The following is a 55,118-nucleotide window of genomic DNA, read 5'->3' as shown; positions in this document are numbered from 1 at the left end:
GAGGAGACCGCCGCCGCGATGAAGTCCTGCGGACGGAGGAGGACCCCGACATAAGGGTGAGGCATGGGCACGACGGGGGACGGGGGTATCGTCACGAGGTGGATGTCCACGCCGATGACCGGGTCGAGCTGCTTGGAGATAGGCAGGCAGGCCATGCCCTTCATGCCCATGGCACCCAGTACGGGGAGCATCGCGGCTTCGCTCAGACCGTCGGCAAGGCCGCCGATGGCGGCTGCCGCCTTGACACCCGTGTCGAGGGCATTGACGGACGGTGACACCCCGGCATCGGAGTTCGCCTTGACGCCTTCCGAGATGCCCTTGACCTGCGCACCTACGCCGGTCTTTAGGTTTGCGCTTACGCTGTCGAAATAGCCTGTGTCCGCCATAACTGTCAGTTTTTATCGTTATTTAACTCGAAAATACAAATAGGCAGATGCAACAATGGCAATCACAATAATTACACCGAGCCAAAATCGGAATCCGGTTGGACCCAATAAGTCAAGAAAGAAATTTCCTCCCCAACTTCCGGGTCTGGCGTATGTCCATTTCCAGTCGAATATCAGTCCGACAAGCCAAACCAATAGCAGAAAGATTACTACTAAGTACCCCACTTTAGGGTTCGCATAGGCATATTCGGTTGCATTAGTGAACAGCCTTTCAAGATTTCGCAATATGTTGGTCAGCCATTCCATTGTATTTTCCTAAATTTCTTTTATACTCATACAAATAATTCTCCCAGTTATCTCCTAACACTTTGGTCAGAACTTCATTTATTTCATCGTCACTGACCAGCTTGGAGCGTGCCGAACTGTTTAACAGGCTTAATAACAGGAGAGGATAAGAGGAGTTCTTTATCAGGTCTATGGAAAGTTTGTCGGAAAGTCTGAAACCTTCCACATAACATTCCGCAGCTAACGATTTCTCATAATTATTTTCCCGGCACCAACCACACAGCCTCAATGCTTCACTTTGCATTAGGTAATCGTTGCATCTGGAGTATGCTTCAGCACCGCGATAGTACGTCTCTGCCGCTTCTTTCCAAAGCGACTCTCGTACATAGATGGAGGCTTTCCCCAATAAGGTGTTTCCGAGCAATCGGCAAGCTAAAGAGGGATCTAATTTTTCTTCCCCGATTTCAGCGGCTTCTACGGCTTTGTCGGCAAAGTACATGGCCGTCTTGTAGTCCTTACGGGAAATCTGGTCTGTATATAGAATTGTATATACGGTTACAAATTGACTGATCCAGTTAATGTCTTTCTTCACATTTTCGAGAGCGATATCGAGGCATTTCTTCGCAAATTCCTCTGTTTGCGCTGCATTCCCTTTTTTCACACTGTTCATCAGTTTGATTAATGCCAGCCTGAAATTCGAGGCTGCCGGGTCGCTCTTATCTTCATTCGCCGCTTGTTCCGCGAGTTGCTCCATTGCACCGTCTAAATCTATTGGTGGATAAATAGACACCGCGTCATTGGAGTGTTTGGCCATTAGTTTGCCAAACTGTTCATAGTCTTTTATGTCGGATATCCCCCATACCATTTGCTTGTGGAATGGCAGAGCAAGAGCTTTTTCAAACCATTCACGACATCCGTCATAGTCGTATGTGTTCTTTAGGTTAAAGACAAAACTGCATTTCATATCAGTCCCTTTTACAAGGGATTCTGTCAGCTTGTTGAAGTTGGCAACTGCGACGGAGGCATCGTTTTCCGCTTCTTCCGACTTATAATCAGCTATCCAATCAACACGTTCAAAGACAATATCTTCGGGTTTCTTTGAGTTATTCCAGTATTCTACTTGTTGTGCAATATACCCTACAACATCTTTTGAGAATTCGGTTCTGGAACTGAACGGAAGTTCTATGAGGAACACCATATCTTCCTCTTCGCTATCAAGGGCAAGCATATAGTCATAGAAAGCATCAAGCATACTTTCGTCTCCCGGATTGATGACGATACGGATCAACTTGACCGGTTTCCTGACTGCATCTTCCCATTGGTAGAGCATCTTGTCTGCTATTTGTTGTATGGCGTTGCTCATATGCTGTTAATTCAATTTGACAATAGTTCCGGCTACGGCTGTGGTTCCGGAAGAATCTATCGTAGCCTTTGTTGTACCGCTGACCGTGGCACTGCTGCTGCCGGTTGCTGTAAAATCAGTACTGGAGATATTATAATTGCTGCTTGCTGTACAATCAATATTTTCTGCTGATTGCGCAATATTGGCACCCGCGGACTCTGTTATGTCCTTTTCCGCATTAGATGATATATTGCCTTCGCTATCAATCATTATTTTGTTTTCTCCAACACACAAGGTGATGCTTTTAGAGGCAGATATTGTGATATTTCCTTCTCCGTCTGCCGTATAGCTGTTGCCTTCCTTGTCTTTCATCATAACGCTTCCTTTTTCATCATCAAGCGTTATGGTACAACCGCTGCGGGTAGTCAGGCTTTTTGTTTTGTTTGAACTGCCGCCACCGGTGCCTGACTTTCCATGGAATAAGCTGCCAAGTACAAACGGACGGTTCGGGTCATCATATCTGAATGCCACCATGACTTGGTCTCCCTTTTCGGGTATGAATACAAATCCTCTGTTTGTGGCCACTTTGTCGCTTGTACCTGCGTCAGGAGTGAGTACCCGTATCCACGAGGTTTGCATCGGACCGGTCTGCCAGTTCATCTTGACTTGGACGCGGCCTAACTTTTTCGGGTCCTCGTTGCTGACAACCACGGCCTGCTGTGTATGAGCGACAGGCAGAGGTACATCCGGGCATGGAAGGGTGGGAATAGAGGACGGAAGTGCGGTGAAATAGTTCTGGTAACTGTCACCCATACCGGCTACGTGGGTTATTTCCGTAATGATATAGGTGCCGATGCTATTTTTTACGTGGATACCTATTCCTGTATGGATAGCGGTATGAACATCTATGATACTGCCCACCGTAAGGATGCGGCAATCGCTTTCCCCGGTGATGAAACTGGATGCGGCGCTGTCGCTTTGCTGCCTGCGTTGGAAATAGGCGTCAAGTTCACCCTTATTGGTTATGCGCGGTTCCGCCCGTTGGACAGCGGGAGCGGTAAACAAAGCCAATGACGAGTCAAAGGCCGCTTGTCCTAATGTGTTTTGTCCGGCTGCGGTATCGGGGGATTGGCCATTATAGGTCTGGTCGTTCACCGAATGGTAAGAACTTCCCTTTATTGGTCGGGCAAGTGCCTGCGAGCAGACATCGAGCACGGATAGTTCCTCGCCGTATGTCAGCTTGGTCGTCGAGCCGGCCTGTGGCTTCCCGAATACAAGGTTCTGTCCGTCGTAGTAGAGCCATTCCTGATATTGGCGGGCAAGCCGTTGTATGAATCTGAAGTTGGTTTCCTCGTACTGGCATTCGTATTCCAGCTTCGATTTCGTTTCCGGATTGACAAGAGCTTGCACTCCTGCCTTGTCTGTAAGTTCCTTAACGATGTCAGACAAGGATTTGTTGCACCATGAGGCACAAGTGTGGTCTGACTCCAGTAGGAATGTTGACGAATATCCCGTCACTTTTATATTTCCGTGTGTTCCACCGGAACGATGAAGTCCCACCATGGTGGCCACGCCGACAAAAATAGTGCCGCCGAAGTCCATGATTACTTTTTTCCCAACCCAGTCTTTTGACGCCTCCGGGATTTCCACACCATAGGCTTCTATGGCTTGGATATCCAGCGTTATCTCAAAGTAGTGATGCTCATTGATGCTCTGTTTGAGCATCAACTGCACAAACGACGGCATGGGTATGCCGGCTATTTCCAATGTGACTTTTTTTTGTTCCAGCATGGCGGCATTATATTTGACGGTTTATATCCAAATTGCCAAAGCCGCCCGGCGGAAGTCCGTCGGACGGCCTGACAAATGTTTTGATTTAGGATTTACCTATGTACGCCGATTTATTTCTTCGGCCAACGGTTGTCAAGAGCTGCGCTGCCGACGATGATTTCTTCAGCGGAGAACGTAATGGTGATTGTCATAGGCACATCGTTGTTCGCGTCCAGAGTTTCCGAGTAGTGAACGATGTATGCGTTCTTGAACTGAATCTCCTTCATCTTGGCATCTTCCTCCGTTTTTTTGTAGATAATCTTTCCTTCTACAGGTTTGAAAGGACTGTTCAACATCGCTTCGATGACAGAAGTGTCTTCTGTTGATTCGATGGTTGCTTTTACTCTACCACCCAATACGCTTGAAGAGGGCATACCTTTAGGGTCTGTGTTACGACTAAACTCATAGTTTGAATAAAGGACGTCAAATTCCTTGTTGTTAAGTTCCAATGATGCTCTAAATGCCATAATACTTGGATTTAATGGGTTAAACTTAATTATTTTACTTCGGTTTCTCCGTCCTTGCGCCCTAACCGGTATAGATGCAAAAAAGAGAAAACCTCAAAAACGATTTTTTGAAATTTCCTCTCAGCCTCCGGATGACTCAGTTTTATTGTGGGAAAAAGAGAAGAAAATAAAACATCATCTTTGATGTGAGCAAATATAAGTGCTTATATTCATTTTTCCAAATTTTTTAGCGCGTTTTTTTTGCTGTTATTTTCATTTTAACACGTTTTAAACTAATGTTCGTGTATAAAGCCACTGTCCTATATGATTAGAAACACGCCCCGTTGATGATGTGTCGCTATTAAATTGATTCCCGGTATTGTACAATAACACTTGTAGAAGAAGTTTCATCAGGAATGGACGAAACCGTCGGAAAGAAAACTGCTGCCGGAATGCAGAAAAACGGTATCCACCGCATGAAAGTGGCAGATACCGTTAGCAGATTGACTATGCAGTCTGAATGTTTGCGTATGTCCTAATTCTTACGCCCGTATCGGCAGATGAGCAATGAACTTAATACCAGAAGTGCAAGAGCAATCATCCATGTGTAGATCTTCCGTTCCTTTTCCAAATGTTCGATGTCCGCCGCTTGTTGTTTGGAGCAAGTTGTCAGTATATTAATCTGGGATTGTTGTGCCTTGCAGATATCCATAAGTTCAGAATTAATTCGTTGCTGTGTCTCCAGCGAAGTTTGGATGTTCTTGAAGTTGCGGTTGGTCGTATATGCGTCACGGATATATCCGGGCGTGCTTACCTGTAACGAGGGAACCTGTATGCTATCCGGAAGGTATGTCAGTTCTGCATTATTGCGCCGTTCCGTTGCGAAGCTGTTGAACAGGAGTATGCCAACAAGTGTGCCGCTGATCAGAAAGGCTATTAATGCTATGATGGCAAACATTGTGTTTGATGATTTCGCGACAGGTTGTTGGTACTCTCGTTCAAGCCATGGATGATGGTTCATCGTGTGAGGCGGAATGGATGTTCCATACTCTACAGTCCGGACTTCGGCATTTTCTTCGGTCTCTTTTTTCTCAAGAGCCTTACGTCTTGATATATCCATAAATTCGCGCTTGGCAATCTGGTATTTATCCGCTTGATAAATTACAAGGTCGTTTTTTACCAGCCAGTCAAGAACGTCCTTGACACTCCGTTCTGATACCTTGAGGTTGCTGATGCTCCAAAATATTTCTGCACAAGATACCCATATTGGCTTCTGGAGGCACTTCTGATATAGGATTTCAAGAATCTCTGCCTGTAGTTGTTCTCTTGTTGGTTCCATTTTATTTACAGTATTAATTGTTTCGGAATAAAATAATATTTCTTGCCGGCGATGAATACAGGTCTGAAGAGGTTGCGTTGATACATGTCTTCCAGTCTCTTCATCTTTGAAATCAGGGTTGTATAGCCACTATTAAAGTCCGTCAGCTCAACCTTTCTTTTCTTTAGTTTCTTCACCTTTGTTGAATTTAAAAGGCTGTCATTGGCCATGACTCCCGTCTTACAATAGAAGATTTGAGCCAAATATGGATTTCTGGGCAATACTTTTCGATAGAAACTTCTGTTTATGCTTTTCTTTTGCCGGTTAAATTGCTTGCGAAGCACTCTTAGCTCCTTTTTCCCTATGTTATCTGAGAACTCCGGGAGCAGTCTCCTGTAGCTTTGCAGCAGTTCCATCACTTCCTTGTCATCGAGTAGATATCCATATTCGTACCCGTCCATTATACTGTCCGCTACGGAGGCCTTTATATAGTAGGTGTCATTCACGCTGTTTCTATCTATATCGTCAAGGCTCATACTGTCAGGATTTTCCGTATGATGGAATATATGCGTCAGTTCGGATGTGGGACGGCTTCTTAGGACACCTATATTTCGCTCATAATCTTTAAGTGAGTGCAACAGTAGGCTGTCCGTCTCGAAAGATTGCCATAATACGGAATCCAAAGCTGTTTCCAAAGCGTTGCTTTCCAGCCTGTTTCTACCTTTAGGGAATAAGATTCCTCCTACCGTAAGGCTGTTGTATGGAGCATCATACAGGTATAAGTTGGCATCCGTAGCTTCTATGTTCTTGAACAGCTCCGTCTTTACCAGTCTGCTGTCTGCGATATAATTGGATATATGGTCTATGTATTTCGTAGAATGGCTGTCCAGAATGGATTTGGCCTGCAATAGGAAGTCCTGATAAGAAGTGCCTGATGCTCTGTCTATCTGGGCAAACAGAAGCCTTGCCGGTTGGGTTGCCAGCCACGAGAGTTGTTGCTCGTGCAAGGATAAAGTTTGTTTTGACCCTAAAATGACAAATACATTGTTGCTGAAACGGCTTTCGTCATCATAACGGGAGATTTGTTTGATAGCCCCGCCAAAACCGTAAAACGATGATTGTTCCTCTTGCTCGTTTTTCCGTTTGGAAGAAATGGATTGTTTGATATAGTCGAGCCAGGCTGAAAAGTCCTTGGTTGGGGCCAAATGTCTGTTTTCTCCGTTGGAGGATATGCAGGTTGCCGAGAAAGTGTAGTCATACCCGGGCTTCATTTTCAGCTTTAGGTTCTGTAGCACATTGATATATGGGGATAGATAAGGCAGGTCGGCATCATTGAACAGTAGATGTATGTTCACGTTTTTGTTTTCCGCTTCCATCTTTCGGACATCGGAAACCATGATGTCTCCGCCTTTGATATTGATAATCTTATTCCAGTTCTTGTCCCAGACGGACAAAGGATAGTTCAGCCGGATATTCCCATTCGTCATAGGCCCTGCCGGGTTTCCATCCAGGTTGAACAACATCGTACCCTGAATATTCGCATTATGTAATGCCAACGTATCGGGATACATTAGGTTGACAGCACACAACAAAGAATCACGGTATCGTGAATAATCAATATGATACACCTCATTTTGGCCGACTTCTGCAAGAAGGTCAGCGGGAACCCACCCTAAAAAGCGTTTGGTACTGTCTGATAATGCGGGAACATTGGAAATCAATGCGGATTTGCCGCTCTTGTCCAACTTGTATAGGTAAACAACCTCTCCGCTGACAACTACCGCATCCGTTGTTGTTTTCAAAAACGGCTCTCCGTATATTTTCAGGGTATCTCCATTGAAGAATTGATGGATATCGAACAGCTTGTTAATGCTGTTTATGCCTATACGGTACCTTATCGGCTGGTTGTTGCGGGGATTGATGCGGGCATGGTCGTACATCAGTACATTTTCCGATGGTATCCATCCGGCATAATTGACTTTACGGGGTTCCTTAAAGTGTCTCTTGCTGTTATACAGGAAACCTATTATCGACTTGGGCTTGCCTGTAATGTCTGGGTCAGCCTGAACGAGCTTGTAGGTTCCGTTCTTTTCACCTACTATGTAATAGGGTGTGCCAATTCCATGTGAAGACCGCTTACGCTGGAAATACGGGTCTTCATAACTTTGATTTCCGGTCCTGTCCGAATAGACAATTCTGTTTGTCTTGCTTTTCTTTGTTTTGACAGGAGCTTCTGTTGATTCCGGATAATTGAATATATCCTTATCCATTATTTGTATTCTGTCGCGGATGGACACTTGGGCAGATACGTTGCACGCAAGAGTAATCATCACGGCCACAGAAAACAGATTTCGTATGAGATTCAGTTGTTTCATTTTTCAATATAACTTTGTGTCACATGGATGGACTTGACGCAATTCAAATCGTCAATTTTAACATCATCAATACTCACACGCTTTTTCCTGTTGCTTTCAAGAAAATGCAGTCCTTGGCAATAGCCGTTGAAGTCATTGTATTTTTCATCATTGATGACGACCACTACCTGGTCTGCATCAATGCAAAAATATTTGTTACGGATATAATTCGTATGTTCGTAATAGACCGACTTTTGTGAGACTTTGGCGTCAGCTATGGCTTGCAGGTGTTTTTTTATATCATTCTGTACCAGTACCAACGAATCCACCGTGACCAGTTCCTCTGCTTTTTCAAAGCGTGGGAGAATGGTTATACGGTGCTTCACCGGATATTTCGTCGTATTGGTTTGTAATGAGATGGTGTATTCTCCCGGAATATCATACGAATACACGACTTGCTGCTCGTATGCGTCCACAGTACCGCTTTCTCCAAATTCCCATAGCCATGTGTCCATACCATAGCCTTCTGCCGAAAAGACCAGCTCTTCACCTTGATAACCCTCTGACACTCCATTTATACGGGGTATGGAATCAATGGCCTCATGCTCCAGCCCTGAGATAACTTTGATATACTTGTTTACGGAGTGTTTTCCGTCTATTTTCAAAGTAATAAGATATTTGCCGGCCTTACGGTAAGTGTATGACACATCCGTATTTCTCATCAGTGTATCACCGTTTCCCATTTCCCAAATGAGCCGCTTGCCTTTAATCGCTGCCGTATCGTTGACTAATAGCTCCAACCGCTCATTGACCTCATAATGAAAATTATCATTGGTGTCATACACATAAAAGTCAATATTGGCAAGGTGCGACTTCGAAGGCAGGAACAAAAACAAAAGGATACCTGCCATGGCAACCAGTCCCAATATGATGATTGTTATAGTTTTCTTATTATCCATCGCGAATGTTTTATAAATTGGCTTTACATTCTTCCAAATCCCGTTCAATCAGTGCATTGTTATGTACCAGACTGTTCAATTCCTCTTTTATGTCGAATTGGCATTTAAGCATTCTGGAGGACAACACGCCGAAAAGGAATTTCGTATTCATATTGTTTTCCTTGTATATATGCTGCAATTGGTAAATCCCATCCTTCACCTCGTCCATCTTTTGTACCTGATGAATGTTGAAGTCCAGAGAGTCAATCTCATTCCAGATGTTCTGCGCCTGCTGCATATGTGTATGCTGGATTTCAAAAATGCGTTCGGAATGGTTGATTTCGTTTATCAACTCCGAACTGTCCTCTGTCGGTACGTTGAGTATATACCGGCAAAGTATGATATAAATTGCGGCTACTGAGAAAATCAGCAGCAGGAGGAAACGGATGTTTCCCCATAGCATTTCGTCTTTTGTCATGGCTTCGTCAGTTTATTCTTGGTTAATTCCTGATATTTGATTCTACACTTTTCAAGTTGCTCCATGTTGCTTTCACGCTTTTTGCTTTCGCGGTCAAGGTCATCCATTGATGATTGGATGACACGGATCTGTTCAAGCATAGCTTTATACACTTCGTACTTGCTTTTATCGGCCTGCATCGCAATGTCATTTTCCATTAATAACCGTTTTTTGGTTATCAATTTTTGCATGTGCTTGTGTTCACTCGAATTTCGCCGCTTGGTCTTCAGATTGTTCAAGTCCCGGAACAATTCTTCTATCTGGAAGTTAAGTTCTGCCTGTTTCTTGAACACATTGTCATATTCGGCCTTCTTGCTTTCAAGAAGGGATATTCCCTTTTGTGCAGTCACAATCGTTACGATACCTCCGGTTGTGGTAACAATCAGTGCGATAGCGAATACCAAAGTAAATCGGAGTTTCGCTTTCAAACGAGCTATTTTGTTTTCTGCTTCCATACTTGCTATGATTTAATCGCTCAACCTATAAACGACCATGATCGTTTCTTTTGAGCCTCTATTGTTTCGTGACTTTCGTCTCCTACTATAATATTCTCACGAACCATTCCGATGTATTCCAGTTCACTCATTTTGTGGAACATATTGCTGAGCAGTGTCACAAATGCCCCTGCCGTCTGCAATGATTGGTTTATATTGGTATGGTCATACATAAGCTTGGTTAGGCTCTCTATCTTCGTGATAAATTCAGAGGGTGTGACATTGGTCCACTCATAGAAGTATTGGAGCAATTGTTCTCTTTCCGTTTCAGAAAGACTTTGAAGAGCGGAGTTCAGACCGTTTGCAAGCTCATTCACGGCCTGCACAAGATATATCGGCGGTTGCTCTAAGGCGATTTGTTCGATAAAGAAGATTCTTGAGTTGTAAAAGGCCGAGAAAGCCTTACACAGCTCAAATGTATTATTGGCAAGCGTATCTCTACGCTTGTCAGCAACATTCCTGCTGTAAATGAGTTTCACGTCTTCTTTTATCGACTGTAGGGTACGTGCCAATTGGGAAATGAATGTTTTAATCCCATCGTGGCAAGCGGAATGTTGTACCGGTGGAATATATTGATGATTGATTTTATAGGTATTCCCTTGTCTGCATACCTCTGCCACCAGCAAAAAATTCTGGCTGTAGAAAGATTTGTTGACTTGGTTTCTGGGAACGATATGGAGTTTTATGCTCGGCAAGACATACGGGTGATGCAAAGGCACCTCTTCCGGGTCCGGTTCACCGACAGGTATCAAGTGATACGGATCTACGGATATTAGTACCATATACTCGCTGTCCTCGGCTTGCAGACCGGATTCTGAAATGGTTGCACAGGGTTTCTCATCCCCGTATAAACCGTCGTAATAAACGATGGGCAGACCGCCTTTGGTGATAGCGTTGCAGCTTTTCAGGCGGACACAGAGAGTGGACATGGTATCACCTGAAATCTCTATTTCAAGATTGTCACCTATCCCTTCAAGGACCTCTCCAAGACCATAGTTATAACTGGTCAGACTCCTTCCTGCTTCGCGGTTGAGAGCTTCCGTTTGGCAATATTGGTTTGCAAAGAAATGCTGGCTGGTCAGCTTCAGACCATTGACCCAGTTTACAGGCAAATATGTTAGTGTTTTCATATATTATGATGTTTTTGTTTCTACTTGTACACGTCGGATATATATCGTTTGATTATTCTTAATCTTATTGCCCTCACTCGTCAGAGTGGGGTCAAGTATTCTTATGAACAACGGGAAGTTAAACCATTTTGAGGTATAGAACATCCATCCGATTTGCATATCTTCCTTCTCTGTTTCAATCTTGTTTTGGGGGAAACGCCTGTTTTGGTCTTCGATAACCCAATTGAACCAATTCCCAAGAGATATTTCATTGGGCAGGCGGACAACCAACGAAGCGTATGTCGGGTCTTTTATATTCCGTTTGATTTTGACTTTGACCGTTCGGAAGCCGAAGTTGTCTATGTTGTCCCAATATTTCCGGTCAAAGGTACCATAGCTCAATTCCCATGGGGTATATATCGGGTGCGGGATGTCCAGGAACAGGGTTCTGCTGTACATAATCAGATATGGGATTGCAAACCACAGGATATTTGTTGTGTTCCATAGCGAATAAGGTAGCTTGCTTATCAGTTCAAACAGTAGATAGTAGCACCATCCGCCTAAAGCGCATATTGTGGTTAGAGTGAGAATGACCGCTGTTCGGGAACTGCCAATACCGATTGCTCCGAACAAATCGGAGGTTGACAGTTTGCAGAACAATGCTCCAAGGAGGATATAGGACAATATCGTGAATGTCAAGCCTCCCCAGACGTATTCGTTTTTTAGGAAACCGAACAGGCTGGGTAAAGCAACGGCAATGGAAGCCAGAAGAATGAATATGATTAATTTCTTCAGGCTAAGTTTGCTCTTGATCGTTTTTATTCCGGTCAAGACAAATATCATCACGGCTACAAATAATGGAGCCAATAAATAACGTGCAAAGAAATATAGCAATATCTTCATATTATTAGATTTTTCATAAGTTCATATTATATCCTAATCGGTTTTCTCCGAGTATAAAATCCGTTTCTCCACGTACCAGATAATCAACTTCGATATTTCTTGTTGAAAGGATGAAAAATTCAAGTATCCGGCGGACATTGGATAGATGCGTTTTTACCTCCTCATAGTCATCTGTCGGAGTATCAAGGATGATTGTCGCCGTCAAATCATCGGTTTCGCTTATCATTAGACCATTAAGGCCTAATGTCTGTCCGACACATCCGGAACCGACGGAAAGGTAAACCGTTTCATCAATCTCATGGACTTCCAGTCGCAGTTTCACCTTCAATCCCAAAACGATAAGAAGCAGTTGCTCGATAGCAGGCAGGTTCTCTTTATACCGTTCTGCATTGCAGAGGAATAGGAACAGCTTATATTTCTGATGGGAAGTAATGGATAGTTCGACATTTTCCATTACTTCAATCATCTTGATGAAGTTCTTCTTGGAGTCCGGGTCTGAAAAGAAATTCAGATGGCGGTTATTGATACGGACCTTTTCTTTGAAAAACTCTGTATCAAAGGGTGCAAAGAATTGTATAAGCTCTTTATCCTGTTTTTCATTGGCTCGGATGGCTTCAACTATCTCCTTGTTGCTCATGCCCGGTGTGCTAAGCACCAATGGATGAAATAGTAATTCCGGCAATTGATGATAGATGCTGTTTCTTGCCAGATTCAGCAATATATATTCTTTGTCGGCATTTGTCGCCGCGATATGCTGTACCGAAACACTTAATACATCTCTGGATTTCACACGACTGTTCATACCATGGCAATTAACCATAGTATGGTCCAACAGCCGCCGGTCAAGAATAAATTGAAGTTCATCATAAAAGATTTCTGCGACAAAATTTATTGCCTGACTTCGTTGGATGCTTTCCAAGGGTTTCTTTTGCGCTAACATTGTTCCCATATCAGTTCACCGTTTCGATAGTTTATGACGATGTTGTCACCCGACTTGATTTGCTCAGAGACAATCAGACGAGATACGGACTTCTTGATATAAGTTCTTATGACTCCTGCTATCGGACGTGCGCCGTATTTGGGAGAATACCCTTTGTTTGCCAGATGTTGCAATGCTTCATCCGACAAATTCAACTGGATGTTTTTCTGTTTCATCAGTTGTTCTTGCAATCTTCCAAAATGGAGGTTGAATATCTGTTTGGCGACATTTTCATCTATTGGCGCAAACGGAACCACCTCGGTGAGACGTCCCAAAAATTCAGGTCGGAAATACTGTGCCATAACCTCGATGAGCTTTCCGGAATCAGGAGTATGTCCGGATTGTATTTGTTCCACAATCCACTGGCTTCCGATATTGGATGTGAAAATGATTATGGAATTTGAAAAATCTCCTTCCCGGCCCAGTTTATCATGTATTTTGCCTTCATCCATCATTTGCAGGAAAACATCATAAACGCTGCTATGGGCTTTCTCAATCTCATCGAATAACACTACCGAATAAGGTTTCTGTCTGATTTGAGTGACCAGTAAACCACCTTCCTCATATCCTACATATCCCGGAGGTGCACCATACAGCAATGCAGCCGAATGTTCTTCCTTGAACTCGGACATGTCAAATCTGATCATGGCTGATTCGTCATCAAACAGTAACTCGGCCAGTGATTTTGTGAGTTCTGTTTTTCCCGTTCCGGTAGGGCCAAGGAAGAAGAATGAACCTATAGGCTTCTTGGGGTCACTCAGTCCGCTGCGTGATTCTATAATGGCATCTGATAAAGTCGTAATAGCCCGGTTCTGTCCTTTGACCCGTTCTTGCAATTTGCTCTCGATGCTCAAAAGTCGGTCCTTCTCGCGGGCTTGTATTTTTCCGATAGGTATATTGGTGCACTCCGCTACAATCGCCTCTATTTCCGAAGAGCGTATCTCTTCAATAGACTGGTCGGATAGTGCCTTTAATTCTTTGATGATGCCCGACAAACGTCCTGCTTTTATCGCGATGTCATCTTCTTTATCCCATACATAGTTGTCTGACAGTTTGGTGGTCAATACGACACTGATTTTGCTGAATACAGAACGGTATAGTAAGTAAAGCGGCCCTTCAGATATTTTTTCGTCGAGACTCTTTATTTCCTCAAAATCCGCTTCCAAATCAGAAACACTGGCTCGTGCATTCTTATTGCATAGCCGGACGGCAGCAGCGGTTCTGTCAAGCAGGTCGATGGCGGCAGATGGCAGGCTGCGTTCCTTAAAATATCGTTTGGAGAGTGCGATTGAATCTTTAATACACGCATCTGAAATTCTCAGCTCGTAATAGTTTTCAATCCTTTTTTTATGTAATTGTATGGCACTTTCAAGTGTAGCCGTATCCAGTTCTTCAATCTTTATGATATCAAGACGCCCTTCTATCGGATGCTTTTCGATGTTCTTCCGGTAAGAATCGTTCGTGAGTGTGAGAACAAGATTTGCGGCTCCCTCGCTGATTTGTGCACTTAATATGTTGATGAGTGTGGATGCTTTGCCTGATACGCTGTTCTCCAAAAGGACCTGTAAATCATCAATCACCAGCACAGCTTGTTCCAATTGGTTGAGCTTGTGCATCAGATTGACAACTTTTTGTGCTATCTCCGTTTCAGACGAGGTTGATGCGAGCAGTTTTGCCGTATTGAGTCCGACAATAGATATTTGCTTTAACATCTCGTCTTCATTCTCACAGATATCTTTGACAAAGGCGTTGATGATGGAACTCTTCCCGATACCGGATTCACCGACAATCAGTATGCCCTTGTTCTCTGAGCGTTCGAGGCATTCTAAAATAGTACGGACCTCTTTTTCCCTACCGACGACAAAGCCACCGGCATTGATGGTTTCTTGCTTTTTTAGGTTGTCGGCATAAGGAACGCTTGCTGTTATCTGCATTTCCTCTCCTTGATAAGAATGCAACGGGGTAAGGGCATTGTAGTGGGACAATATGTCATCTTCCGAAACATCCAGTATCTCTATCTGCTGATGCGAATATACGACACCTTCACGCAATATGGCGGTAAACACACAGATGGAGTCTATGGAATCCGCTCCTAATTTAATTTTAGACCGTTCGGACTCATCCAAGACTTTTGACACTTCTTCGTCAGGCTCCACTTCTTCTGTGGAAGTGCCACTGGACCTATACATTTCGCGGTGGGTGTCAAACCATTCCATTATGTAGCCGACATCCTTCTGCATCGAGGATAAAATTTCTTTTAGACCCGTGTTTTCTGCAAACATGGCCATGACAAGATGTGACACGCCGAACGTGTTATGCTTGTCTTGAAGTGCCATTCCTCTTGCTATCTTAAGGGCAGACACCAAACTTGGACTATAATTGCTATCATTCATACGAATTTGATTTTATAGTTTGAATTACATACAGAGCGTTCAGTCAAATCTTTTTCAAGATAATGGGCCAATTCTTCCAGATTGGGAATTTCATCTTTATCAAATTGTCCAAGTTTTATCTTGACCTCTGTCACTCTGATTAATCCTTTTTTGCTGTCAGGAGATATAGCTACGCCATTACCGACTTCGACTGATTCAACATGTTTTCCCAGCTTGTGAAACAAGTAGCTTTTGATGTCTTCTTTAGATATAATCCGTTCCCGGGACAACAGACCATACCTTAAACTATTAATAAGTTCCTGTTCGCTATCATGCGTTGTTCCTCCTTGCATACAAGTGCGCAACATGATGCCTGAAGCGTCATATTTTTCTATGTTGAATTGCTGTATCAGTGTGCGTTCATTGAAACCGTTCGCCAGAGATCCGGAAGTCACCCAATATTTTATCTCGGCATTGGTCGCATCCTTTTGTGGGACACTTAAAACAAAGGCCTTTATTTTGTTATCTCCTTTTAGCGTGGCCTCCAATCCTTTCTCTATATCATTTATCTTGTTGAACAACTCTTTGAGCTGCGTCGAAAGTGCATCCGGATTCATTGAAGCAAAAGCACTCCCGTCTTCTTTCATTAATTGTAACACTTTTGAAATTAATGAGCGGGCACTGTCCGAATCAAATCGTTCAAGGTCGCCAAAATACAGGCTGAATATACCTGTCGGATTTTCCTCATACTGGTTCAGTCGGTTTACATATTCCCGGCCTTTGTTGTCTTGAAACGAGCGTATGTTCAAGAATTGTGTACGGCCCGGACATTTCAGGGGTATAATTCGTCCGGTGGAACGGAAATTATGCTGTTTGTAAACGATTTGTCTGTTTACAACCGGAAATGTGTTCAAATATACTTCCAGATTTTCAAGACTTTCTTTCGTGAATATTTCAGGAAAGACTATCTTGACCCAAAAGAGATTCTCAGAGTCATCCGGGACCTCGCAGTCGGCCACATAACCGGGAAACATTTCTCGGTAGGTATGTTTCTCTTTGGAAGCATCTTTTATACCCACATTAAAATATAGGTCACTATAAAAATCGCGGATTTCATCAAAGTAGTGCGCATTACTATATGGATCTTCAACATGAAGGCCTGTTTTTGCATTCAATCGGTTTCCTGTGCAGTCATAGAAGAAAGCCATATTCATAAACGGAAGCAACCCCATATCGGAAGGCTTGATACAAAACATTACAGAGTCCATTTTTTGCAGGACTTCTTTAGACACATCCAGCCCGACCCAGATGCAATAATCCGCTATCCGGTTTTTAGGGCCAAGGAAGCGTGTTGGAGTGCTAAAGCTATCGGTTGAATGCCTTATACTATCGTTGTATGCGATTGCTTTGACTTTTGCATCAACCAGTTTATAGGAAAACAAAGGGGTTATAAAGACTTGAATATCCCCTTTGCCAAATATGTTTTTCTCTGCATAAAAATGATCTTCGGCATCAAGTTCGCAACATTCCCCATGATTGGGGGTAATAGTCATAAGCGCATGGGCCGGCTTTGGCAGCGACCATTTGTTTCCTATGAGTATTCTGGACAGGCGGTGAAGTATCCGTGAATCGGACTGATCTATTTCTTGATGCAGCTTGTTGGACTCATGGGCAAAAACTTCAAGCAGCAAATCTATCACGGGGTCCATATCGCGTATATCGGATACACCCCAAAACTCCATAGCCTGCTTTAATATTCGTTCCTTTATTGCGATTTGTTTCTTGTCTGACATAGTTCGATTATTGTGATAAAGGGCTTATATATAATGAGGTGTTAAAACTGAATTTCTCGTTGGTTCTATCCATTATTCCGGTCACCGTTATTTGTGCCTTTCTTCGGATATGAGATACTTTATCTATATTTTCTTCTTCTATTTCCAAAAGGGTGACGTTCACATCTACATTCCGTAGTCTCTTTTCATATTTCTCTATCGTTTTTATTAAGGAGTTTTTTACTCCTTCCTCCCAATCGCTGATTTTCACAAGTTGGTTGAACTCAAGGTCCCATATCATGGAACCAAAGTCTTCTCGGCCGATAACTTCCCCATGGTGAGAAAGAATCAGTAGCATGATGTGTTGGGCTATCGATTCCTGATAGGAACACCTTTGCAATTTCTTGGCAACAGCCGATTGCAATTGTAATGGCATTTTCAGGTAAGTCATACTATTCTTTTATTTTATTCTATTTCGCAAATATACTCTTTTCCTTGTTAGATGCCAATAAAATGCTCCTAAAAATTTGACGGTTTCAGAAATAATTCATATATTGCGCACGGTCACAAAACCAAAAGAGAGCTATAAAAAAAGTATGATATTAAAAAGTAAATTCTATGGCAATCTACAATTATGGAATTGGAGGCAACGAAGTAAAAGTCGATGCGAACGAATCCATCGCGGAAATCCCCTCCAACCGAACTTTGATAGTTCAAAAACTGACAGATGAAGCTCCTGCGGCTCCGGAAAGCGTGTATGGTTTGGAAACCATTGAAGATGTGTTCCAACGTTTTGAACCAACAGTTGACTTATGCCACGTGGATGCGGAAGGTAATGAAATCAAGGAAATCATGACATTCACCGGACTTGGAGACTTCGGAGCCAAGAAGATTAAAGAGAAGAGTGATTTCTTGAGTAAACTTGACATTGAGAAAGAGCAGGGTGTCAGAATAACTCGCCAGCTTACTTCCAACCGCGCTTTACAGAAAGCACTTGAAAATCCGGAAGTCAAAAATGCCATTATGGACGTGATTGAATCATCAATCGAGGAGATTCTGGCAAATCAAAAGAAAGTAGAACTTTAATCTTTTACTAAGATGAAGCAGGAAACTCAACAACAGACAGCCAGTACGACAACCTCACAGAAAGTCGTATCACAACAGGCGCAAAAGTCATCTGCATCGGCAATAGACAAACTCAAAGAATTTGGTGGCTTCGCTTTTCTTGAAAATATCATAGATGGGTATTCCAATCTTAATCCGGCACGAAAGGCCCGTCGCAACATCTTCCTCACGGATGAACAGTGGGAAAATGAACGTAAGGCCTTGGTTAATCGCTTAAGCGTATGGCTCAAACTCTTACGTGAGAATGACACTGCCGAACAAATGCGGGACAAGGCCAAAGAAACCGCAGAAAACGCCGAGAACCTTCTTAATCATAACTTGAAGAATGCTCTTGCCAGGACACGGGAACTTGAAAGCGCATATCGCACTATTGCGTTCTTTTACAAGAACACGGAAAGTGATAAGGTGAAGAATGTCACCATTGTCAATGCGACCATGGAGCAGCTTCAGGATTTGGACAATACCATTTTCGCTGACCACATTAGCAACGAACTCAAACAGAATTTTGACCGTCTTGACCTGCGTCGCAACTACTCCTTGCTTGTCGTTCCTGGGTATATAGGCTCAAATGCCATTTTGGATAAGTGGTCTAAAATGGCATACGAGAACAAGGTTTTTCTTGTTACAGACTTCCAAGACCTTGAAACTCCGGACGATGTAGTAGATATATTCTTCAATGCCAATCATACGAGTGGAGATGTGTTCAAATCGAATACTATTATGACCTGTAACTGGTTGCTTGGTCGTCAAAGAGAGGAAAGCGTTGGAGAAGAAGAAAATCTTTATATTCCGCCATCTTCTTCACTTGCCGGAAAAATATACAACACCTTAATGTCTCAGGTAGTAGCCGGAAAGAAATTTGGTGGACTTAATGAAGTAGAAAGTGTACGCTTCGACCTTCGCAAGAGCGAGATTTCAGAGCTTGAACGTATGGGGCTTGTGCCGATGGTGAACGAGTACAGCAAGGTTATGGCTTTCTCCGCCAAGACATTATTTAATGGAGATAATCTTGGCTTGCAGACCTACTCCGTAGTTCGTGTATTCGACTATATAACGAAGGTACTGATTGACTTCCTGAACCGTCGGGCATTTGAAAATTGGACTACTCGCACGGAAGCAGATTTGCGTGGTCAGGTTGTGAAATTCCTCGATAGTGTAATGGGACCGAACAAACTCATCGAACGCTTCAAGGTTATGAAGATTGAACAAGACCCGAATCAGAAAGACCGTGTGCTTCTTGACATCCACATCACACCGTATTTCCCGGCAAAAAGCTTCGTGATACAGCTTGCCGGTCATAAAGGCGATAATCCGGAGGATGCTATTTGGGAAAGCGAATATCATCAAGAATAGTATTGAATAATTTTAAATTTACAGATGGGCATAACTATGCCCATCTGTAAATCATTTATCAGGGTCATGTGTTGCTGAAATTATATGTCTTATTATTGAAATCTTTACTTATATGAAACTCCGAGATGTGGATATTATTATTTCTGGTACAAAAACTGGGGATACCTATTATGCAAAATCTTATCCATGCAGTGATATGGATAAGAATAGCAAAATAGAGCTCTATGGAGTCCCTGTATATTATGTCTATATCAAAGGTACTGATGATAAAGGTCAAAGTGTAAAATATACATGGAAAGCATTACGCTTCATGCCGTATTATAACCCACCAAATTTTAGTTCTTATAAAACAATTGGATGGGTTAATAGTGGCTTGCATAAGCTCAATAGGCAGCCTGCGCCAGAATATAAAAAAGCCTATGAAGTACATAATACATATTCTCAACATAATGGTGCAATAGTTCTAAAAGGAACTTTTTACATTCACGCTGGTCCTGAAGATCTTACTCATATTGGATGGGGAGCAGCAGGGTGCGTTGAAATAATAGGAAGTTTTAGTGAGTTTAAAGATCAAGTAAAAGAATTATCGGGGTCAACTCAAGTTGATGCGGATAGTGCAATTTCTGAATTAGTTTTTTATAAAAAACTTTATATAGAAATTGAATATGCTACTCCACCCAATATTAAAGCAAATTTTTATAAAGAAGTTAGTATAAAAAGGAGATAAGATTTATGTGTAACATAAAATATATACTATGTACTATATTTTGTATGTGTGCATATCTTCATGCTGCTGCAATCTGTAGCGATAGTATATCTGATAAGTTTTCATATAAGGTACTTGAAAATCTCAATTATTGTTGGGATAATAATAATATTGTCTATGAGGATACTAATTCCAAAGATACTGCTTTATTTGTCTCGTCTCATAAATACATAATCTCTCCTATTTTAAACGCTTTTTGTAATAATGTGAACGAACAGACAGAGTTGGCTAAGATCGGATATTGTTGTAAGCATTATCTCATTAAAGTCCCAAATAAATCAAAGAAAAATATACAATATTACTCTATAGAAATCAATATTCTATCTAATATAAAGAGCCATGCCCCCATAACCTCAAAAATAGAAGAATTAAAAAAACAGGACTATGCGATTATTGATATTATATCAGAGGCTCCTGTTATGTGTCTTGTTTTTGTGGAAGCAGATTATTTAGTAGCCGTAACTTATAATATGTTCTACGATTTTGATGATGTATTATCCTTTTCGAAATTCTTTGTAAAAGAACACTTCTCAACAAAATAATTAGATGTCATTACACAGTGAATATAAAACGTAATACATCCTCTTTCAAAGAAAAAATAGAGTTTCATTTTTCGATATATAATGCTTCTTCATTCTTATAATTCTCACATGAATAATCCAACATGAAGTTTTCTTTATATGAAATCATTAGGGTCTCATTTAAATTGACTTCTCTTATCGCAACCGGAAACTATCAGGGATTTAATGTAGATGTGCAGCAAGTTTTCTTCGTGTAGTGAGTGCTCTTTTTTCAAATTGGAGATTTTCCTATAATATAGCAATAAATAAGTAAATTAATACGTCTATTATTGAAATGCAAATTTATTGGTAAACGTAGTTTTTATATTCTGTCTATTGTTTGTAAAGCATAAAAATGTATATTTGCAACAGACCCAATTGCTCTATATCAAAACAAATGAAAAGAGAATGGAATAGCTGTATAAATACTTACAGTCTACCTTGGGATATTATCGTCAATTCAGAAAAGAAGAAGTTTATCGAAAGCTAAAATAAAAATATTTCCTTTTACTGATTTTTGCAGATTTATTTTTATAACATACTATATAATAGTGAAACAGAAAGAAAAGAAAGCTCGAAATAGGAGGACAAATGAACAAATAGACAAGGAGGTAATATCCGAACTTGAAAAGCTTGTAGCTGAATACGGTTTTGGTAATGTCAATTTGAGTGCATTGATGAAAGCTGCAAACATAGAAGCTAATGTGTTTTATAGAAGATACGGCTCGATGGACAATCTTTACGACAGGCTTGCCAAGCAGTATGATTTCTGGATCAATGATGCTATTGACGTTTCCAGCCTGAACATATTGGGACCTAAAAAGTTTTTTGCGGAAACATTCAAGACCCTTTATAGGAACTTGTCTGATAACACTGTAATGCAAAAGTTGTTACTTTATGAAATGTCGGTTATCAATGAAACGACAAAGAGAACAGCAGAAACACGGGATATTATGAATCTAAATTTGATTGCGTTTTATGACAATCTGTTTAAACCGGCGAAAATCAATATTAAAGCTATTATGGCGAATCTGATTGGAGGAATTTATTATCTGATACTTCATAGGAGGTGTGCGAAAACCTGTACAATAGATTTTAGTACTCAAGAAGGGGAAAAGGTCTTTTTCGAATGGATAGATTTTCTAACAGATGCCATTTTTGACAAACTGGAAGCGTATGAAAGGAATAGAAAAGCAGCTCAAGAAATGTTATCAGACGGCATAAGTGAGTTTAAAATATGTAAATACATGGGCATCAATAAAAATGACTTAAAAATGTTACTTTCAAATAGCCATAGAAATTCACGAGAACTTTCAAAGGAAAGCTAAAAATTTTATTTATAGTACATATCATATTAATAAGTAGAATACCATAAAATATTCGCAAAACTCCATTGCTGCGTAAATCCCTATCCGGATACTTTGTATTAATAGCGGTCATTATCTGTATAGCCGTCGTGTGTATCCATGAACATATAAGTGATTATGGACTTAATAGTCTAATCAGGCCATTGGAGCAAGGGGTATTTGACGTTAGCTATTGTCGGTTACTTTTATAATTTTTTTCTATATCCCTCTGTATAAGGACTGATAGGCTGCTACAAGAAAAATCTGACACGCTTTGTGTAGCGCGTTACATAAAGTGCGTCAAGTTATTTTTCAAAGGGTACACGAACAGACTTGAAATTGCGGAATGATATAACTATATCACTATTCACAGTTTCAAGGTAGTCTTTGGAGCTTAGTCCTGCATGTCCGTTCTCCTGTTTTATTATTCCCTGCTTTAGCGTTTTCTATTCCTTTTTTATATACTTCTATTTATCGCTTTTCTGCTGCCGTGCAACCTGCCGTGGATTGAATTTTTCCGCAAAGGTAATCGCCAGTCCCAGTCGTGTCAATGCCGGCATTCAGCCGCAAGTGAAGCGCAAAAATCTTCCTCTCCGCTGGTGAGCGTATTTTTCCTCTTCAGCCTTGCCAAATTGTTCCTGCCGCCTTTGGATGCAGAAAAAATCATCCCGGAGGTCGCAAACAGGCCAAACAGAGGGAAATAAAGAATATTTATAAACTAAGGTAACGGTAGGATTAACCACCTGCCACAAAAAGAATTTATTATGTTATACGTTCACACAATTGGTCGCATTGGCAAGGATTGCCAGGTTATTACTGGAGCACACGGTTCATTTATTGCATTTGATATTGCGGTAGATGACTATTCACATGGAAACAGCATCACTACTTGGGTAAGGGTACGGAGTAAGAAAGAGAACCATATTCGACTATCCGAATATCTTACCAAAGGACGGTTATTGCTCATTGAAGGGACACTTTCGGCTTCACTGTGGAAGGATAAGGATGAAAACTGTCAGATTCAACTATCCATTACGGCAGACGCATTGGAGTTCATCAATACCGGAAAGCGTGAGGGTACAACTTCAGAAGCAGAGAGTCCGACAGATGCCGCAAGCAATGTACCTGTACCACCGGTAGCTATGCCGCAAGAGGACAAGGAAGACTTGCCGTTCTGATGATGTGCATATAGAGTATTGAACAACAATAAATACTAAATGTAGTATTTACTAATTATAGTAAAGTAGGAAGTTAGTGAGTTACCTATTGCTGAAAGTAGTATTTACTACATTTAGTCTATTAGTATTTTAGTATAGTAGTAAATACTAAAATACTCTTTTTAGTAAAATAGTATATACTAATTATAGTATTTACTAAGAATAGTATTATCTTTGTATCGCATATAAAGACATCAAATTATGACAAAAATTATAGCTGTTTTGAATCATAAGGGTGGGGTTGGCAAGACAACTACCACCATCAATCTTGCCGCTGCTTTGCGACAGAAGAAAAAGCGTGTACTGGCTATCGACATGGACGGGCAAGCAAATCTTACAGAATCGTGTGGTCTCTCCATTGAGGAAGAACAAACGGTGTATGGGGCAATGAGAGGTGAATATCCCTTACCGGTTATCGAACTGGAGAACGGACTTGCTGTTGTGCCGTCCTGTCTCGACCTGTCGGCGGCAGAATCCGAACTGATAAACGAGCCGGGACGTGAGTTGATACTGAAAGGTCTGATTACGAAGTTGCTTGACAGTCGGAAGTTTGACTACATCCTGATTGATTGTCCACCTTCACTGGGCTTGCTGACACTCAATGCCCTTACCACAGCGGACTTTCTGATTATTCCGGTGCAGGCACAATTCCTCGCCATGCGCGGAATGGCGAAGATTACAAGCGTAATTGAGATTGTCAAGGAACGCCTGAACCCGAACCTGAGTATTGGTGGCATTGTTATTACCCAGTTTGACAAGCGCAAGACACTCAACAAGAGCGTAGCTGAAATTATCAATGACTCTTTCTGTGACAAAGTGTTCAAAACGCTTGTACGGGACAATGTGGCACTGGCCGAAGCTCCTATAAAGGGAAAGAACGTCTTTGAGTACAATAAGAACTGCAATGGAGCCAAAGATTATATGGCTTTAGCACAAGAGGTTTTGAAATTAAAATAAGACAATATGGGCAAGAGTGATTTATTGAAAGACAGTATGAAAAGCGGACTGGACGGATTGCTGTCATCCACGAAGAAATCTCCGCAAAAGAAGGAAGCCACACCACTTAAAACTGAAAAAGAGCCTGCGGTACATTGCAATTTCGTTATCGACAAGAGTGTTCATACGCGTATGAAATTCCTTGCTATTGAGAAGAATATGTCATTGAGAGACATTGTAAATGAGGCGATGAAGGAGTATTTGGAAAAAAACGGTAAGTGAGGGTATGTTCCTCGCTTACCGTTCTTTTAAATCTGTGACTTCTGTTAGTACGTTATGCCGATATGTATTGCTACATATCAGTCATTGACAACCCTTTGTATGACAGGGAATAACCTTTGAACTCTCCCGTTGCACGCATGAAAGCGGCTGCTTTCGCTTCCAGTTTTTCCATGTCGATATTTTCGGCCTTGCGTTTGACTTCGAAAAATGTCGCCGTATCGTCCAGTTCGTTTTCAGCTACTATGTCTATTTCGTTCTCACCCTTGCGGTCCCACCAGCCTCCGATACGCGTATAGACTTGCCGTTCTATCAGTACACGCTTAAAGTAACGTTCAAGCATCAGACCGCTGAAAGTTTCATAATCCCGACCTATAATCATCTTCACACTTCCATAGTTCTCTATCTCCAGCATATAGCTGTACTTGTAGATGAAGCGGAACCAGAACGTGAAAAAATTATCCTCGATGACATACCGGACATTCTTGGCGGAACTCTTCTCGAACAGCGGTTGCTTCTTCGATATGATTTCGTATTCTTTTTCCAGCTTGGTAAGATAACCGCCGATTTCCTTGCCTACCACGTTTTCAATTTCCGAACGGGATGTTTTTCCTCGTGCAATGGCCGATAGTATGGAGAAATAGATTCCGTAATCCTTGCCGAACTCTTCGATAAGAATCGCTTTACCCTCGCCCAAAAATATGGAGTCGGCCTTTATAATCTGGTCGAGCATAGTCGTTTTGGTTGTTGCTCCTGCATCCACGAGTAGTTGTACATACTTCGCCACACCGCCCGTGAAAGCGTACAATGCCAGCAGATCTTCCGCCGTGTAGCCGGGGTTGTATTCCGAAAGAATATCTTTCAGAACAGTTGGGGTAAACGGACGCACAGTCATAAAGCGCGACTGCCGGTTATACAACGGCTCTTTCTTATCCTTGAATATCTTTGTCATCATGGAATAAATCGAACCACAGACAATCAGGTTAATACGGGACTTCGGGCTGTATAGATCCCAGATGCGCTGCATATCGCTGAACACCGATTTGTTCACACGGAAAAACTCCTGGAACTCGTCGATAAAGAGTGTGATGGGACGTTCTGCCGAAAGTTTCATCAGGTACTCGAACACATCGGTAAAGTGTTCGGCCCGCCCCATGGTTGGGACTCCCAACTTGTTCTCTATTTCAAGCCGGTAGTCCTCACACAAATCGCCTTCGGCTTTCCGGGCAACAAAGAAATAGAGAATCGGTTCGTCCTCGTATGCCTTCCACACGAGTGATGTCTTACCGATACGGCGACGTCCCGTTACCACTGTAAACTGAGCATTGTTTTTGGCCATTTCGCGAATCTTGCGAAGAGAGGCTATTTCTTCTGTCCTGTCAAAAAATCTCATATCCTTATCCTTTTTTATTGCTGTTTCCGAAACGGCTGTTTCCGAAACGGCTGTTTCGTTACTGCAAAAATAATGCAAATTTCTGGTAAAACAGGCAATTGATACAGATTTATTTAGCGAAATGGCTCAAAGGATTTTTATCTGGTAAGTTCCATTCCTGTTTTACACCGTCTGGTCTTACGTCCTTCCGCTTGTCCCGTTGTATCGTTAATCATCCCTTTATAGTTCCATCCGTTTTACCATCCGCCTTTCAGCGTATTCTTCCTTTTCTATATTCTTTTAATGCCACTCATCCGGTCCATTCCTGCCATCACCGGTTGGTTTTCCAGACGCAAAGGTGGACTGCCGCGCTTGATTCCGTCGCTTTGAAGTGCATTTCCTATAAAATTCTTCCTTTCTGCGAAAGAGTAATTTTCCGGAAAAAGCGTCGGAAATCGCTTATTCGTCAGTCCTTGTAAAGCATCTGTAAATCCCAAGCGGTTCAGGCAGAAAAGAGAACCGAACAAAGGGAAAATAAAAAATTAAATATTAAAACCAATTAAATTTTTATGATTATGGAAGCAACAGCAATTCAATCAGTAGAGAAAAACATCACAATGGTAGCATTGGCAAACGTGCAGCCGAGCAATTACAACCCACGTAAGAATTTTGACGAAGCGAGCCTTGCAGAACTTTCCGAGAGTATTCGTCAGCAGGGTGTGTTACAGCCTATTGGAGTACGCCCAATAGAAGACAACCGCTTTGAGATTGTTTTTGGAGAACGCCGATATCGTGCCTCCCTCATGGCAGGATTGGAAGACATTCCGGCTGTCGTTATGGAAATTTCAGACGAAGTTGCCGAAGAAATGGCGGTAACTGAAAACCTCCAGCGCAAGGATGTTACCCCGATAGAGGAAGCAAATGCCTACCAAAAGCTCATTGATAGTGGTCGCCACGATGTGCAGTCTTTGGCGGTGCAGTTCGGTAAAAACGAAAGCTATATCCGCACACGCCTTAAATTCGTTTCCTTAATGCCCGAAATCGCACAGCTTTTGGAACAGGACGAAATCACAATCAGCGTAGCGAGCGAAATTTGCCGTTATGGGGAAGATATTCAGAAAGAGGTGTACAACAAGCATCTTAAAGAGGGGGTGCAGTACAATAGTTGGCGAGGAATGAAAGCCTCTGATGTTGCACGGAACATCGAACGGCAATATACCACCGACTTGGAGCGATACGCATTTGACAAGACCCTCTGTCTGTCGTGTCCTCACAATACAAATAATATGATGTTATTTTGCGAGGGTGGTTGCGGAAATTGCGCCAATCGTACTTGCCTTGCTGAAATGAATGCAGCATATCTCACGGAGAAAGCCGTGCGCCTTATGGAAGAACGCCCTGAGGTATCCCTCTGCTATGAAAGTTTCAACAGCAATGAAGCCGTAGTAGAACGTCTTACCGCCATGGGTTACGAAGTGGAAAGCCTTAACTATTATGCAAAGGCATATCCCGAACAGCCCGAAGCACCCCGAAAAGATGAGTACGACACCACCGAAGAATACGAACAGGCACAGAGCGAGTTCGAACAGGATTTGAACGATTACACGGAAGAATGCGAAGAAATCCGTACCCGAAGTGAAGCAGGTGAAATCATCCTTTATTTCCGTATTGAGAGCAAGGACATCGTACTCTGTTATGTTCCGAAAGTTACCTGTACTACCAATGACACAAAACAGGAGCAGACGCTTTCACCGGTAGAGAAGTTGGAAAAGCAAGACAAACGCAACAAGGAAATTGCCCTTGAAAAGACTGTAGAGGACACAAAAAAACAGATTTTGGAGGTTGATATGTCCGATTGCAAGTTTGGGCAAGACGAGGACAAGATGATTTATTTCTTCTTGCTATCATCCCTCCGCAAAGAGCATTTCGAAGCGGTAGGTATCGAGGAAAAAAAGCCTTATTCCTACCTTACAGATGAAGAAAAGATAAACATCATTGCCAACCTCACGAGCAAGCAGAAAGCGATTATTCGCAGGGATTTTCTAATTGCTAATTTCAAGAACGCATACGGCAACAATGCCATTGCATCCCTCTTGCTTGACTTCGCACAAAAACATATGCCCGACCTGTTGGCAGACATCAAGAACGGACATAATGAAGTGTATGAGAAGCGTCACCAACGTATCGAAGAGAAAAAAGCCGTTCTTTTGGTGCAGGAACAAGCAAAGCAGGAAGCGGAGCAATCTGACAAACAGCAATCCGAAGTAGGGATGCAGACCGAAGAACAGCCACAAGAGGAAGATATTGCAGCTTAACCATAATCAGTAACCAACGAATAGAGGGTGGAGTAATCTGTCCTCTATTCGTTCCTAATTTGTAATTAGATTAAGGTGAAGATGTTCACGGACAACTGCTCCAAACCGTTGTCGGGCGGCGCGTCTGCCGGGCAAACCCGCCATCCGCGCGATTATGCCTTTTCTATCCCATTTATAGCTACCTCCCGATACCCCGCCGCCACCCGTCTTCATTTATACCTATCAGTTTCCTCCTTTTTATCTTTTCCATCTTATTCCTTCTCCGGTTCCTTCCTGTCCTCGCCGGTTGGTTTTCCAGACGCGAAGGTGGACTGCCGCGCTTGATTCCATCGCTTTGAAGTGCATTTTTATAAAATTCTTCCTTTCTGTGAAAGAGTAATTTTCCAAAAAAAGCGTTGGAAGTAGCTTGTTCGTCAGTCCTGTAAAGCATCTGTAAATCCCAAGCGGTTCAGACAGAATATAGAACCGAACAGAGGGAAGAAAAATAAATCATTAAAATTTCATGACAATGGACAACATCAAAGAAAGCAAAGAGTACAAACTTGCCAAAGAATGGGAAATGGCAGTGAATAGTTTTAGTTTCAATCCCAAGCGTTTTGCAGCCGCTATACCTGATATGCACCCCACACTGCAACAGAGCCTCTATAGATTGTTTAAGGAGTGCATCATTGTGATGGCGGATGAGACACGTCGCTATGATGACCGCAATCGTGCGTCACATGAAGAAGCAAAGTGTCTTATGGAATACCTCAAGACAAATGGAAAGCATATCCCATTAAAATAACAAGCGTATGAAAACACAAGAAGTACAATTTGGCGGCAATAACTATCCTTGCCGTGTGGTGGAATCCAACGAGGGTGAAGAACTCCTTATCGGCTCGATTACCTTGCTTGATGCCCTTCAGCCCGGTAGTTTCAACGATGAAAACGAAGGCTTCGCAAGCAAGGAAGCCGAAAGAATCTATGACGAGGTTTTCTTCTTTACCGACATGGCAAACCTGCGACTGACAGACGTAGAATTGGTTGCCGAACTGAAAAAGGACAACCCGGAATGGTTCGAATAAAAAAACAATAATCATCTTAAAAATAGCATAGTTATGGAAAAAGAGTATGTAATACAAATAGCACAGACCATTCAAGAGCAGTTGATAGGACTTACCCCTATGCCCGTCCTCATGTCATGGGGTATCGCAGAGTTTGCAGCCACCATCTTCAAAGACCTGCCTGCACTTCGTATCAAAGTAAACGGACTGTTACACACCGGATACGTCATTATTGCACTTAATGGGTCGGACTATTATGAGGTATATCTGTTGAAAGGCAAAGATGCAGAGTGTGTCAATGAAGAAGTTTGTTACAACGAGTTAGGGGATGTCATTGACAGGGCAATTGAATGCGGTACTGACAAAGAGGAATACGAAAAAATTGCCATCAGCAACTCACCCAATTATTAAGCAGGTAGCTCACCTGATAAACCAGAAGAAGAGATTAGTTAGTAGTAAACCGCCAGTACGATTGTACTGACGGTTTTTGTTGTTTTTATTTACATTATATGTCAGACAGCCGGATTTTTATTTCGCGTTGCGCTTATTTTGAACGTCTTTTATCATCTCTTTCACATCTTGCCCCACTTGTACGAAGTTTTTATATAGGATGCGCTCCCGTTCCTCTCTCGACTTGAAAGTGTAGAACTTCGGCAGCGGCACATACGCCGCTTCTTCTTTCTTGATTTCTGCCATATCAAAATCTGTTTTGCAGAAGAACTTTGTAGTCTTGAACTCTTCCGATTCTTGAATATTCATTGAACCGCCCATACCTGTTTTCGTCTTCACAAAGTCCCGTGCCGTCTGACCGCATATCCATCCGGTTGCCATATCCGAGATTTTCGAGGCAGGCACAAGGTTATCCATATTCTCATTGAGATTGATACTTGTTTTGTCCCGGTCAATAGTCACGCCTTTTTTGACCTGGACCACCTTGCCGAAGATGTCATTGGACAACCATTCCAGCGTTTCTTTGGCACGTGCCGAGCCGCTTACCACATTACCTACCGTCGTAATGATCTTTTGCATACCTACCTTACCATAATCGGCTTCCAGTTGCGGTAGTTCCTGAAAGCCGAGCGTTACACTCACCTTATTGCTTCGCGCTGTACCTATCAGACGGTCTATTTTGTGAAAGTAGAGTGTCGGTAACTCGTCCACTATAATACTCACAGGAATATTTTTCCCCTGCCCGGTATTCACACGGGTAACGAGACGGTTTAGGATAAGAGCGTTCAATGCACCGATGATGGATTCCATTTCCGGGTCATTTGCAATCAGCAGGTAACTCGGATTCTTCGGGTCACTCACCTTCAGGTCGAAGTCATCGCCATCCCGGTGGAATATCCAGTAGCTCTCTTTGGTTGCCAGACGCGAGGTATAAACACGTAACGTGCCAATCATACCCTCCAATTGTTCCATTGCCTTATTTTTGAAAGCTGTCTGGAATGGACCAAGCAGCGGAGCAACCTCATTGTCAGTTTCCAGTACCTCGAAAATCGTCTGATAACTTTCATTCAAGAATGACAGAATATGTGGCATGTCCGAATACTTTCCCAGCCAGTAGGCAGGTTCCACGATATTGCCGCCTTCACGGTCGCGCACGATACCTGTCGGTTTCCAGAATTTGGTCTGCGGATCTTGCTGTCTTTCCGCATATAGAGGCTTGCCGTTGGCATCGTAGGGTTCACGTTCATAATTCACGAAGAAGTAGATACAAGCGGCAAGGAAGTTTACCGCCGAGGTTTGGAAGAACTGGTCGCTTCCGCCGCCTCCCTCTTTCTTACCCTTTTGTAGGCTTTCCAATAATGTTTCCGCCGTTTCGCTGGCCGCCGCAAGATTGTTGATGTACTTTGCCTGAATTGGATTCACCCGACGGCTGTACTCCACATCCACAAAATTAATCATGTTGAACTTGCACCCTTGGGGTACTCTGCCCAGTTTCTCGTTCTTCTTGTAATGGTAGTAGAGCTTGGTCGCCAATGTAGGAAACTTGTAGTCATACACCACCATGGCGAAACCTTTGGCCGAATGCTGTCGGATAAACGGCTCTATGATACTGAAAGTCTTACCCGATCCCGGTGTTCCAACTACCCATGTTCCTCGAAAGCAGTTGCTTACAGAAATCCACCCCTTACGGAATTTACCCTTATAGTAGTATCGCATGGGGATATTTACGCTGTATTCATTCTCGACTTTTTCTTCACATTGTTCAAAACTTTCATTCTCGAAGTTGAAACGGTCTTTCATCAATCCCTCCTTGATGAACTTTGAAATGTTGTCTAATGCGATATGTACCAGTACTACGCCAGCAATGGAGGCAATCATATAGAGAATGATATTCAGAGGTAAGGTATAAAGCCTTGTTTCCATCGTATGGCCGAACAGCCATACGGAGAGTACGAGCAGCAATAACCCACTCGTCAATGGATACACCACCTGCCGGCGTGCGTTGAACTCCAGATGCTTCTTGTTCCGCGTTCCGACACAAGTGATGCAGATAAGCAGTACCGTTGCGATTTTGCTGTACACAAGATTGCCGTCGTGGTAAATCATCCATTGTTTGATGCGTCCGTGAATTTCGGTCAGTATGCCGCCCCAGTGGTCGAGCATTGCAGGGTCAATGGCATATTCAAAGAACTCCAGCAGCACGGACACATATACCACTGTGCGGAATATTTTATAGAACCCTTGCAATTCCTTACTTTCTTCCATAAGTCAGTCTGTTATTAGTCCTTGTTTTCTACGATACCAATGATTACCTACTCTGATTACATCCATACCGAACCATGCACCATTCTCGTTCAGTTTTGTTTTTATCTTATCAAGTGTTACCGGACCGATACCCCAGATTTCCATGAGATATTGCTCGTTAAGATGAATCAGGTCTCCGATATATAATATTCCATGAGATTCAAGATGGCTTTTGATGGATGGGGTAATACCCAAACTGAATACCGGTTCCGAGAGATAGTGTACTTCTTCTGCCTGAATGTTATTCAGGGCTATTTCAAGCCCCACTTTGATTCTTTTGAGAGAATCAAGGCGTTCTTGCATCTTTTGGATGACAAGCTCGTCTTGCTGTATCTCATTGCGTAATTGGGTTGCTCTCTTTACAAGTTCGGCATTACTTCTTTTCAACTCTCCGTTAATATCCGCCATTGACAGATTACTTGTTTCAAGCTCGTTTCGTGTGCGGTCTAATTGCGTGACAAGTTCCTCCAGTCTGTCGGCATGACGCTTCAAGATTGAATTTTTTTCATTATCGGCAGTCATTTCGTCCAAAAGGTAGCCGAACCTTTTAATTTGAAAATTAATATCTTCTTTATCCGATGCTATGGAATCTGCGAGTTTTGCCAGTATTTGTCGGCATGAATTACCTTTCATGGACTTATACATGAGGACAATTCCCAATATCATCAATGCTATGCTGAAAAATATATCCGTATCTTTCATATCTTTCTATCTTTTATTCGTTTATGGTAATTATAGGGCGTACTCTGTGCGCCTGTACTTTAGGTGTTTCCTGCATTGCGCCGCTCCCCATGGAATAGAGCCATGCCTTGGCTGTCTGTTGCTTTTCGACTTCTGTGGATGTCCAGTACCAACAGTCGTTTTCATCCAGTGGTAACGGCTCACCGCCACATTGTTCGATGACAGGGTTGATTATCTTTCGCATGGTGTAGAGCAGCCGCATCTCTGCCACGGACGGTACATAGGCACTCTGCCCGTACCGCCATAGGTCGAAAACCGCTTCTGCCATTGGCGAAGCGGTTTCTTGTGTATCATACAGTGCGAATGTATTCTCATTGCCATCATAAGCCATGATGTCAGCCGATGTGCCTTGTGCGATGCCGAGGCTGTCGGCGAATGCCTGTGGAGCAATGTCCCACAGGTAAACTGCATAACCGTCCCCCTCCGTATCTCCGCGTTTTTCGGTATCGAAGACAACCGCTATCGCTTTTTTCCCCGATTGTTCATATTGTGCGTAAGGCAAGGCTGTTCCATCCTCGCAGAGGATATGTCCTGGACGAACTGCTGTATCGGGTACGTCTATATGCGTGTCACAGGCAGCGCAAAGCACGGCAGCCGTTGCCGCTGCCACCAAATGTATCTTTCGTATCATATTGCTTTCTTTTTTGTTTCCCTATTTTATAGGTAGTTTCACACCCAGCACGACACCTGCTCGCAGCACGTCCGCACCTTTTATCATCACATCGCTTTTCACTTGCCAATACAGTGTCCATCCGGCCCGTAGCACATAGTTGTGTTCGTAACCGAAGTGCAGGCCACCGAGGAACTTATTCATGTCGCTTCCGGCTGAAGCTCCGATACGCAGACTGCCATAGTGGTTGCGTCCCCGCGTCATGCACGGCTTGTAGGCCACGCCAAAACCGTAGCTGCGGTAGTTTCGCCAAAATGATTCCGGGCAGATATGCCCGCACGAAGCGCACTCTGCCCATTGTAGATAGCCGTTGACGAAGAACTCCCACGTATGGCGATAGTTCATTTCGTGTTCGTAGGCGAGCGTTATATCCATGCCGTTCTTGTAGAGTAGCCCTGTGCCAAGCGAGAGGCGTCCGCTACCTTGTTGTGCATTTGCACTTGCAGCGATACACACGCAGGTAATTATCACGATGATTGTCTTTTTCATAGTCATTCCTCCTCCAATAAATCTGCATGGAACGAATCTGCCGCCAGTATATCCTCATAGTCGATGTTCAGACTGATGTTACGGCCACTAATCTGTTTCTCCGTCATTTCGATGGTCAGTAGCTTGTCATTGGGAAAGGTCATCTTTTTCACGACAATCACATTCCGATAGCCGTGTCTGAATGTCTTGCCCGATTCCAGAACCAGGGCAGGTGTCAGTTCGATAGTCTGTGCGTTGGTTGCCTTGGCGAGTTTCTTGTCTGTCAGCTTTATCCGTATCTCATCAATGTCAAAACGGATGTTCGTCTTGTTCTCGATGGAAAAGTCTATGAAGAAGTAGTCACCCACCGAGTAGATATTGTTCAGACGCATCACCATGCGGTGTGCTTTGGTAGCTACGTTGCGGATTTTTGCAGGTGAGTTCCAGATGCGCCGTGCATGATGTGTCATGTCGGCAGCGGACATTGAGACTGCCGGATTGTTGTACGCATTACGCTCTTGCAGCAATATCTCCTTATCCGTTACTGCCTCTTTCATCCTTGTGGTATAAATCAGTGCGTATTGTGTGCGGTATCGTTCCGTCACAATGGTGACGATGGCGAGTATTTCACCATCCTCGTGTCCGCTTTCCTTGGGCTTTAGGCGAATGATGTTGTCAATGGGCTGATCGCCCGCCACCTTGTCAGTGGAAATATCCACGAAACGCACCGGTTCCGATGCCGTGATGACAGTTGTTATCTGTTCGTTCACCGTCAGTTGTTCCATTTCTTCGTAGGTAGTTTGTGCGTTAGCTTTCGGTAAAATGGAAATACCTGATAGAAGCATAATGCCAAATAAATTCCTTTTCATTGAAATACAGAGTTATAATTGAAAATTCATGATTGCTTTATTCTCTTGCGGATTGATATTTGCCTTATCTGGGATGTCATCCTGCATACAACTTGGAGATTTGTCCGTAACATCTATCTGTTCGAATATGATTTGTTTCGGAAGTATTTTATGGCAGAAATAGCTGCTGTTGAACGGTACGTTTTTCCCTTTTCCGAACTGAATACGTTTATCGAACATGAGTAATTCCAGATCAGTATTCTGGAAAAGTCGGCAGGGTGTTACGTTGTTCAGCCAATAGTTGGACATCAGCAAGGCGAATGGTTTTCCGAGTTTCAGACAGCGTTCGAAGACTTCCACTTTCCGGCTGAAAGGAGGATTGGATACGAGTATATCCCATTGGGACGGTTCATAGTTGAAAAAATCCTGTCCGTTATAGATATGGGAATACACGACATGGAAACCGGCATCCTTGAATTTCTGCACAAACTCACTGTGCTTCGTATCGAAAGGACACCAGACTATCTTGCCTTCAGGTATATATTTGATAATGGGTAATACACCATATCCCGGTGTATATTTTTCATCTGTCGGATTCCCGTATATTTTTTTTAAGTAGTTTGAAGATTTCATAGGCACATGATTAAAAATATTTATATTGATTTCTTTTCCCTATTTCGCTTCATTTCTTTATCTGCCTGGCACGCGCCCAAGTACAACGTCTCGTCCGGGTCATTTGGATTTCACATTGCCAAAGAGTGCCCTTCTCCACTGTTTTGAAATTAACATTCCCGTATCTTGGTCCGTAAAAACCGGTATGTTTTTGAAAAGCGAATAAGGCAATCCTCCGTCTGTCTTCTGTTCGGAAGTTGCATATTAGGGCAAACTGCCCTCTGTGATGCCACCATTCGGTACTCACAAGTTTTCCGATAAATGTTTCGGCTTTATTTGGGGCTATATAGTCCGCATAATAAAGCCCATCCGTACCTTTGTGATATTCTGATAAATCTGTTTCCATGTCATCATCGTTTTAATTCCTTTTTTCCTGTCCGTTCACTAAATACACGAAAGTTCCGTATTTCAACTTGACTTTGTTTTTCTTGATAGCTTTGCTAATGGCATTGCTTGTTTTCTGGTAGGCATTGTTCACCGCCTGCATCCCCCATTGTGCAAGGCTGTTTCCTGTTGTACTTCCCATACTCATGTTCATATTGCCCGACATTGCCCCGCTTGCTACATCCTTGCTCGTTTCCCGGAATTGGCTGTTGGGCACATACAGCCCCTCCATGCCATCTGTATCATAGAGTGAGAGACTCACTTTCACCAATTCGTCATTCACGAGGATGCTGCTGATATTACCTTTCACGCGCCCGGATGAGAATCCGCTTACCGTAGCGTACAGGTATGTTCCCCTTGCTATCACACACTCGCCAATCTCCACATCGTCAAGCAGGCGCAACCTCACGCGCGAGCCGTCCACCGCTTTGATGTTCTCGTCAATGATGGCTTGGATGAGTTTCGGTTCACGGACATTCTTCGACAGTGTGTTAAAGTAGTCCGAGGTTGTCTTCACCTTGCGTACCACCTCGCTGGGCGGTTCGTCCGCTGATGGCGTTTTCACAGCCCGGCTCTCTTCGTTGATGGTTCCGGAGGCTGCTGCTCCTTGTGGTGGAGCAATGTTGGCCGTGTCCGTTTCTGCCGGGGGTACAGTCGCGTTTTGCCCTCTCAGTCTCGCCTCTGCGAGTGCTTTCTCCAGTTCGGCAAGTGCTTCCTGTTCTCGTGTCTTGGCAGAGGCAATTTCCGCTGCCGCAGCTTTTTCCTGTTGTTCTTCCGTGAGCAGGTCGATGTCGTCCTGCGTGTATTTCGATTCATACTCTTCCTTGTTTTTATCGGGTTCTTCCCGGTCTATGTTATCTACAGCGGAGTAGTCTTGTATCTTACCCCATGATTTCGCCATATTCTCGTATTTGCTGCCTATGCCATCGTCCTTGATCTGTGCCCCCGGCAATTCGGGGTTTAGGAACTCCGTCGTCTGCAACGCCTTGTCTTGTATTTCTATCGTTTCTGTCTGAAACAGGTCGAAGATGAAATAAGACGTGCCGAGCAGGGGGAAATAAAGGATGGCGGGAAGCATATATTTCGGCTGGCGAAAATTGATTTTCTCCAATATCTTCATTATACATCTTTTAATTGAGTTGTACATATTTGCCTTCAATGGCACAATTTCTCAGTATCTCTGCGTTGTCTTCTCCGAAAGCTAATAGGATGCTACCGCGACTGGGAGAGTCACCTCGTGCTCCGCCTGGTCGGTAGAATCGGATGCGGTGGCGTAGGAATTTCATTCCCGTCGCTTTTGGAAAGATGACGTCCTGAAACATTTTGGAATCGCAACGGTTGAATAATAATGCAATGCCGTTGCCATGTTCTGCCAATTTCCGGACGAATAGCTCGATAAGAGGACGCGAATAGGGAGGATTGAGCCACACACGCCCTTCCCATATCTGGGACAACCCATCTATGTTCTGGTCATACATGACCTCGGCAGTCGGCCACAACGGATGGATGGGAGCGCAAGGGTCAATGTCGAATTTGCCCAATGCGTCCAGTATCTCCTTTGGCGTGTACCATTCGTCTGACGAACGGACTGATTTTTCAAGCCGTGTATTCATAAGTACTCTTTTTACTATGGTTTGTCCCCTCTGTTTTTATGTTCCCTTATTTCGACTTCCTGCAACAGCTTGTGCCGTTCCCGAAGCACTGAATCCTGCTTTTCCGTCGCCGTGCGACTTACCGGACTGTGTCTGTACACAGTTACCAAGCGGTAGGCGTTCCATACGAAAGCTCCGATGACGAATGTAAAGACGATGACCAGAAACAGCGTCCGGTGTGCGTTGGCAAAGCCCTGCACCTTGGCCGCCGCTTGGTCGATGCGTGTCGCCTTGGCGAATTTATGCCCGGCCTGCACCTCTCGCTCGTAGCGTTCCTTGTACTGCGGGTCATCTTTGTCCGGCATCTTCTCGCCGAACAACATCCGTTTGAATCCTTTGATATTCATATCTTTGGTGATTTAATAGTTACTCTTTGTTTTTTGCTCGATATCTTTGTTCAGCAATGTGCGCCAGTTTACTATGAGCAGTCCATGCGGATTATTGTCCGTTCTCGGCACACGTTTAAGTTGCCCTGCCGTAACCAGTTCGCGCATCAGGATATTACTCCGGCGCTCGATTCGCTGCCGACCATAGTAGGTGAACTCCATATTCTTTTTGTCAAAGGAGATACTGTCACAGAATATCGAGAACACCGCGCTCGTACCCAATATATTGGAGTAAAATCCCTTTTCCTTGAGGGTATTGTACTGTGCCAGTCCCGTCTCATCGACCAGGTACATCGCTTTTTCCATCGTATAGCGGATGTATTTGTCGTCCGGTGCGAGAGTAAAAAAGTAATGGTGGAACATTTCTACGTGGCTCTTGGCCTCCACGTCCAGTGTTTCGTCCATCGTCGTGCGGGTTACGAGTATAGGTACATTTCCGTCCAGCACATACACCTTTTTCTGCGCGTCCGTCACCATTGTCCGGGCAGTCCAGATACTTGATACGCTGATGATGATACACCCTGCAAGAAAAGCAGTGCAGATGATGCCCACCAGTCGGATTTTATTCTCCAAATGTTTGATGACCATATACCTTTATTTTTTCTTGTTAGACAATCGTGTGTATTCGTCATGTAACATTGTCATGACTGTATCATGCAACTCCGTCAGAAATTTTTCGAACTTCCCGTCAAAAAGCTGTGTGTAATCTTCCCGCATGATTACATGCACGAATATCCACCAGACACGGCGGTTTCGATTCTTGGCATTTTTCTGCAATTTGACCAGTTGCAGACGATAGGTAAGGTAAGTCATCATAGGGACAATATATCGGTTGTCCCATGTAATGGCTTCGTCCAGTTCTTCATATTCCGGATCAATTCGGTGGTTAGGTGCATAAACGAGTTCTTCGCTTATGCGTTCATTTGCATAGTGCACGAAACGCTCGTTCCTGCACCATTTCTCAATTTTCTGTTGTACATTCATCTTTTGGATATTTAATATTAGGTTTATCATTATCTCATCATCGAGCCGATACCGCCCGTAGCCGTCATTTTGGCCTGCTGCGCCACACCTTCTCCAAAGTTCCGTGTAGAGAAGGCCGTGTCGCCTTCAGGTATCATCCATGCTGCCAAGTCCGGCACGAGGTTTAGGCATTTCAGTGCCACGATACTTGCCGCCATCAAGTAGCCGGCGGAGAAGAAGCTGTTTTGCAAGTAGGCCGCCATTGTCTGTTCGCTTGCTGTGATTGCCGTCAGGTTTTCTACCTGTATGCACAGTACAATGTCGAATAACAGTAGCACATAGAAGCCGACGAAGTAGAGCATTGCACCATAGAAATGTACTGTCAGATACCTTATAAGCCACTTCGCCCATGCACCTTCCCATTTGGGCAACAGCGAGAACGCCCATTGTATAGGTCCGAATATTGTTAACATGCCCAGTAGGATTTGCTGGCAATAGATGGTCGCCCACCATCCGATACGATACACAATCAGAGCGATAAGCATGATGATTTTGTCGATACCTACGATGACTCCTGCCGTCAGTGAGGTAAACCACAGTTCGGCTGCGTCTTTCTCCATCTTCGTCACTTCGTCCACTCCGGTTTGTTCCATGGTCGCTTCTACCAGGTTCGGGTCGGAGGTACCCGTGTGAGCGACATCTGCCTGTGCTTGCAAGCTTTGGTACATCGTGTCACGTACATGGATAAGTTGCTGCACTTCCTCGAATTTGTCCGCTATTTGGGTGGCTTCTGCCTCGTACAGGTCATGCGTGTACGAGCCGATGCAGTTCGGGATGTAAGACAGGAAGTCAAGGAAACACCAACTGCTCCCACTGCCAGCCATACCCGTGTCTGCTGGCGGATACCACCAACAGAGGATGATTGAAACAGCCAAAGGACGGAACAGCTTCAGCACATCCAGTGGCTCATGTTTCACCATCATCTTGTACGCCATTCCCGCTGCCATCACAATAGCGAACAGGGCAGCCAGTGCCATGCACATTTGTAGTATCCACCAGAACGGTCCCTGCGAGCCGGTAAAAGTCGCATCAGTCAGGAACTCGTTCGTTTGAAAAATCACATCGTCAATTTCTTCTTCAAGGATATTAATACCGAAATCCGAGAGTATATTTCCGTCTGCCATACGTTTTTGTTTTTTCAGTTCCCTTTATTTACTGTTTCATCTCCGTCGCCGTTGCCACCCGTGTTATTGCCTGATTGCGGGCCGCGCACGGCAAAGCGCGATTCGTGCCATCGGTTCACCGCATCGCGGACAATACTCTCCTTATCCAGAGTACGGTCAGCGGTAGCATTCAGTAGCGTACTTGTTATCGTAGTATTCTGCCGTTTGGCAAGGTAGCCGACAAGGATTTCGTTCTGTCGAGTTATATCCTCGTAGATGCGCAGATACTCTTTCTTCCGCTGTGCGTTGGGCATATAGGCATCTTTCGTTGCATCAATGGCGCACTGGTAGATATGGTAATATTCCGTCCATCTGTCTTTATCCTCCGGTGTCCCCCCGACAGGCAAGATGCGGTCTATGTTTCGTTTGAACCGTACCATCTGTCCGTTGACCTTATCGCCTTCAGCGACCCATGCGATGTCCGCTTGACGGTCAGCCACGTTCAAGGCTTCTATCTTTGCCCGGCTCACCAATGCCGAGTCGATGGCTTCAGCTTCGTCCGTTTGGTTGTATAGGTTGACGCCCGCCAGTGTGCGGAATGACAGTTTGTTCTTGACTGCTGCCGACTTCTTATACTTGTTGTGCAGTATGGAATAGTAGAGGTCGGGCGAGAGTGCTCCCGTACCGGTTTCCATTACTGTTACTTGGTTTTGTTTCGGCGAATCGTGGTTATAGGTCACGGATTGTGCCTTTGCCGCCGTGGTTGCAATTATTGTAACCGTCACGAGTAAGAGTATTCTGTCCATATTTACTTTCGGTTATTTGTTATTAATCTTTTAATACTCAATGTGTTTCAATCAGTTAATCACCAGGATTATTCCACATTTCTTTTTATATTATATTCATTTCTAATCCTTTCCTCTCCCCGCAAGAAGTGCATATCATCCTTTTCAATACAAATACATTTTCTATTCGTATGAATACAGGCGATTGCAGTGCTCATGCTTCCAGAGGCAAAATCAAGGACTGTGTCACCCTCTTTCGTGTATGTTTTTATCAGATATTTCAACAATGCGACTGGTTTTTGATTAACATGAATCGTTTTGCCCTCTGATTCCGCAGTTTTAAAATATTTCACACTTCGTGGGTATCTCGTTCCTTTGTTTTCATTTCTGAATGTAGGATTTGGTACCTTGTTTACTCCTGTCCAGTTACTTCCTCTCTTTGTACGATTCTCATAAGGCTCACCTTCCTCCATGATTGGATAATAAGGAGTTCTGCCGTTACAAAAGATACTGATTAGCTCATGCGCTTTTAGAGGTTGCTTTTTAGCAAGAAGGAAATTGCTTGCTTTTGACTTTTCCCATACCCAGTCATATTTAAATTCGGCTAAATTGCCACAGCGTAAAAGGCTGCTGAACGGTTCGCTGCCAAATAAAGCCGTAGGCGCATTATCCTTTCTCACTCTTCTAATCTCCTCCCACATTTTCGAGAATGGTATTATCTTATCCCATTGCGAGGCTGTAATTCCAAAAGGTGGGTCGCATAGAACTAAATCAATACTTGATTCTGGGAGAAGAGGCATTACTTCAAGGCAATCGGCTTTATATAGCGTAATGTCTTTTTCAAAAACGATCTTTTTCATTACATCTTTTATTAATGTCCATTTGCCTCTTGGTTATAGGCCAGATAGACTTGTTTGTACTTAAAGTTTCTTTCTCTGTTTGTACTTCTCCGAACATTCAGGACGAAACGCTTTTCCTGCGTTTTAAGATATTCCTTATCAATTTTGGTACATAGAAGTCATAATCTAACTTGTGGCATTATTTACCTCCTTCCTCTTTTACCGTCAATAATCCAGTCGCCCCGCATTGCGCCATCGTCCGAAAGCACCGTCAATAATTTCCCGTTTGGTACGTTCCCGGTAAATCTTCGATTTCCAGTAGCCGATACGTACCTGTATGTATCTCCATGTCTCGATGTATGCCCGGTTCAAGTGTTGCTCAATGCTGTCCAGCGACTTGTTCACGGACTCCAGTACCATAAGCAGGTCGCTGGTCGAGCAGGCCGCTGCGCCCGTGGCATACAGTACGAGGTCGCTCACCGACTTATAGAGGTGTTCGCCCTCGTTGGCGATGTCCCGTATTGCTTTTTCATTGATAGTCAGTATCAGTGCGTCTGACGGCTCGATGTTCCCATGTTTCAGGATTTTCTCATGGAAAGCCTCCAGCATGGTCTTATAGTCACCGATACGGTCACTTACCGAGCTGTAGGTATCCTTCACGTTCAGCACCGTCCGCAGGGATTGGTACATCACGTCGATGACATCAAAGGCACGGGTATAGCGGTCAAGGTCGATATTTACTTCCTTGTATTTGCCCGTCTCCTCACGGCTGTACTCATGCAGCAGTTGGTTGCTGTATTCCAGCGTGCTTCGGGCCAGCAACAGGCTGCGTTGTTTTTTGTGGTCATTTATGTACGCTTCCACCGACACGATATCGAATGTCCATTGGCCCTTGGCGACATCGGGTAGTAGCGCAAGCAACGTAATGGCTATCAGTATAGTGCGTTTCATGGCCGTACCTCCTTTCTGCCACTTCGGGATGTCCGTGCGTTTTCTACCCAGCGGTCATGGCACTCTTCCACGAGTGTCAGCCTACGACCCTCGTCCGTATCGAGTTCCGGTAGCACATCCTTCAGTACGTCGATGATGTTCCGCTTGTAGTGCATCATCTTCTCCAAGGATACGAGGTCGGCGTATATTTTCGTGATACGTGAATCCACTTCTCGTGCGATTTCGAGGCGGTCACTTGACCAAAGCAGGTGGTACACGTCGCTGTTCGGTACTTCTTCCATAGGTTCTGTACGGGCATACTCGGTAGTGATTTTACAGTTGGGATATTCCCGTGCGATTTCCGATATGCGATTATTCACGATTTTAGTCTTTTCCTCGTTCGGCAGGTTCGGATCGAGTGTCAGTACATCGGCAACGTGCGTGTCTGTGTATGCCGAAGTCAATTCCCAACTGATTTGGATAATGGCACGGTGAATCTTGATACCCAGAAAGTATTTCGGCTTCCGTGCGATAGAAATAGTCGCACGGAACGTAATGATACCATTGATGTTCGGCATCGTCGCCTTACGGACGAACGTATAGCCGCTCCATGTACCTCCGTCCTGCCAAGTGAGGCTATAGGCTGTCTTGCAATCCTGCATGATAGCCGGTAGGCGGTAGTAATCATCTGTCGGCACATCGTTCTCTGCTTCCGCTTCCTGCTTCGCATCTGCGTACTCCTTCTGTTTTTGTTGCCACTCGGCAAGTTCGCTTTTCAGTTCCTCGATACGTGTCCGGTTGGAGTTATATTGTTGCCGATAAGCTGCTGCGTCTTCCACGCTCGCCTCGGCAATTTTTTTCAGAAGGTCGGCGTTTTCCTTTTCCAAGGCACTAATCTGAGATTGAAGAACGGCGACTTGATTGTCCGCTTCCCGTATCAGTGCGTCCAGTTCTGAAAGATCCAGTTCGTTCTCCGTTACCGAGGTCTGCATGACGCACTCTTTGGAATGGGCGTCCAGTGAGCCGCCACACTTGCGACACTTGTATTGTGTCGAGCCTTGTCCCAGCGTCGCCCCGTCTGAACAGGTTACACTGATGGTCACGCTTTCGCATCCCTGCAATTTTGCAGCGTCCGTCGCCTGATAATAGTTCCGTGCATCGGATGCTATGTAATAGACATAGCCTTCCTCGTTGTCATTGAACTCCGAGAGGCGGGCATTGAGCTGCGCTTTGAACGTATTCAAATCCATCGAATAGGAGTCGAAGACATCCTCATAGACCACCTCCGTCCGATTCCAACTCTGTGTCACGTGTATCTCGTAGGCGTATGCCTTCTTTGTCTGTTTGTTACCCTTACTGATGATATAGGCCTGTTGTCGGGTATTGATAGTATAGGTGTAGCCATCGTTGCTATTGTTGAGCTGTTGTACTCGACTTCTTGACCATCCGGCATACCGTTCTGAATTGGCGAGGGCCTGCTCCCGTTGCGAAGCGTTCGGATAAAATCCCGGATCACTCGTGTTAAAGCGTGTCCATGCACCCCCGTTCAATATGCTGTTGTCGTCTGTCGGTGGGTAGTAGTCGCATAGAGAAATGCTTCCTTGATCACGCCGTGCGATATACCACCGTTGCGTGTAATAGTTCCCGACAGCATTGTCCATATAGTCGGTCATCCACGATGTGAGGTCGTAATTGCTGAAATTGAACAATGCGGCCACGCTATCCTGACCGCCCACCATGTCGATTAGCAGACTGCCGATGTCATGTTCCGCCTGCTCGAAGAGAGTACTGTAGTGTTCATACAGGTTGCCGATTTCATTGACTTTGCCACCCAACAGGTCATGGAACGCACTACTTTGCAGTAGAGCGTCACCGAGGTTCTCCATACCTGATGTTGCCAGCCCTACGCCCATGTTATAAAGGTTGTCAATGTCGCCCTTTAAGTTCTCAATCGTGAAATTGCCCGGCACTTTGGTAAAGTTGTCCAACATCCGTTGCCAATCGGTACCGCCCAGTTCTGCGAGGTTCAGCAAGGTGGCAATGTCGCGGTCAATTTCCAGAAAAGCGATGTCCGAGAACGACAGCGTGCTGTTTGTCACCACACTTTCGAACTGCATACACAGGCTCTTCGTATCGTCGCACACTTTCATCAGGTAGCTGCCCCAGTGGATTGCTGTTTGTGGTGAGCGCAGCATCAGCTTCGCCACCACCCATATTTTCGGCATGATTTTTTCTGCCACCATGTGGTAAATTCGACGATAGTAGTAATTTTCCGTGCTGCTGCACCAGATGCCAAGGTCGGACAGAGCCTTGTGTTCCAAAAATTTGGAAGAAAATATCCCTGCTGCCGCCACTTCTGCCGCCGTATAGTGTTTCAGAATATCATCCACCTGCTCGCGGTAGTAGCTTTCGGCTACTGCCTCCGTGCCGAATGCTGCGGCCATGGCCGCCACGGTACGAGCGTCATAGTTCACGCTGTAATATTGTGCGTGAACATGCTGTGTCAGGGCAGGCAATAGGATAACCCAAAAGATAAACAGCCGTTTCATCGTTTCAGACCTCTTTTATGTATTCCGGTTCCTTGTGATTGAAATACCACCGTTCAGATTCGATACAATTCTCCGTGACAAGTCGGCAGAACATATCATGTATGATGGTAGTATCCTTGATGGCCCTTTTGATCCGGGCTTCTTGGGAGCCGAACCATCTCAAAAAGAAAGGCTGGTTTAGATAAGTTTCGCGCACGGTCTGATAACGTAGCCATCCCAAGTCACTTAGTCTTTTTTCACTCATCGGACTACTGTTCAGTTCCCTGAATAGTTCTTCTCGAAACCTGTTTTCATCGAAGACAGGTTTGCTGTTACATAGCCTGTCGCACATATCGTAAAACTCCTTTTCTTTGGGGTTTTCTTCATAATACCGGTTCAAATACGCTTCCAGTTCTACATCGGACATACCCAACCGAAGGGAATACTCTGCCAACAACCGTTCGATGGCGGCTACTTTGTCCGGTGTCATGTCATCCATGCGGAGCAGGTTCTCCTTGGACAGCATACAAAACTCCCGGAGGGACAAAACAGTGAGTTCCGGATTGCTGACAGAGATTTGTTCGCGCGTCAAGCTGCTTTCAAACCCCATCATATTTATCCCGTAGCCCAGTGACAGGGTGATTAAAATCCTTTTCGTTTTCATTATGATGTTATTTTAGTGGTTAAGTTCAGTACACATCCCGCTTCATTAACTTTCTGCGCAAACGGCAATGCCTTGCCGATACCGCTGGTATTCCAGTCGCGGCAATATGCCTCGATAGCCTCTTGGTGGCTGCATTGTAACTCGCGCTTGTAAAGCTTCAGAGCCTCTTTCTCCGCTCGTTCGGTCGTGTAAGTCATGTAGCACTCGCGCGGTTCTTCCACGCCATAAACACCGCTGGTCGTGCCCCGACGGATAAACACCTCGCGGAAGAAGCTGCGTCCTTCCTTGTTTTCAAGGCGGTTAATGGTAAAAATTTTCTTACAGTCCACGTCCGTTAGGCCAAGAATCGTCTTGATGGTGTCGAAACGTTCCTTGAATTTGCTCTGGTCAAGCAGCATCACCACATCCGAGTTATTGATGATGGCCTCTTTCACGATTTCGCTGCCGATGATGTCTTGTATTTCCTGTGTCACCACGCCCACACTGGCCCAGAATTTACGCGCTGTTTTGTACATAAATTTAATGTACTCCGCCATCAGCGGGCTGGCGATGGCTTTCCATGCTTCCTCGATGACAAGGACTTTGCGGTTCTTCTTGATGCGCATTTTTTGCAAGAAAACATCCATGATAATCAGCGTGACCAAAGGAAAAAGCAGCGGGTCATCTTTTATGCTGTCGATTTCGAAGACCACGAACGTCTCGTCGAACAGCGAGCTGTCCATGTTCTCGTTCAGCGTTTTTTCGTGGTTGCCGCCCAAATAGAAGTCCTTCATCATATAGCGGTATGTCGAGAGGTCGATGCCCGTGATACGGTTCTCCTCACAGATATCCGGGATGCGCTGCACGGAATATTCATAGAAAGAGTTGAATGACAGTTCCTCCACTTTCAGTTCCTTGCGTCGGCCCTCTATCTCGTCAATGATACCCTCGATGCGGACCGCGCGTTCCCGTTCGCTTTCGTGCCGCTTCTCACTGCTGTTGCGGTCATCAATAACGAGGCTCTTACGCAAGTCCTCACGCTGTTGGGGTGTGAAGCCCTCGAAACCATTGAAGTAGGCGTCGTAATATTCCGTGATGACGTGCTCTATCAGACGGTCTTCCGTCTTTGTGACCGTTCCCTGCGTACCTTTCCAGATAAGCAAGACGAGGTTTTTCAAGAATCCCGTTTTTTCTACGTTCATCTCTTCCCGATTGATGCGGAACGGATTCATCGTGATGGGCCGTTCCTCGGTATAGCTGATATACTTGCCGCCGAAATACTCGCATAGCCCCTCGTATGAGTTACCCGTATCGACCATTACCACGTCCGTCCCCTGTTCATGCAACTGGCGCACGACGGAGTTCATGTGGAAACTCTTTCCGCTGCCCGAAGGCCCCAGGCAGAAAAAATTCGAGTTGTCGGTCAGCTTGTTCTTTCCCTCTTTTCCCGTGATGTCGATAGCTACCGGAACACCTTGACGGTCAGTATAATAAATTTTTATCGGCGTTTCCTCACTATGCTGCACCCGTTCCTTGTACATCAGGCATACCGCAGCGTCGGAGAGGGTCAGAAAACGGTCATATTCCTCGTTCAGGCTGTAACAGTTGCCCGGAAATGAACTGACGAACAGTTCCAGTTGGTTGTATGCACGCTTACTGATATGTATGCCCATGCGCCCAAAAGCGTTTTCCAAGTGATTCGTGCATTTTTGAAGGTCGGTGTCGGCAGGCACGCCCACCACCATGTTGAAGTGCGTGTACACGAGCAGTTTGCTTTCACGGGCTATTACGTCCTGTACCTGCTTGATGTCCTCTACGGCCATTTGGTTACTCGGATTGGGGATGCTTGCGTGCCGGTTCTTCTTTTTGTCGAGTAATGCCAGTTCACGCTTCTGACTGGGCAGGAAAATAATTTGGTTGTACACCACCGTTTCTGCGTTCGGAATATTATCCACCACCGAGACAAGATCCACTGGCATCTCGGTATTATTCACCTCGATATTGGTATAGGGACGTATCAGCGAGGGGAGTGCGGCGCAGTCCACGTCCACGAGGCTGTACACCTTACAGCGTTTATCACCCATAGATACCGTTTCGTCGTCAGCCTTGACATTCGTCATCGAGACCGTACGGTCTTTGAAGTTCATCGCAAAGTAACGGTCCACATATTCGCTTGCCTCGGCTTTGTTCAGGAATTTCACTTGTACACCGCTGTCGCGTAGTAGGTCTCGAACCTTATAAATCTTCACGAGGAAATCGCGCCATTTCTTGCTATCGTAAGAGAAAAGACGGCTCTTCTTGGCTTCCTGTGTGATAGTCAGATAGCAAAGGCTGTCCGTGTACGGACGCCCATTAAAATAACGGAAGTACGATGCTGAGAGAAATTCTTGATTATGCTCCGGCTCGTTCGCGAACTGTTTTCTCACGAAGATGTCCTGTTTGTGTAAGGCATATCCTTCGCCCAGTGTTTGCGCAAGGGCAGAGAATAGATGCGTGAAATCGTAATAGCTGTCAATGTCTGCCGAATACTTCTGTACTGGATTTTCGATTTTCAAGACGGCGGAATATTCACCCGTCTTGGTGTACAGCACACCCACACCATCTGTATCTTCCACAGAGAAATAGATATTCTGAAAGATGTGCTTGCGCTTGCCGCCCGTACCGAACGTATAGACTGACAAGGCCATACCCGTACATAGGGCGATGAAAAATAAAATGATATATAGGGTCATTCCGATATTCGTTCATTAAATAGGGGCAGGTCTGCCTCGGCTGGAGGCGGACCCGCCCGCGTTCAACAATCAATCAGCCACACACATTGCCGTGATGGTTTTTCTTATAGTCATACTTTGTGCGAATAGGCATACACATACACTCCACGTTTTACATTTTTGCTGTGCAGCCCTTTTCGCTGTTTGAGGATGATAAGCACGATTCCCGCAGATAAGACAGTTGCCAATACGACCAGTCCGGCCACAAAGCCCATAAGACAGTAGGCGGCGATAAAGCCCACAATGGCTCCACCAGCCACGCCTGCCGCCCAATAGATGTAGCGGCCTTGTAATCCCATCAGCTCCAAAGGCCGTTGTAACCCCTTGAACAGCGGATAATCCGGATAACGTCCGTCACTAATCATTTCCTGACTGTTTATGCGTTAATTCCGAAGAATAGAGGTAATGCTTGGGCCGCCGCAATCAGAAAAAGGCACGCCCCAACTACCATCATGATCTTCTTCTTGACATCCTGTTCCTCGTTGTTCATGGCGATATACACCGAAATGGCTCCGATGATGGCCACGACACCAGCAATGGCATAGCAGAGTTTGACCATGACAGGAACGTATTTCACGATTTCCTCCGCTACGGTTGATAGAGCTGTCGTACCGGCCGAGTAATCACCTGCCGTACTTTGAGCCATAGCAGGTATGCCTCCCAACAGGGCAATGATTAACATTCTTACTTTGGTGGAAACTTGCATGATGGTTTTCTTTGCCTTTCGGCACATTCTTTTGAATTTCTGAAACATATTTATTACATTTTTGTGGTACTCTTGTTTTTTGAATTTATTTTACACTTCTGTCAGCCACCTATATGCGGTAGCCGAAGAAAGCAGGGAACACGATTGAAGCTCCAGTGATGAAGAGGCACGCACCGACAAGTGATACGATAGACTTCACCACGCCGTCCTCGCCTGTGTTCATTTTGATATAGATCTGGAGCGCGGCAACGACTACGAAAACCGAGGCGACAGCGTAGCAGATGTACAGCACGTACAGCATCATCGTCACCACGAAGTCGTGCATCGTTGCCAGTGCGTCTGCACCCCAACTGTAGTTTACGCTGCCACTTTTGGCGAATGCCGCATAAGGGACAAAGCACAGTGCACATAATATTTTTTTTGCTTTCGACATTTTACAATCGGTCTTTGAGAGGTTTCCATACCAGTTTCGGACGGTTGCCCGTCTTTCCTTTGGCAAGCATTGCTTTGTATAGTTCGTCTGCCGTGTATGCGTCCGACAGGTAGGTCTCGGTTTCTTCCATCTGTTCCTCCGCTTGGGCTTTCAGGCGTTTTAGCTTCTCCGCCACGGCTATCTCGCCATTATTGTCTGCGGTTTCCGTCTCCTGTGGTGCAGGCGAAGCGGTAGGGGCAACATCTGTTTCATATTTCTCATTACCCACATTGAATCCCGTATCGCTCTCCGTCACGTACACACTCTGTTCATCTTCTGGCGCACCGAGGTCAAATACCTCTTCTTCCGGCTTGCCATTTCCTTTTTTTCCATAAAGGTCCTGCACGATGATAACTGCATAATAGACGAGATAGGCAACCGTCAGGACAATGGTGAAAATAAAATATGATTTCATATATTTTTGTATAATATGATTTTTATATTTGGTTGTGTGTGCAAAATAAGAATGGATAATTTGAAAGATAAAATTATTGATTATAAAACGTATCGTTTCAATATAATATTTTTTCAAAATCCAAAAATCATATTTCAAAATCATATTCAAATATGATTTTGGATAAGAAAACAGGAAAAGTCGGGATATAAAAAAAGCCCTCCGTGATGAAGGAGGGCTTAGGGAGCGGGTTGTTCATTGTTTCTTCCCACGTAAGTAGTCGTTCAGGTCTTTGTAACCGGCATAACAGTTTGATTCGTTATAGACGCATCTGCCATACATCCCGGCTATGGTTTCCACTGTCTTTTGTCCGGCAAGGTCATTGTCAAGGTAACAGTGAATATACGTGTATTTTTGCAAATACGTCAATGTCCTTTTCAGATTACTGACCGAGTTCATAACAAGGTAGTCACAGGGGGCATTAATGCAAATGGCACTATCGTCCGTCTGTTTTAGGGTTAGATAGGACAGAAAGTCCATGAATCCTTCAAATAGGCAGACACGGCTCTGTGCCTCACCACGCGATTGGGGTATCAAGGAAATGTCCTTGTTCTTGATACATCCTTTGTAATAAGGGTTTCGTACCTCGTATCCACCGGATATATTGCCAAAGGCCAGTGCAAAGTAACGTCTCTGGCGCAGTTCGTAATGGACTTCCTTGCAGAACATTCGTCCGATATCCGAATCAATCATACGTGAATGGAGATATGAGAGCAGTGCGTGGTGTCGCAGCGGCACGATAATCAAATTCTTCATGTCGGCTTCCACTGGTCGAGAGGTTGCGGGCAACGCCCGGGTTTTCGGCAGCGACACACCATTGACATACCGTTTGATGTATGCTAATGCTTCACTCACACTTTTAGTTCCGCAAAGGTACTTACCCAGTTCCACAAGGTCGCCTCCGGTGGCCTCGCCAAAATCATACCATTCATTCAGCCGGTCATTGACTTTGAACGATGGCGTCACCTCTTTCCTGAGAGGCGAAAGATACCAATATTGCTCTGATTTCATATACTGCGCACGGTGGCCGAGCTGGGCCAAAAAGTCCACGATACGCACTCGTTTTGCTTCGTCTATGGTCATATTAAATTTCTTTTCACTTGTTTTGTACAAAAGCGGTTTAGTTTAGTTTGCGCCCCTATATATATAAATACTAAATTAAACTGAATTATATAGGCCCGCGCCCGCTCTCATTCTTCATCGAAAAGCATGGTTTCTGCCTGTGTCATGTCATAATAAAAAAGTTTATCTCGTTTGATAACCAGTTTTAAGGTGTCAGTCAGATATTGCAGCAGTTTGACCATTACGTTTCTCCCACGCTTAAACCCGATTGCCTCGTAAGCAGTCATCATGGCTTGCAGCATATTTTCAAACCCACGGATGGGTTTATCTCCAAATGCAGCGGAAAGGGCTTCACGGTGCTGTTCGATGCTTAGTTCCATAAAACCCGTCCGCTGTTTCGGTTTCTGATGTGGGGCATTCTCAAACAAATGCCCTTCTGCGAGAACCGGGAGCCCGCCCTCATTGACAGTGAAAGCAAAAGGTTTAAACTCTTTCTCACGGATGTGTAACGCATGAACTTCGCTGACGTTGGGACAATCGTTGTTTTTGCTGATGACCAGTACAGTCTCCGCCTTGTTGCTCATTTCCGTACCGATATGCCCGCGCACATTGTTATCTCCTTTATTCAAGTGTAGCACACAGTGGATATGCAGGTCATACTTTGATGACCATTCCATCATCTTGTTAATGACTTCCACGGACTCACCGGTACTGTTTATGTCAAGCATCAGGTCACGGATACCGTCGATGATAACAAGTCCGTATCCTTTTCTTTGACGTAAGGCGTAGTCGATGACCCCAATGCGTATGGCCGGAGAGTATTCGCGCAAGCAAATAAAGTCGAGGTTTTCACTGTCGGTTGTAGTGGGCAGTCCGGCAAGCCGCAAGATGCGTTCCAGTACATTATGACAATGGAAGCGGCTCTGCTCCGTGTCCACGTACAGAATCTTGCGTTTACCTTCCGGGAGGTGCGCCCGGTAGTTCAGCACTTGTTTCCCTGCCAGCGATGCAGCGACAATGGCCGAAACGTTAAATGTTTTTTTTGATTTCGCCTTGCCGGTTGATGCGCTGAAGTTGCCGAGCGTAGCAATGGTCGAGTTGTCTATCCAGATAATCTGTGGCGGCGTTTCATAGGTATCCGTCGCCCGAATCTGCGAGGCGGAGAGGATATCCGATAAGAAATCCTCCTCCGGCCTCATATCCACATTATATTCAGTTCTTCTTTCGTTTTCCATGGCGTCTTTGATTAAAGAAAGGTTGTGTGGCAGCGGCCTCGTTTGCCATACGTGCTGCTTCATCTACGGTTGGTTCATAATTCTGCAAAAGCCATTCGTCCAGATCTTCTTTGGCGAAATATATCATTTTGCCACGTGGCTTGTAGTGCGGAATCTCCTTGCCTGATGTTAGCTTGTACAGCATACTCTCGGATATTCCGATATACATACAAGCCTCTTGGAAGGTAAACACCTGTTTGGTGGTATATATATTTTTTTCCAGCAATGCGATGCGTTCCAACAGACTTTCTATCGGATCTAATTTCTTTAGGATGGCTTCGACGCTTGTAAGCCGTTCACTCAGCCGTTCCATGAATGTCAATCTATTATTTTGCATAAATGAGTTATTATAAATTTAGACAATGAAGTATATCCTCCGTTATGTAGCGCGCTAACGGAGGTCAAAGATAGGGCAACCCAAAAGGTCAGCGTGAGTTTGTACCGTGATAGTAACCACGTATCACGGCAACTGTCACGCTTTTACCTTTCACATACTTCGCTTATTGGCACTTCTTACCACTCTCTCAGTTCATCAATGGCTCGTCTGATACCGTAACCTGTTGATGTCATGTTGTTACGCAAGGCAGACAGAGCGGATGAAAGGCTTGAAGCTGAAACGAATCCTTTTCCATCCTTGGTTTGCAAGAACCGCCCATTACTGAGAACGGACTGCCATTTGGCTTGGATAAACGAGTGCTCAAGGAGTGTATCAAACAGGATGGCCACATGGCGGATATTGTTTACACGAATACAGAATCCTTCTTTACAGGAAAGCAGAGCTTCCATATCTTCAACGTGTAGGGTAGAAACGCAAAACAGATGATAAGCATTGGCACAAGCTGTAATACCTATCATCTGTTTACGAGTGAGATTGCATCCAAAAGAAAGAGGATAAATTCTTGTCGGTCCATCTTTGCAGCACGTGACGGACTGTGATGGTGGCACAAACGTATCATACGTTCGTTTCAGTTCCATACACTTCTCGAACGAGAAGTCTGCTTCGGTAAAAAATGCTCGGATAAGATGGGAGCAATCGTTTAATAGCCCCTTGACGATATGAATGTTCATTTCATGGCAGTTCCGGCAGACCGCATGGTCACAGTCGATATACCGGTGGCTGTTTACGAAATCCTCCACGTAACGGTAGTACTGCTTATTGCCCGTCACGACATCACGGAGATACATTGTTTTTGCTTCAACGAGCAATGCGAATAATTCTTTCGCTACATCCTGTTCTGCAACAAAATGGTGCAGATGTTTTTTCCCTCCAAAAAGAGAGAGGGCCATTGTTAGGTCTTTTCATGATGAAATATTTTAAATTGGATTTATATGATATATTATAAGAGTGTTGCTCCGATAAGAGAATCCTGTCGGAACAACACCCTTATAAGTGATTACATATCTGATGTTCATTGCATTGTTAATCGAATAAACCGTTGGTCAGATTTACTGCATCGTCTTTTTTCTTATTGACGATTTTGGCATACACTTGGGTCATCTTTACAGATGTATGACCGAGCAATTTAGATACAGTGTACAAATCGGCCCCCAATGTCAGCATCATTGTGGCGAACGTGTGGCGGGCGGTGTGAAAGGTGAATCGCTTGGAAATTCCGGCGGCTTTGGCCCACGGTTTGATAAGTTGGTTGATACCTGAAGGCAAATCGAACACATGGTCGTCTGCTGTCTTGTCCCCACGTTCCGGCATCCACTTCAACGCTTCATTGGAGAGCGGAAGGTAAATCGGTTCTTTCGTCTTCTGCATGGCTACTGCCAAGCGGTATTGGCCGTTGTCAATAAACACATCTTTCCATTGCAATCCGATAATGTCACTGATACGTAGTCCACAGAAGCAGGAGAACAGGTAGGCACTTTTTACCCCTTCGTTCTGCATTGGTGTAGCGATTAATGATCTCACTTCTTCAATAGTCATATACGAACGCACACTTTCCGGCATCTTGGGCTTCTCCGATTTTTCCATTTCGTTGAATGGATTCTTTAAGATCCGTTTCGCACGGACAGCGGCATTTAACGCACCGTTGAAAATCTGGTAATAGGTATTACGCGTAGAAGCCGAGATGGGTTTTCCTTTGGGACGGTAGTTTGTCAGCATATAGTCGATATAGCCGTGGCAAAAAGTGAGGTCAATCTGATTTAATGTGAATCTTTCTCCTGCATACTCTTTCAAGATACCGGTAACAGATTTTATCTGGCCTATGTTTTTCTTACCACGTTTCTTCTGTTCCTCTTTATAGAGTTGCATCCAGTCCAGCAGATAAACCTTATCCTTGTGATTCATGATACCGGCTTCACCACTTGTCAACTCTATGATACGCTTCGATTTGATTGCATTTGCGGCAGCCATTGTCGTTTCGTTCTGTTGGCGGGCATTACGATCCGTTTCCGGAATAAGATACATTTTCAAATACTCGTATGTCCGCTTACCATTTCGGTATATATCCAGATACAAACTCTTGCTGCCATTGGCCAACTCCTTCGTCCGAAGACGAATCGGCTCCTTTACTTTTATTGGCTTTCTGGTCCTTGGCATATTTGTGTCCTTTTATTCGTTATTTCCTATCACAAAGGTACAAAT

Annotated in this window: 58 protein-coding genes; 13 read left to right on the top strand and 45 right to left on the bottom strand. The window is 44.3% G+C overall.

The annotated features are described in order from the left end of the window. The 5 genes from HMPREF1536_RS00525 to tssD all read right to left on the bottom strand — a co-directional run. Nucleotides 1–386: hypothetical protein (locus tag HMPREF1536_RS00525; protein WP_010183065.1), on the bottom strand; the 386-nt coding region annotated here is incomplete at its 3' end. Nucleotides 387–404: 18 nt separating this feature from the next. Continuing rightward, on the bottom strand, nucleotides 405–692 hold the full coding sequence (locus HMPREF1536_RS00520; RefSeq protein ID WP_028728591.1) for an immunity 17 family protein: 288 nt from the start codon (nucleotides 690–692) through the stop codon (nucleotides 405–407). Further along, nucleotides 658–2,034: a hypothetical protein gene (locus tag HMPREF1536_RS00515; protein WP_005777300.1), complete on the bottom strand. Its 1,377-nt coding sequence runs from the start codon at nucleotides 2,032–2,034 to the stop codon at nucleotides 658–660. The genes HMPREF1536_RS00520 and HMPREF1536_RS00515 overlap by 35 nt, the downstream gene beginning before the upstream one ends. A 6-nt stretch (nucleotides 2,035–2,040) precedes the next feature. Further along, nucleotides 2,041–3,804 (bottom strand): type VI secretion system Vgr family protein, encoded by a 1,764-nt coding sequence (locus HMPREF1536_RS00510; RefSeq protein WP_005777303.1) that lies wholly within the window; start codon nucleotides 3,802–3,804, stop codon nucleotides 2,041–2,043. A gap of 110 nt (nucleotides 3,805–3,914) precedes the next feature. Beyond that, nucleotides 3,915–4,310 (bottom strand): type VI secretion system tube protein TssD, encoded by a 396-nt coding sequence (gene tssD / locus HMPREF1536_RS00505; RefSeq protein WP_004310139.1) that lies wholly within the window; start codon nucleotides 4,308–4,310, stop codon nucleotides 3,915–3,917. 395 nt (nucleotides 4,311–4,705) lie between these two features. On the opposite strand from tssD, the gene HMPREF1536_RS28340 reads away from it, so the two are divergent. Then, a complete protein-coding gene (locus HMPREF1536_RS28340) occupies nucleotides 4,706–4,828 on the top strand; it encodes a hypothetical protein (RefSeq protein WP_005777306.1) in 123 nt (40 codons plus the stop codon). On the opposite strand, the gene HMPREF1536_RS00500 is transcribed toward HMPREF1536_RS28340, so the two are convergent. The 11 genes from HMPREF1536_RS00500 to HMPREF1536_RS00450 are packed head-to-tail and all read right to left on the bottom strand — an operon-like array spanning nucleotide 4,825 to nucleotide 17,496. Further along, nucleotides 4,825–5,628, bottom strand: coding sequence for a DUF5457 domain-containing protein (locus tag HMPREF1536_RS00500; RefSeq protein ID WP_004310140.1), 804 nt, complete (start codon nucleotides 5,626–5,628; stop codon nucleotides 4,825–4,827). The two genes, HMPREF1536_RS28340 and HMPREF1536_RS00500, sit on opposite strands and share 4 nt — an antisense overlap. Before the next feature lie 5 nt (nucleotides 5,629–5,633). Continuing rightward, nucleotides 5,634–7,982, bottom strand: coding sequence for a type VI secretion system protein TssR domain-containing protein (tssR, locus tag HMPREF1536_RS00495; RefSeq protein WP_011203025.1), 2,349 nt, complete (start codon nucleotides 7,980–7,982; stop codon nucleotides 5,634–5,636). Continuing rightward, nucleotides 7,979–8,920 (bottom strand): PKD domain-containing protein, encoded by a 942-nt coding sequence (locus HMPREF1536_RS00490; protein ID WP_004310142.1) that lies wholly within the window; start codon nucleotides 8,918–8,920, stop codon nucleotides 7,979–7,981. Before HMPREF1536_RS00490 ends, tssR begins: the two co-directional genes overlap by 4 nt. 10 nt (nucleotides 8,921–8,930) lie before the next feature. Continuing rightward, nucleotides 8,931–9,377 carry a type VI secretion system TssO gene (gene tssO, locus HMPREF1536_RS00485; RefSeq protein WP_004310143.1) on the bottom strand — a complete coding sequence of 149 codons (447 nt, stop codon included), beginning with the start codon at nucleotides 9,375–9,377 and terminating at the stop codon, nucleotides 8,931–8,933. Continuing rightward, nucleotides 9,374–9,871 carry a hypothetical protein gene (locus tag HMPREF1536_RS00480; protein ID WP_005777317.1) on the bottom strand — a complete coding sequence of 166 codons (498 nt, stop codon included), beginning with the start codon at nucleotides 9,869–9,871 and terminating at the stop codon, nucleotides 9,374–9,376. The genes tssO and HMPREF1536_RS00480 overlap by 4 nt, the downstream gene beginning before the upstream one ends. Nucleotides 9,872–9,891: 20 nt before the next feature. After that, nucleotides 9,892–11,040 carry a hypothetical protein gene (locus HMPREF1536_RS00475; protein WP_004322091.1) on the bottom strand — a complete coding sequence of 383 codons (1,149 nt, stop codon included), beginning with the start codon at nucleotides 11,038–11,040 and terminating at the stop codon, nucleotides 9,892–9,894. Nucleotides 11,041–11,043: 3 nt separating this feature from the next. Next, nucleotides 11,044–11,922: a TssN family type VI secretion system protein gene (locus HMPREF1536_RS00470; RefSeq protein ID WP_004322089.1), complete on the bottom strand. Its 879-nt coding sequence runs from the start codon at nucleotides 11,920–11,922 to the stop codon at nucleotides 11,044–11,046. A gap of 13 nt (nucleotides 11,923–11,935) precedes the next feature. Next, nucleotides 11,936–12,871, bottom strand: coding sequence for a hypothetical protein (locus HMPREF1536_RS00465; protein ID WP_005777320.1), 936 nt, complete (start codon nucleotides 12,869–12,871; stop codon nucleotides 11,936–11,938). After that, nucleotides 12,856–15,294, bottom strand: a complete 2,439-nt coding sequence (locus HMPREF1536_RS00460; RefSeq protein ID WP_011203024.1) for an AAA family ATPase — start codon at nucleotides 15,292–15,294, stop codon at nucleotides 12,856–12,858. The genes HMPREF1536_RS00465 and HMPREF1536_RS00460 overlap by 16 nt, the downstream gene beginning before the upstream one ends. Beyond that, complete coding sequence (locus HMPREF1536_RS00455) at nucleotides 15,291–17,066, bottom strand: type VI secretion system baseplate subunit TssF (protein WP_011203023.1); 1,776 nt, start codon at nucleotides 17,064–17,066, stop codon at nucleotides 15,291–15,293. The genes HMPREF1536_RS00460 and HMPREF1536_RS00455 overlap by 4 nt, the downstream gene beginning before the upstream one ends. 7 nt (nucleotides 17,067–17,073) lie before the next feature. Next, nucleotides 17,074–17,496, bottom strand: coding sequence for a GPW/gp25 family protein (locus tag HMPREF1536_RS00450; protein WP_004310150.1), 423 nt, complete (start codon nucleotides 17,494–17,496; stop codon nucleotides 17,074–17,076). 167 nt (nucleotides 17,497–17,663) lie between these two features. On the opposite strand from HMPREF1536_RS00450, the gene HMPREF1536_RS00445 reads away from it, so the two are divergent. From HMPREF1536_RS00445 to HMPREF1536_RS00410, 8 genes are all read left to right on the top strand, one after another. Continuing rightward, nucleotides 17,664–18,131: a hypothetical protein gene (locus HMPREF1536_RS00445; RefSeq protein WP_004310151.1), complete on the top strand. Its 468-nt coding sequence runs from the start codon at nucleotides 17,664–17,666 to the stop codon at nucleotides 18,129–18,131. Between the two features lie 12 nt (nucleotides 18,132–18,143). After that, a complete protein-coding gene (locus tag HMPREF1536_RS00440; RefSeq protein WP_004310152.1) occupies nucleotides 18,144–19,523 on the top strand; it encodes a DUF5458 family protein in 1,380 nt (459 codons plus the stop codon). Nucleotides 19,524–19,635: 112 nt separating this feature from the next. Further along, nucleotides 19,636–20,250: a hypothetical protein gene (locus HMPREF1536_RS00435; protein ID WP_004310153.1), complete on the top strand. Its 615-nt coding sequence runs from the start codon at nucleotides 19,636–19,638 to the stop codon at nucleotides 20,248–20,250. Between the two features lie 5 nt (nucleotides 20,251–20,255). Then, complete coding sequence (locus HMPREF1536_RS00430) at nucleotides 20,256–20,831, top strand: hypothetical protein (RefSeq protein WP_011203022.1); 576 nt, start codon at nucleotides 20,256–20,258, stop codon at nucleotides 20,829–20,831. 569 nt (nucleotides 20,832–21,400) lie between these two features. Next, nucleotides 21,401–22,177, top strand: coding sequence for a TetR/AcrR family transcriptional regulator (locus HMPREF1536_RS00425; protein ID WP_011203021.1), 777 nt, complete (start codon nucleotides 21,401–21,403; stop codon nucleotides 22,175–22,177). A 782-nt stretch (nucleotides 22,178–22,959) separates the two neighbouring features. Beyond that, nucleotides 22,960–23,373 (top strand): single-stranded DNA-binding protein, encoded by a 414-nt coding sequence (locus tag HMPREF1536_RS00420; RefSeq protein WP_009017601.1) that lies wholly within the window; start codon nucleotides 22,960–22,962, stop codon nucleotides 23,371–23,373. A gap of 240 nt (nucleotides 23,374–23,613) precedes the next feature. Continuing rightward, nucleotides 23,614–24,369 carry a ParA family protein gene (locus tag HMPREF1536_RS00415; RefSeq protein ID WP_009041028.1) on the top strand — a complete coding sequence of 252 codons (756 nt, stop codon included), beginning with the start codon at nucleotides 23,614–23,616 and terminating at the stop codon, nucleotides 24,367–24,369. 6 nt (nucleotides 24,370–24,375) lie between these two features. Then, nucleotides 24,376–24,630 carry a hypothetical protein gene (locus HMPREF1536_RS00410; protein WP_004310159.1) on the top strand — a complete coding sequence of 85 codons (255 nt, stop codon included), beginning with the start codon at nucleotides 24,376–24,378 and terminating at the stop codon, nucleotides 24,628–24,630. 70 nt (nucleotides 24,631–24,700) lie between these two features. On the opposite strand, the gene HMPREF1536_RS00405 is transcribed toward HMPREF1536_RS00410, so the two are convergent. After that, complete coding sequence (locus tag HMPREF1536_RS00405; protein ID WP_005777343.1) at nucleotides 24,701–26,020, bottom strand: ATP-binding protein; 1,320 nt, start codon at nucleotides 26,018–26,020, stop codon at nucleotides 24,701–24,703. Nucleotides 26,021–26,574: 554 nt separating this feature from the next. On the opposite strand from HMPREF1536_RS00405, the gene HMPREF1536_RS00395 reads away from it, so the two are divergent. The 4 genes from HMPREF1536_RS00395 to HMPREF1536_RS00375 all read left to right on the top strand — a co-directional run bounded on the left by HMPREF1536_RS00395 (nucleotide 26,575) and on the right by HMPREF1536_RS00375 (nucleotide 29,768). Continuing rightward, the gene (locus tag HMPREF1536_RS00395; protein ID WP_008659497.1) at nucleotides 26,575–28,314 is read left to right on the top strand and encodes a ParB/RepB/Spo0J family partition protein; all 1,740 of its coding nucleotides are present in this window, start codon (nucleotides 26,575–26,577) and stop codon (nucleotides 28,312–28,314) included. Between the two features lie 508 nt (nucleotides 28,315–28,822). Beyond that, nucleotides 28,823–29,098: a hypothetical protein gene (locus tag HMPREF1536_RS00385; protein WP_004322070.1), complete on the top strand. Its 276-nt coding sequence runs from the start codon at nucleotides 28,823–28,825 to the stop codon at nucleotides 29,096–29,098. Nucleotides 29,099–29,105: 7 nt separating this feature from the next. Beyond that, nucleotides 29,106–29,378 carry a hypothetical protein gene (locus HMPREF1536_RS27795; protein ID WP_004310164.1) on the top strand — a complete coding sequence of 91 codons (273 nt, stop codon included), beginning with the start codon at nucleotides 29,106–29,108 and terminating at the stop codon, nucleotides 29,376–29,378. Between the two features lie 33 nt (nucleotides 29,379–29,411). Then, nucleotides 29,412–29,768: a hypothetical protein gene (locus HMPREF1536_RS00375; protein WP_004310165.1), complete on the top strand. Its 357-nt coding sequence runs from the start codon at nucleotides 29,412–29,414 to the stop codon at nucleotides 29,766–29,768. Between the two features lie 117 nt (nucleotides 29,769–29,885). On the opposite strand, the gene HMPREF1536_RS00370 is transcribed toward HMPREF1536_RS00375, so the two are convergent. The 28 genes from HMPREF1536_RS00370 to HMPREF1536_RS00235 all read right to left on the bottom strand — a co-directional run bounded on the left by HMPREF1536_RS00370 (nucleotide 29,886) and on the right by HMPREF1536_RS00235 (nucleotide 55,073). Beyond that, nucleotides 29,886–32,072, bottom strand: a complete 2,187-nt coding sequence (locus HMPREF1536_RS00370) for a type IV secretory system conjugative DNA transfer family protein (RefSeq protein ID WP_028728590.1) — start codon at nucleotides 32,070–32,072, stop codon at nucleotides 29,886–29,888. Nucleotides 32,073–32,075: 3 nt separating this feature from the next. Further along, complete coding sequence (locus tag HMPREF1536_RS00365) at nucleotides 32,076–32,813, bottom strand: DNA-directed RNA polymerase subunit alpha C-terminal domain-containing protein (RefSeq protein ID WP_004310167.1); 738 nt, start codon at nucleotides 32,811–32,813, stop codon at nucleotides 32,076–32,078. A 13-nt stretch (nucleotides 32,814–32,826) separates the two neighbouring features. Beyond that, nucleotides 32,827–33,483, bottom strand: a complete 657-nt coding sequence (locus tag HMPREF1536_RS00360) for an Lcl C-terminal domain-containing protein (RefSeq protein ID WP_008768662.1) — start codon at nucleotides 33,481–33,483, stop codon at nucleotides 32,827–32,829. A 21-nt stretch (nucleotides 33,484–33,504) separates the two neighbouring features. Next, the gene (locus tag HMPREF1536_RS00355; protein ID WP_004310169.1) at nucleotides 33,505–34,017 is read right to left on the bottom strand and encodes a hypothetical protein; all 513 of its coding nucleotides are present in this window, start codon (nucleotides 34,015–34,017) and stop codon (nucleotides 33,505–33,507) included. Further along, nucleotides 34,014–34,859: a conjugative transposon protein TraN gene (traN, locus tag HMPREF1536_RS00350; RefSeq protein WP_004310170.1), complete on the bottom strand. Its 846-nt coding sequence runs from the start codon at nucleotides 34,857–34,859 to the stop codon at nucleotides 34,014–34,016. The genes HMPREF1536_RS00355 and traN overlap by 4 nt, the downstream gene beginning before the upstream one ends. Nucleotides 34,860–34,871: 12 nt before the next feature. Beyond that, complete coding sequence (locus HMPREF1536_RS00345; RefSeq protein WP_004310171.1) at nucleotides 34,872–35,471, bottom strand: hypothetical protein; 600 nt, start codon at nucleotides 35,469–35,471, stop codon at nucleotides 34,872–34,874. Between the two features lie 49 nt (nucleotides 35,472–35,520). Continuing rightward, complete coding sequence (locus HMPREF1536_RS00340; protein WP_004314541.1) at nucleotides 35,521–35,856, bottom strand: hypothetical protein; 336 nt, start codon at nucleotides 35,854–35,856, stop codon at nucleotides 35,521–35,523. Between the two features lie 12 nt (nucleotides 35,857–35,868). Then, nucleotides 35,869–37,014 (bottom strand): conjugative transposon protein TraM, encoded by a 1,146-nt coding sequence (gene traM, locus HMPREF1536_RS00335; protein ID WP_004310172.1) that lies wholly within the window; start codon nucleotides 37,012–37,014, stop codon nucleotides 35,869–35,871. A gap of 10 nt (nucleotides 37,015–37,024) precedes the next feature. Continuing rightward, a complete protein-coding gene (locus HMPREF1536_RS00330) occupies nucleotides 37,025–37,507 on the bottom strand; it encodes a DNA N-6-adenine-methyltransferase (RefSeq protein WP_011203018.1) in 483 nt (160 codons plus the stop codon). Nucleotides 37,508–37,521: 14 nt separating this feature from the next. Beyond that, the gene (locus HMPREF1536_RS00325; protein WP_004310174.1) at nucleotides 37,522–37,893 is read right to left on the bottom strand and encodes a hypothetical protein; all 372 of its coding nucleotides are present in this window, start codon (nucleotides 37,891–37,893) and stop codon (nucleotides 37,522–37,524) included. Between the two features lie 12 nt (nucleotides 37,894–37,905). Further along, on the bottom strand, nucleotides 37,906–38,520 hold the full coding sequence (traK, locus tag HMPREF1536_RS00320; protein WP_004310175.1) for a conjugative transposon protein TraK: 615 nt from the start codon (nucleotides 38,518–38,520) through the stop codon (nucleotides 37,906–37,908). A 6-nt stretch (nucleotides 38,521–38,526) separates the two neighbouring features. Continuing rightward, nucleotides 38,527–38,916, bottom strand: coding sequence for a hypothetical protein (locus tag HMPREF1536_RS00315; RefSeq protein ID WP_004310176.1), 390 nt, complete (start codon nucleotides 38,914–38,916; stop codon nucleotides 38,527–38,529). Nucleotides 38,917–38,945: 29 nt separating this feature from the next. Then, nucleotides 38,946–40,079 carry a hypothetical protein gene (locus HMPREF1536_RS00310; RefSeq protein ID WP_004310177.1) on the bottom strand — a complete coding sequence of 378 codons (1,134 nt, stop codon included), beginning with the start codon at nucleotides 40,077–40,079 and terminating at the stop codon, nucleotides 38,946–38,948. Nucleotides 40,080–40,093: 14 nt separating this feature from the next. Then, a complete protein-coding gene (locus HMPREF1536_RS00305) occupies nucleotides 40,094–40,864 on the bottom strand; it encodes a DUF5045 domain-containing protein (protein ID WP_004310178.1) in 771 nt (256 codons plus the stop codon). Nucleotides 40,865–40,932: 68 nt separating this feature from the next. Beyond that, nucleotides 40,933–41,703 (bottom strand): DNA-methyltransferase, encoded by a 771-nt coding sequence (locus HMPREF1536_RS00300; RefSeq protein WP_004310179.1) that lies wholly within the window; start codon nucleotides 41,701–41,703, stop codon nucleotides 40,933–40,935. A 204-nt stretch (nucleotides 41,704–41,907) separates the two neighbouring features. Beyond that, nucleotides 41,908–42,633, bottom strand: coding sequence for a hypothetical protein (locus HMPREF1536_RS00295; RefSeq protein WP_004322064.1), 726 nt, complete (start codon nucleotides 42,631–42,633; stop codon nucleotides 41,908–41,910). Continuing rightward, complete coding sequence (locus HMPREF1536_RS00290; RefSeq protein WP_011203017.1) at nucleotides 42,630–45,161, bottom strand: hypothetical protein; 2,532 nt, start codon at nucleotides 45,159–45,161, stop codon at nucleotides 42,630–42,632. Before HMPREF1536_RS00290 ends, HMPREF1536_RS00295 begins: the two co-directional genes overlap by 4 nt. A gap of 4 nt (nucleotides 45,162–45,165) precedes the next feature. Further along, the gene (locus tag HMPREF1536_RS00285; protein WP_004322062.1) at nucleotides 45,166–45,804 is read right to left on the bottom strand and encodes a hypothetical protein; all 639 of its coding nucleotides are present in this window, start codon (nucleotides 45,802–45,804) and stop codon (nucleotides 45,166–45,168) included. Next, a complete protein-coding gene (locus HMPREF1536_RS00280; protein WP_004322061.1) occupies nucleotides 45,804–48,515 on the bottom strand; it encodes a TraG/VirB4 family ATPase in 2,712 nt (903 codons plus the stop codon). Before HMPREF1536_RS00280 ends, HMPREF1536_RS00285 begins: the two co-directional genes overlap by 1 nt. Before the next feature lie 110 nt (nucleotides 48,516–48,625). Next, complete coding sequence (locus tag HMPREF1536_RS00275) at nucleotides 48,626–48,919, bottom strand: hypothetical protein (protein WP_004322060.1); 294 nt, start codon at nucleotides 48,917–48,919, stop codon at nucleotides 48,626–48,628. Nucleotides 48,920–48,930: 11 nt separating this feature from the next. Continuing rightward, the gene (locus HMPREF1536_RS00270; protein ID WP_004322059.1) at nucleotides 48,931–49,308 is read right to left on the bottom strand and encodes a DUF4134 domain-containing protein; all 378 of its coding nucleotides are present in this window, start codon (nucleotides 49,306–49,308) and stop codon (nucleotides 48,931–48,933) included. A 61-nt stretch (nucleotides 49,309–49,369) separates the two neighbouring features. Then, nucleotides 49,370–49,693: a DUF4134 family protein gene (locus HMPREF1536_RS00265; RefSeq protein WP_028728589.1), complete on the bottom strand. Its 324-nt coding sequence runs from the start codon at nucleotides 49,691–49,693 to the stop codon at nucleotides 49,370–49,372. A 1-nt stretch (nucleotide 49,694) separates the two neighbouring features. Then, nucleotides 49,695–50,147 (bottom strand): hypothetical protein, encoded by a 453-nt coding sequence (locus tag HMPREF1536_RS00260; RefSeq protein ID WP_008640351.1) that lies wholly within the window; start codon nucleotides 50,145–50,147, stop codon nucleotides 49,695–49,697. A gap of 234 nt (nucleotides 50,148–50,381) precedes the next feature. Next, the gene (locus HMPREF1536_RS00255; RefSeq protein ID WP_004310189.1) at nucleotides 50,382–51,269 is read right to left on the bottom strand and encodes a toprim domain-containing protein; all 888 of its coding nucleotides are present in this window, start codon (nucleotides 51,267–51,269) and stop codon (nucleotides 50,382–50,384) included. A 107-nt stretch (nucleotides 51,270–51,376) separates the two neighbouring features. Beyond that, nucleotides 51,377–52,483 (bottom strand): AAA family ATPase, encoded by a 1,107-nt coding sequence (locus HMPREF1536_RS00250; protein WP_004310190.1) that lies wholly within the window; start codon nucleotides 52,481–52,483, stop codon nucleotides 51,377–51,379. Next, on the bottom strand, nucleotides 52,461–52,859 hold the full coding sequence (locus HMPREF1536_RS00245; protein WP_004322056.1) for a helix-turn-helix domain-containing protein: 399 nt from the start codon (nucleotides 52,857–52,859) through the stop codon (nucleotides 52,461–52,463). The genes HMPREF1536_RS00250 and HMPREF1536_RS00245 overlap by 23 nt, the downstream gene beginning before the upstream one ends. Nucleotides 52,860–53,035: 176 nt before the next feature. Continuing rightward, complete coding sequence (locus HMPREF1536_RS00240) at nucleotides 53,036–53,809, bottom strand: hypothetical protein (protein WP_004322055.1); 774 nt, start codon at nucleotides 53,807–53,809, stop codon at nucleotides 53,036–53,038. Between the two features lie 133 nt (nucleotides 53,810–53,942). Further along, nucleotides 53,943–55,073: a site-specific integrase gene (locus HMPREF1536_RS00235; protein ID WP_005777415.1), complete on the bottom strand. Its 1,131-nt coding sequence runs from the start codon at nucleotides 55,071–55,073 to the stop codon at nucleotides 53,943–53,945. Between the last annotated feature and the right edge of the window lie 45 nt (nucleotides 55,074–55,118).

Origin of the sequence: Parabacteroides gordonii MS-1 = DSM 23371 (genome assembly GCF_000969825.1) — a bacterium.
Lineage (GTDB): Bacteria > Bacteroidota > Bacteroidia > Bacteroidales > Tannerellaceae > Parabacteroides > Parabacteroides gordonii.
Note: the sequence above shows the minus strand (reverse complement) of the source record. Positions and strands in the feature narration are given on the sequence as shown.

Coding starts and splice junctions, on each gene's coding strand:
- HMPREF1536_RS00255 (WP_004310189.1), bottom strand. CDS start 51,269: ATGACCATAGACGAAGCAAAACGAGTGCGTATCGTGGACTTTTTGGCC.
- HMPREF1536_RS00240 (WP_004322055.1), bottom strand. CDS start 53,809: ATGGCCCTCTCTCTTTTTGGAGGGAAAAAACATCTGCACCATTTTGTT.
- HMPREF1536_RS00445 (WP_004310151.1), top strand. CDS start 17,664: ATGGCAATCTACAATTATGGAATTGGAGGCAACGAAGTAAAAGTCGAT.
- HMPREF1536_RS00465 (WP_005777320.1), bottom strand. CDS start 12,871: ATGGGAACAATGTTAGCGCAAAAGAAACCCTTGGAAAGCATCCAACGA.
- HMPREF1536_RS00245 (WP_004322056.1), bottom strand. CDS start 52,859: ATGCAAAATAATAGATTGACATTCATGGAACGGCTGAGTGAACGGCTT.
- HMPREF1536_RS00355 (WP_004310169.1), bottom strand. CDS start 34,017: ATGACTATGAAAAAGACAATCATCGTGATAATTACCTGCGTGTGTATC.
- HMPREF1536_RS00295 (WP_004322064.1), bottom strand. CDS start 42,633: ATGAAACGCACTATACTGATAGCCATTACGTTGCTTGCGCTACTACCC.
- HMPREF1536_RS00370 (WP_028728590.1), bottom strand. CDS start 32,072: ATGGAAGAAAGTAAGGAATTGCAAGGGTTCTATAAAATATTCCGCACA.
- HMPREF1536_RS00450 (WP_004310150.1), bottom strand. CDS start 17,496: ATGACTTACCTGAAAATGCCATTACAATTGCAATCGGCTGTTGCCAAG.
- HMPREF1536_RS00475 (WP_004322091.1), bottom strand. CDS start 11,040: ATGAAAACACTAACATATTTGCCTGTAAACTGGGTCAATGGTCTGAAG.
- HMPREF1536_RS00260 (WP_008640351.1), bottom strand. CDS start 50,147: ATGAAATCATATTTTATTTTCACCATTGTCCTGACGGTTGCCTATCTC.
- HMPREF1536_RS00285 (WP_004322062.1), bottom strand. CDS start 45,804: ATGAAAACGAAAAGGATTTTAATCACCCTGTCACTGGGCTACGGGATA.
- HMPREF1536_RS00430 (WP_011203022.1), top strand. CDS start 20,256: ATGTGTAACATAAAATATATACTATGTACTATATTTTGTATGTGTGCA.
- HMPREF1536_RS00235 (WP_005777415.1), bottom strand. CDS start 55,073: ATGCCAAGGACCAGAAAGCCAATAAAAGTAAAGGAGCCGATTCGTCTT.
- HMPREF1536_RS00455 (WP_011203023.1), bottom strand. CDS start 17,066: ATGTCAGACAAGAAACAAATCGCAATAAAGGAACGAATATTAAAGCAG.
- HMPREF1536_RS00510 (WP_005777303.1), bottom strand. CDS start 3,804: ATGCTGGAACAAAAAAAAGTCACATTGGAAATAGCCGGCATACCCATG.
- HMPREF1536_RS27795 (WP_004310164.1), top strand. CDS start 29,106: ATGAAAACACAAGAAGTACAATTTGGCGGCAATAACTATCCTTGCCGT.
- HMPREF1536_RS00280 (WP_004322061.1), bottom strand. CDS start 48,515: ATGACCCTATATATCATTTTATTTTTCATCGCCCTATGTACGGGTATG.
- HMPREF1536_RS00325 (WP_004310174.1), bottom strand. CDS start 37,893: ATGAATATCAAAGGATTCAAACGGATGTTGTTCGGCGAGAAGATGCCG.
- HMPREF1536_RS00315 (WP_004310176.1), bottom strand. CDS start 38,916: ATGAATGTACAACAGAAAATTGAGAAATGGTGCAGGAACGAGCGTTTC.
- HMPREF1536_RS00365 (WP_004310167.1), bottom strand. CDS start 32,813: ATGAAAGATACGGATATATTTTTCAGCATAGCATTGATGATATTGGGA.
- HMPREF1536_RS00300 (WP_004310179.1), bottom strand. CDS start 41,703: ATGAAAAAGATCGTTTTTGAAAAAGACATTACGCTATATAAAGCCGAT.
- HMPREF1536_RS00310 (WP_004310177.1), bottom strand. CDS start 40,079: ATGGCAGACGGAAATATACTCTCGGATTTCGGTATTAATATCCTTGAA.
- HMPREF1536_RS00415 (WP_009041028.1), top strand. CDS start 23,614: ATGACAAAAATTATAGCTGTTTTGAATCATAAGGGTGGGGTTGGCAAG.
- HMPREF1536_RS00340 (WP_004314541.1), bottom strand. CDS start 35,856: ATGGAAACAGATTTATCAGAATATCACAAAGGTACGGATGGGCTTTAT.
- HMPREF1536_RS00515 (WP_005777300.1), bottom strand. CDS start 2,034: ATGAGCAACGCCATACAACAAATAGCAGACAAGATGCTCTACCAATGG.
- HMPREF1536_RS00305 (WP_004310178.1), bottom strand. CDS start 40,864: ATGGACAGAATACTCTTACTCGTGACGGTTACAATAATTGCAACCACG.
- HMPREF1536_RS00375 (WP_004310165.1), top strand. CDS start 29,412: ATGGAAAAAGAGTATGTAATACAAATAGCACAGACCATTCAAGAGCAG.
- HMPREF1536_RS00490 (WP_004310142.1), bottom strand. CDS start 8,920: ATGGATAATAAGAAAACTATAACAATCATCATATTGGGACTGGTTGCC.
- HMPREF1536_RS00480 (WP_005777317.1), bottom strand. CDS start 9,871: ATGGAAGCAGAAAACAAAATAGCTCGTTTGAAAGCGAAACTCCGATTT.
- HMPREF1536_RS00520 (WP_028728591.1), bottom strand. CDS start 692: ATGGAATGGCTGACCAACATATTGCGAAATCTTGAAAGGCTGTTCACT.
- HMPREF1536_RS00330 (WP_011203018.1), bottom strand. CDS start 37,507: ATGAATACACGGCTTGAAAAATCAGTCCGTTCGTCAGACGAATGGTAC.
- HMPREF1536_RS00440 (WP_004310152.1), top strand. CDS start 18,144: ATGAAGCAGGAAACTCAACAACAGACAGCCAGTACGACAACCTCACAG.
- HMPREF1536_RS00385 (WP_004322070.1), top strand. CDS start 28,823: ATGGACAACATCAAAGAAAGCAAAGAGTACAAACTTGCCAAAGAATGG.
- HMPREF1536_RS00290 (WP_011203017.1), bottom strand. CDS start 45,161: ATGAAACGGCTGTTTATCTTTTGGGTTATCCTATTGCCTGCCCTGACA.
- HMPREF1536_RS00470 (WP_004322089.1), bottom strand. CDS start 11,922: ATGAAGATATTGCTATATTTCTTTGCACGTTATTTATTGGCTCCATTA.
- traK (WP_004310175.1), bottom strand. CDS start 38,520: ATGGTCATCAAACATTTGGAGAATAAAATCCGACTGGTGGGCATCATC.
- HMPREF1536_RS00435 (WP_004310153.1), top strand. CDS start 19,636: ATGAAACTCCGAGATGTGGATATTATTATTTCTGGTACAAAAACTGGG.
- HMPREF1536_RS00275 (WP_004322060.1), bottom strand. CDS start 48,919: ATGATTAGTGACGGACGTTATCCGGATTATCCGCTGTTCAAGGGGTTA.
- tssR (WP_011203025.1), bottom strand. CDS start 7,982: ATGAAACAACTGAATCTCATACGAAATCTGTTTTCTGTGGCCGTGATG.
- traN (WP_004310170.1), bottom strand. CDS start 34,859: ATGAAAAGGAATTTATTTGGCATTATGCTTCTATCAGGTATTTCCATT.
- HMPREF1536_RS00265 (WP_028728589.1), bottom strand. CDS start 49,693: ATGTCGAAAGCAAAAAAAATATTATGTGCACTGTGCTTTGTCCCTTAT.
- HMPREF1536_RS28340 (WP_005777306.1), top strand. CDS start 4,706: ATGGACGAAACCGTCGGAAAGAAAACTGCTGCCGGAATGCAGAAAAAC.
- HMPREF1536_RS00360 (WP_008768662.1), bottom strand. CDS start 33,483: ATGATACGAAAGATACATTTGGTGGCAGCGGCAACGGCTGCCGTGCTT.
- HMPREF1536_RS00420 (WP_009017601.1), top strand. CDS start 22,960: ATGTTATACGTTCACACAATTGGTCGCATTGGCAAGGATTGCCAGGTT.
- HMPREF1536_RS00250 (WP_004310190.1), bottom strand. CDS start 52,483: ATGGAAAACGAAAGAAGAACTGAATATAATGTGGATATGAGGCCGGAG.
- HMPREF1536_RS00270 (WP_004322059.1), bottom strand. CDS start 49,308: ATGTTTCAGAAATTCAAAAGAATGTGCCGAAAGGCAAAGAAAACCATC.
- traM (WP_004310172.1), bottom strand. CDS start 37,014: ATGAAGATATTGGAGAAAATCAATTTTCGCCAGCCGAAATATATGCTT.
- HMPREF1536_RS00405 (WP_005777343.1), bottom strand. CDS start 26,020: ATGAGATTTTTTGACAGGACAGAAGAAATAGCCTCTCTTCGCAAGATT.
- tssO (WP_004310143.1), bottom strand. CDS start 9,377: ATGACAAAAGACGAAATGCTATGGGGAAACATCCGTTTCCTCCTGCTG.
- HMPREF1536_RS00395 (WP_008659497.1), top strand. CDS start 26,575: ATGGAAGCAACAGCAATTCAATCAGTAGAGAAAAACATCACAATGGTA.
- HMPREF1536_RS00345 (WP_004310171.1), bottom strand. CDS start 35,471: ATGAAATCTTCAAACTACTTAAAAAAAATATACGGGAATCCGACAGAT.
- HMPREF1536_RS00500 (WP_004310140.1), bottom strand. CDS start 5,628: ATGGAACCAACAAGAGAACAACTACAGGCAGAGATTCTTGAAATCCTA.
- HMPREF1536_RS00460 (WP_011203024.1), bottom strand. CDS start 15,294: ATGAATGATAGCAATTATAGTCCAAGTTTGGTGTCTGCCCTTAAGATA.
- HMPREF1536_RS00410 (WP_004310159.1), top strand. CDS start 24,376: ATGGGCAAGAGTGATTTATTGAAAGACAGTATGAAAAGCGGACTGGAC.
- tssD (WP_004310139.1), bottom strand. CDS start 4,310: ATGGCATTTAGAGCATCATTGGAACTTAACAACAAGGAATTTGACGTC.